Consider the following 57671-nt stretch of genomic DNA (forward strand, 5'->3'; position numbering starts at 1 on the left):
TGATGTAGTTTGTAAACATGGGATTACATTTATGTAGAGACCGCACCGGCGGACCGGCGATACCTCGCGTCTCCTACGCGTCAGCAAAAACCATCCGGCCATGAGACAAGGCATGACTTGTCTCTACGAGGTTATTCACTACGTAGTGATTTTACGGGATTGACCAGCGCGGCTTTGATGCTTTGAAAACTTACGGTTAGTAGAGCAATGGCGATTGCTAACGTACCGGCCAGCGCAAAAACCCACCATTCAATAGAAATCCTGAACTGAAAATCCTGCAACCACGACCGCATCAGATACCACGCAATAGGCGATGCGATGGCAATGGCCACGATTACCAGTTTCAGAAAATCTTTAGAGAGTAGCGATATGATACTGAATACCGACGCGCCCAATACCTTCCGAACACCGATTTCTTTTGTGCGTGCTTCGGCCGTGAATGCCGCCAAGCCAAACAGCCCCAGACACGCAATGAAGATGGCTAACCCCGCAAAAACTCTGGAAAGTAAACCCATCTGATGCTCCGCTTTATAATAATTGTTGAGACTTTCATCGTAGAACTGGCCGTCAAACGCTACTTCCGGGAAGATTTTTTCGTAAGCAGCCTTGATACGGTCTACCGTTTGTGGCAAATTCTTTGATTCAATTTTTACTCCTCCGCTCCAGTAATATTTGTCCGAAATGGTCATCAGTGAGGGGTTGATGGCTTCCCGAGCCGAACTGGTATGGAAATCTTTAACCACACCCACAATAGGAGCTGGCTCCCAGCCGCCCACGCGTATTTTTTTCCCGATAACGGATTCGGGATTTTTGATGCCCAGTTTTTTTAGTAGTGTTTCATTTACCACAAACTTGGTGAGCGTATCATTGATAGCGTATGTTCCACCGGCCAAAAATTTCAGATCATACGTAGCGAAATAATTACCGTCTGCCATCTTCATCGATATCTGAAAATCCTCTTCTTTCGACAGATTGGTAAAGCTGAAATTGCTTTGCCAGTTATTATCGGACGATGGGTGATCGGATGAAAATGAGACGGCTTTCACGTCGGGAAATTGCATTAGCTCGTTTCGAAACGTAGCGTAGCGACTACGGTATTCGGTGTCCATATTCATTGTCAGGACGCCCTCTTTCGTGAAGCCCATGTCCAGCTTGCTCAGATAATCCATCTGTCGAAGATTGATAACCGTACTGATAATAAGTACCAGCGCCGTAGCGAACTGAAAAACAATGAGACCCTGACGTAGCGATACGCCCTGCATCCAGCTTTTCGACAGGTTTTTGCGGAACACTTCCAACGGAGAAAACGAAGATAGAATCAGCGATGGATACAGCCCGGAAAGCATTGTTAGCGCAACCAATAACCCAAGCAGCATTAGCCCCAGATCAGGGTTCAGATACGTTGATGGATCGGCTGGTACGTCAAATACTTTTTCAATGAGTGGAAGAGCCAGATAGGCTAAGCCTGCGCCCATGATTAACGATGTCAGCACAACCAGAAACGTTTCGGTCAGAAACTGGAATACTAATTGCGATTTCTGACTACCCAACACTTTCCGAACGCCAACTTCTTTGGCACGTCGGGTAGCCAACGCCGAATAAATGTTGATGAAATTAATGCATGCCATCAGCAAAATCAGAATGCCGACCGTCGCAATGTTCTGAATCCGCTCTTTGGGCACCGTTTTACTTTTAAAATTGCTGAGCCGATCATCGTAATGCATATCGGCCAGCGGACTCAGGAAGTGCGTTTTTTTATGGTTTGCTTTTCGTCCATCATAATGCTTATGTGAGAATTTGTCGAGCAGCGAATTCGCCGTAGCTACCGAAAGCTTCTCGGGCATAAGCACAAAAATCTGGTCGTTGCTGCTAGTACTGTTCCAGTTATCGAATGTACCAAAACCAAACAAATCTGGTTTTACCCGCTTCGACGCGTATGAAATAACAAGATTCGTCGGAAAATCGGTGGTTTTCGGGGCATCTTCCAACACGCCCACCACCTGCATGGTTGTCTGGTTGTTGATACGTAGATATTTGCCGATGGCCTGCTGATAATCGCTGAAGTATTTCGTGGCGTATGTCTTCGACAAAACCACTACGTTCGGCCGATCCAGCAGTTCAGGATGGCCAAGAATCCAGCGAAAATTGAACAGCTTGAAGAAGTCGGGCTCAACCAGCAATCCTTCGTTTTTCTCGATGAATTTCGTTTTCGAATTGGTTGCCTTTGCATCAGCCCCCAGCACTGTTACCTGTGGGTCGAGCGTACCGAAAACCGGGACAATTTTTTCGAATTGAGGAATGTCGGCTTTGAGCGCTGCCGCCACGGGCAAGGCGTTTCCCGGCGTAAATTCATCACTTCCGTTTGGGTAAACCTCGTGGCGGGCCACCCGATAGATTCGATCATACTGCGTGTGAAACTTATCGAAACTTAGCTCGTAACGTACCACCAGAAACAGCAATAAAGCTGCCGCTACGCCCACGCTCAGACCAAGCGTATTGAGCAACGTAAAGGCCCGTTTACGAACCAGATTTCGCCAGGCGATTTTGAAGTAGTTTGTTAACATAGAGGTGTTAATTGTGATTGTAGAGACAAGGCATCATGCCTTGTCTCCTGACCGGATGGTTTTGCTGACGCGTAAATAAGAGACAAGGCATGCCTTGTCACTACGTATAAATCATTCAGAACGTAGTGACTTTACCGGGTTCATCAACGCGGCTTTGATACTCTGGAAACTGACCGTGATAAAGGCAATTGTCAGCGCCATTCCACCGGCTACCAGAAACACCCACCACGGAATGTCGATCTTGTAGGCGAAATTCTGTAACCATTTAGTCATGGCCCAACCGGCAAGTGGCGAAGCAATCAGAATGGCAATAACCACCAGCGTCAGAAAATCTTTGGAAAGCAGCAAAACGATGTTTGTGGTCGATGCGCCCAGTACTTTCCTGACGCCGATTTCTTTAGTACGTTGCTGGGCCGCAAAAGCCGCCAGACCAAATAAACCCAGACACGAAATCAGAATAGAAATAGCCGTAAAATAGCTGACAATGCGCGACGTACGCGCTTCTGCTACATAGTTCTTCTGAAAATCTTCGTTCAGAAACGTATACGAAAATGGTTCTTCAGGACGTAATGTTTTCCACTTTTGCTCCAGAAAAGTCAATACGTTTGCCATATTGTCTGTATTCACGTGAGCAATAATGTAGTTATAATCAGGTTGGCCGTTCAGCAGAAAAGCGTATGGCTGAATCGTTTGATGCAGGTTTTCGAAATGGAAATCTTTCAGCACACCTACAATTTCGTACTGGTTTGTTTTGCCCTGCCAATCCATATTTAGTTTCTGACCAACCGCTTTCGCCAGCGGTATCTGAAATTTACGTAGCGTGGCTTCATTAACAACAAGCCGGTTGCTGGTATCGCCGGGAAACTGTCTCGAAAACATACGTCCGGTTATTAGCCTGAACCCCATATTTTGCATATAGTCATAATCGACCCAGTTTGTTTCAACCTGATTGCTGGTTAACGGCCCTCGCTCAGGACGATACAGCAGAAAGTCGGAAGCGTTGCTGATGCCCGGATAATACTGTGTTCCGGCGGCTCCTTCGATCTGATTGTTCCGTAGAATTTCGCTGCGATAGGAGGTATAAATGGCGCGGGCTTCCTTACTACTTAGTGGAATGGCAATCTGCTGATCTTTGGTGAAGCCAAGCGACGTATTACGTAAGAAGTGCATTTGCTCCTGAATGACGAATGTGGCAAGAACCAGCCCAACCGAAATCACAAACTGGAACACAACCAGTCCGCGACGTAGCGTTACGGCTGATAACGTATTCGCAAATTTGCCTTTCAACACCTGTGCCGGATTGAACAACGACAGGTAAAACGCCGGGTAACTTCCCGCCAGCAAACCAGTGAGCAGCGCCAACGTAATAAATGCCACTAGAATACGTGGCTCAAATAATTCTGATAGCTGTAAAGATTTAGCTGTTAATTGGTTGAATACGGTCAAAAATACCGAAACCATACCAATGGCTATTGCCAGTGCCAGCAACGATAACACCATCGACTCGCCCAGAAACTGCCCAATAAGCGAACCTCGTTCGGCACCCATCACTTTCCGAATGCCAACTTCGGCCGCACGTTTTGCCGAGCGAGCCGTACTCAGATTCATGAAATTGATACAGGCAATCAATAGTGTAAACAGCGCAATCGACGCCAGAATGTACAGGTACGTTTTGGTATTGGTGGGCGTAACGATTGTATTGAGTTGATCGAAAAGGTGGAGTTCTGGTATCGGAATTAGAAACAATTGTTTATCGAAACCCACCGCTTTTAGATCCTTACTGGCGTATTTCTCCATAAAAGCGGGGAACTTCTGCTGGAGCTGTGCCGGATTTGCATCGGTGCGTAGCTTTAGGTACGTAACAAACATGTTGTTACAGCAGAAATCCAGTTTGGATTCGCGCAGAAAACCGCCTACCCAGCCCGACGACATAGGTAGAAAGAAACGGGCGTCGATATGCGAACGGGCACTTTCGTCGCGATAAACACCCGTCACTTTAAATTCTTCACCACTCCCCGTGGTACCGCTGATACGTATCAGTTTGTTGATTGCCGACGTAGTACCAAACAGTTTGCGCGCAATTTCTTCCGATAATACAACCGAATTTCGGTCGGCCAGCGCGGTCCGTGGATTGCCTTCTAAAAACTGGTACGAAAACAGATCGAAAAAGGTAGAATCGACCTGATAGCCACGTGTTTCGTAGAACGATTTGACGGCTTTGCCTCCTTCCCGAACCTGAAGTAACGCTTTATCGTCGATCAGGTTCATCCATAAGCGTGCTACCTGTTCAATTTCCGGAAATTCGGCCTTCAGCGCAAACGCATAGGGAGCCGATACGGTTTCATTCTTGTCGCTACCGGCTCCTTTGTTACCCTTGCCAATAATGGTTTCCTGCGCCATCAGATACAGCCTGTCGGCATACTGATGATGTTTATCGAACGACAATTCGCTACGTATATACAGCAGCAAAAGCATACAGCAGGTCATACCGACCGATAAACCAAAGATATTAATGGCCGAAAAGGACTTGCTACGTAGCAGATTCCGAACCGCGATTTTAAGATAGTTTGTTAGCATGATGTTGATTCTGTAGAGACAAGGCATGCCTTGTCTCATGACCGGATGGTTGCCGATAGAAAAATTGCTGACGCATAGGAGACAAGGCATGCCTTGTCTCTACGACCTACGTATTTATTCGCTACGTAAACTCTTTATCGGATTCGTAAGCGCGGCTTTCACACTCTGAAAACTGACCGTCAGTAGCGCAATCAATACAGTTAATCCACCCGCCAACACAAAGGTCCACCAATGAATGTCGGTGCGGTAGGCAAAACCCTCTAACCAATTGTGCATGGCGTACCAGGCAATGGGTGACGCAATGAACAGAGAAATGAGAACAAGTTTCAGGAAGTCTTTCGAAAACAAGGCTACCAGACTTACCTCCGATGCGCCCAGTACTTTCCGTATGCCAATTTCTTTGGTACGTTGCTCGGCCATGAACATCGACAGACCAAACAGACCCAGACACGAAATCAGGATGGCGATTCCGGCAAAAACGGTAAACAATGTTTGCTGAGTTTGTTCGCGGGCGTAGAGCCGACCAAAACGAGCGTCAAGAAACTGATAATCGAATGGCTGAGCCGGAAAAAACTGCTTCCAGACTGTTTCAACCTGTTGTATGGCTGCTGTTACGTCTCCTTTCAATGGTACCGAGATCCAGTTCAGATCATCGACGGTCATCACCATGGCCAGTGCTGCCATTTGCTGATGCAATGATTCGAAATGAAAATCTTTCGTTACACCAATAATTTGTCCTTTGGCTGAACCATACTGAAAAGGTTTGCCAATGGCTTGTTCGGGTGTCCAGCCCAACTGACGTACCGCCGTTTCGTTCAGAATCACCATCGACGTATCAGTAGAGAAATCACGGGAAAAATTACGTCCGGCAGCCATTTGTATCTGATAGGCCGGAATAAAATCCTGGTCGATACGTAACCCGCGCAGGTTAATTTTTACCGGAGCCATTGTGCCGCCTTTCATTGCCTTCGCTTCCTGCGAATCGAGCAGACGTCCCGACGGAATCCGCGACGAACGACCCATATCGCGTACCGCTCCAGTCTGAACAAGTTGCTGTTTTAGTGTTTCATAATTCGTTGCCGAATCGCCCACATCCGAAAGAAGTAACATCTGGTCTTTGGCATAGCCCAACCGATAATTCTGGATGTATTTCATCTGGTTGTAAACAATGGCCGTGCTGATGATGAGTGCAATAGCAATTGAAAACTGAGTAATCACGAGCACCTGCCGAAGTTTTCCGCTACGCATGGTCGAAGCAATCTGGCCTTTCAGGACGCCCAGTGGCCGAAACGAGGTAAGGAAAAATGCCGGATAGCTGCCCGCTACCAGCCCTGTCAGCAACGTAATACTGAGCAGGATGGAAAGAAAAACCGGGTCGAGGAGTTGCTGAAACGAGAGTTGTTTGTGGGTAAAATCGTTGAGGGCAGGTAAGCCAAGCATCACCAGAAATACGGCAATGACCAGTGCGAACAAGACCAGCAAAAAGGATTCGCTCAGAAACTGGCTAATGAGTTGAGCGCGCAAAGCCCCTACAACCTTGCGCATCCCAACTTCTTTGGCGCGGCCCGCCGAACGGGCTGTAGCCAGATTCATGTAATTGATGCAGGCAATCAGTAAAATGAACAGACCAATTGCCGAAAAAAGATAGATATAGGTGATGTCGCCGGTTGGTTCAATCTCCGAATCTGTGTGCGAATACAAGTGAATATCAGCCACATTTTGCAGATTCAGCACCGACCAGGTCGATGGTTTCGAACCTTCCTGAGACGGTACGTGCTTATCCTGAAAAGCTGGGAAAGCCGCTTCGATACGTTTGGGATCTGCACTTGGCTTTAGCAGCATATACGTATTAAAGGAGTTATTGCCCCAGTTGGTACGTAACTGTTCGGCACCGTAAATACGGTTGTCGTTGAACGTACTGAATGAAACCAGAAAGTTAGGATGGTAATGTGACTGCGTGGGTAGCGGTTCAAAAACGCCCGTCACTGTCATATCGGCCTGATTATTTACCCGAACGGTTTTGCCAATTGGATTTTCCTTTCCAAAGTATTTTTCGGCCATCGGGCGCGAAAACATAATCGAAAACGGATTGACCAGTGCCTGCTTCGGATTACCGCTAGTGACGTTAAAATCAAATACGTTGAACAGATTGGCTTCAGCAAAGAATACATCATCCTCGTTAAAGGAGTGTTCGCCGTACTTGATGAGTGCTCCAGTTTCTATAGTTCGAAGAACCTCTTCCGCTTCGGGAAAATCCTGTTTGATTAGTGGCCCAAACGGCGGTGCTGCCTGTGCCAATTTAAGCGAAGGTGTTCCTTCCGAAGAAAGGAATGTACGTGTAATCCGGTAAATGCGGTCGGCTTTGGTATTGTAGCGATCGTAACTGAGTTCGTCTTTCACGTAGAGCGCAATCAGCAGAAAACACGCAAGGCCCACGGCTACACCCACAATGTTGATGAAGCTGAACGTTTTGTGTTTTGTGAGGTTGCGAAAAGCGATAAGCAAATAATTACGTAGCATAACAACATCTGGTTTTATAGCGTGGAGCAAAGGGGGGAGGGTATAGGGTACATCTATTCGTTTTGGTCCTCTGCCCGAACGCTCTGCCCTACGCTATTTTGCCCAAATGCCGTACCAGAAATTTAAATTGCTGATTATCAGTGTATACTTTTGGGTGAGGTGACACAGCCTGTCCGCAAACGGACGTGAAACGGTCAGTTACGGACAGGCAGAAAGTTACTTGTCTGGAAGTAAAGCAACGTCCATAACACGTCGGTAAAAATCGGCGAATTGCTCTTTATTATACGTAGCGCGCATAGCACACAGTACGTCGAAAGCACCCAGATGAACCCATTCCCAAAGCATCGTGCTGAAGTTGTATTTATACATCTGTGCGCCAACTTCATCCCGAATCGACGCTATTAATTCTTCTGTTAAGCTATACGTAGCCAGCCAGCGTACAATTCGCTCATGCGTTTCGTCTGAGTATTCGGTATCCAGAAAAGGCTCGAGCAAACCATCCCAGATATCGTCGCGCTTCACAACCGGAATCTGGTGTAATTCGGCAAATTGCAGCAGCTCATCTTTATGTTTCGCCGAAACAAAAATCAATTCATTGTTAACCCGTAACGTGGGTGGAGCCGCCGATACGTCGATGTTGGTAATATCAGTCGCAAAAAACGTGTTTTGCCGGCAAGCAATAGACGGCCTGAACGGATACTCAGGAATGTGCAGATAACCAGAGTCGATTTGTATGTCAGGAACAGGAATGAGCATTCTGAACCGGGATTTACAGGATTATAAAGATTCATTCACGTATCAAAAAGTAATATAGAAAACAAAATCCTGCTAATCCTTGCAATCCTGTAGATCCAGGTTCAGACAATCAGATCAATCCCGGTTCAGGCTCTTTATCGGATTGACCAACGCGGCTTTCACACTCTGGAAACTGATGGTTGTCAGGGCAATAATCACCGCCAGCGTACCGGCCAGCGCAAAAACCCACCAACTGATCTGAATGCGATACGCGAAATCCTGCAACCATTGATTCATGACCCACCACGCCAGCGGACTGGCGAGCAAAATAGCAACACCTACTAATTTTAGAAAATCTCTGGACAGTAACGTAACGATACTCGTAACCGACGCGCCCAGCACTTTCCTGACGCCAATCTCTTTGGTACGTTGCACCACAATTACCGAAACGAGTCCGTACAATCCCAGACAGCAAATCAGAATGGCAATGCCGGTGAACGTATTGATGAGCCGGAAGAGCAGGTTTTCGGTTTCGTAAAATTCGGCCAATTGCTCATCCAGATACGTATATTCAAACACTTCGCTTGGGTAAAACTTTTGCCAGATTTGTCGGATATGCTGAAGCGTTTGCGTCGGATTTTGCCCTGCTATCCGAATACCGGCCTGTTGAAACATCGGCGCATGGCTGGCAATGAAACAGGGTTCGATTTTTTCACGTAACGAACGCTGGTGAAAATCTTTAACTACACCAACAATGGGCAATGGAATCGGCGAAAGGTAGTACTGCATTTTTAGCCCCAAAACCTGTTGTGGGTCGCGAATGTTACGCTTTTTCAAGAATGCTTCGTTGACGAGATATTCCCGAATTGTATCGCTCGGTACAATGTTACGTCCGGCAACTAGTTGTAAACCATACGTTTGCACGTAATCCTGATCGGCACTACGTTCGCGGATGGGAAATTTCTCCCAGTCGCCTTGGCCTTCTATTTTGAAGGAGCCGCCATTCATCACCTGCGACGACGGTGGCCGATAGCTTGCACTCACCGATTTAATGTCGGGGTATTGAAGCAACTCATTTTTGAAAGCGTTACGTTGGCTTTTGTCTGACGTTGGTAACGTAACAATCAATACGTTGTCTTTCTTGAAACCCAGATCAGCCTCCCGCAAGTAACGAACCTGCGATGCTACGATCAAGGCCCCCACAATCAACACCTGACAAACCACAAACTGCACCACAATCAGCGTATGACGTAGCGAAAACGCACTGCGGCTACCTACCGACAGCTTGCCTTTCAAAGCTGCCCACGGGCTGAATCCCGATAATATAAAGGCCGGATAGCCACCTGCTAGTAGAATAACAAGGCCATCGAGCAACAAGAAAAAACCAAGCGTGAGCCAGTCCAGACGTAGCGACAAATGGGTCGACAGCCAGCGATTGAACAACGGCAATGTAACAACCGCCAGCAGAAAAGCCAGTAGCGTTGCGGTCAGCACGATAAACGATGTTTCCAACAAAAACTGACGTATCAGTTGCCCACGACTGCTTCCCAATGTTTTCCGAATGCCAATTTCCTTGCTTCGACGTAACGCCTGCGCCGTTGCCAGATTAACAAAATTGATACAGGCCGTAAGCATCAGAAATAAGCCGATCAACCCCAGCGACCAGAGCAAAGATCGCCGAATGGTGCCACCACCGATACGTTGCGTATCAAAGTGAACATCGGCAAGTGGTTGAATGTGAAACTGAAACACATGAGCCATGTTGCCAAATTGTTGTTTCTGCAAGGCAGGCATCGCTGCTTCCAGGCTGGTTACAGACTCAGGATTTTTCAACGTTACGTAGAGTCGGTCAGTCGACATCAGATTGCCCCAATCCTGTTGATCGTAATCGGGAATAAGCGCCTTAAGCGTTGATATAGAAATAAAGAGTTGAATGTCTGTATTCGTCGTTTTGGGCGGATCGGCTATTAAGCCCGTTACGCTGGCATTCACTACGTGGTTGAGTTTTAGTGTTTTGCCGATTGGGTCTGCGTCGCCAAAATATTTTTTCGCCCACGACTCGGTAAGCACTACGCTATTCGGCGAACGTAGCGCCGTTTTAGGATTGCCCCGAAGCCATTTATAATCAAAAATCTGAAAGAGTTCAGGCTCTACAAGGGCGGTGCCTGTATGCTCCAGAAACCGTACAGACTGTTTTGCAGAAGACGTAGTACGTTGCGGAATCGACGTTCCAACAGGTTCGACGGTTAACTCCCGATTGAATTTCAGGTAAGCGGCCTGTTCCACCTGCGGGTAAACGCTACGTAGCGTTTTTGCCATCGGCAGCGGTGCTTCGGGGTAATATTCTACCGAGCCATCATCGAGGTGTAAATCGACCACAGCGCGAAAAGTCCGGTCGAATTTTGCGTGATGTCGATCGGTGCTGAGATGGTATCGGATGAATATGAAAATGAGCAGCCCGCCCGCTATGCCGATGGTGAGACCCGTTACGTTCAGCAGAGAGTAGGCACGTTGCACACGCAGGTTTCGGAAAGCTGTTTTAGCGTAATTGCAGAGCATGAACGTTTTGGTTAGATTTGTTAAAACAATAGAATACTTATGTATTTTCCTGCTGCTACTGAGCCGTCACTGGTCGCTGAAGATTTAGGCGTATGGGCCCCTATCAATCATCAACGTGTTATATCCTTGCTAAATATTGGGCTAGGTGTATTGTATCACCGGGAAAAAGCAATTGCGTTGGAGCCGTTACCCGAAACCATGTTAGACGAGGGAAAAGTAAGTCCAGTGCCTGATATTTCGTTGCGGGATAATGAGATGGCTCAAACTCCCATCATTATTGAAATTTGTCATACCAACGGTTTACGTGCTGATTTGCGAAAAGTCATTCAGTTGATAGATGATGATAATTATGGCATTCGGGAAGGGTTTGTCTATGATTATCATACCAAAAAATGGCTTCGTTATTGTTTTGGCGACGGTGGTCTAACTATAGAATCGTCCTTCTCCGAAATCCTTCAACTCGATCTGAACCATTTCCTGGCCGCGATTTAGCTGATGTCTGAACCCAGATTTAGTGGATTATAAAGATTTATTAATGCATTGAGAGTAAAGTAGGACAGAAAACGAAATCCTGCTAATCCTTTCAATCCTGTAAATCCCGGTTCAGACAATCAACAAATCCCGCCGGGCCGACGCTTCGGCTTCACTCGCTCCGCAGGCTTTTCACCGGATTCATTAGAGCGGCCCGGATGGCTTGTGTGCTGACAATGATACCCGTTAAGGTTGCTAATGCAAGCGCCACTAACGCAAAAGGCCACCACGATAAATCGGTGCGATAGGCAAAATGAGTTAGCCAGTTCTGGAGAAAATAATAAGCTAATGGCCATGCCAGTACGTTGGCGATGATCAGAATGACGATGAACTCTTTCATAAACAGGTGAATGATACCGACCGTTGACGCGCCCAGCGTTTTCCGAATGCCAATTTCTTTGGTACGGCGCGTTACGTTCAACGACACTAGACCTAATACGCCGAGGAATACAATCACTAATGCTAGTATCGTAGCAAGTCGGGCGGCTTTCTGAAGCTGAATTTCGGTCTGATACAGTTTTTGAAGCGTATCGTCCATGAACGAATACTCGAAAGGCGCATCTGGAAACAACCTTGCCCATTCTTTCCCGATGGTTGCTACGGTTTCGGGTAAATTGTTGGAAGGTGCTAACTTGAACGTGAAGTAACGATAACGTGGATTAGATCGAACGTGAACGAAGACTAGCGGACTGATAGACTCATGCAGCGAACCAAAGTGGAAATCCTTTAATACGCCACCAACTCGATTGGCTGGGCCACCTCCCTGAAATCGAATGAGTTGTCCTACTGCTTTGCTGGGGTCATTCCAACCCAGTGCTTTGGCCGCCGATTCATTGATCACTATCTGTGTAGAATCATAACCACCGCCATTAGCATTGAAAAACTGCCCTCCCTGTACCTTGAGACCATACGTCTGCACAAAACGCTCGTCGGTGCTCATCACCATCGCAACGGCCGCGCTGCTACTGTCGCGCCCTTGCTGAAAGATACTAACACTACCACTACTTCGACCATCAGGAATTTCGAACGAAAAACTGACGTCACGCACACCGGGAATACGTGCCAGTTGTCCGCGCACTCCTTCCATGCGTTGCACACCCGCTGGCGTCCAATCGCGTGGCACAGATGCTACGGTCATGATCTGCTCTTTCTGATAGCCTAGATCTTTACTGAAAAAATAAGAAACCTGCCGACTAATAACCATGGCGCCCACAAAGACGAAAATGGCAACTGTGAACTGAAACACAATTAACGCCCTGCGGAAACCAAGCCCTTTCTGCACAGACGCGGTAAGTTTACCTTTCAGCGATTCGACCGACGGTAAGCGCGATAGAATAAACGCCGGATAACCACCCGCCAGTAGCCCAATAACCAAAACCAAGCCTAGTAACCCTGCATACGCCAACGGCGACCAGGTGATAAGTGAAGGAATCGGACGTTCCAGAATGTCGGCAAACGTAAAGCGAAAAGCTTCGTGACAGATAAGCGCCAATAACGTAGCACCAAACGTCAACAGCAGGCTTTCGGCCAGAAACTGCCCAATAAGTTGCTTTTTCAGGCCACCAAGTACTTTTCTGACGCCAATTTCCCGCAAGCGCGTAGCTGACATGCCGATGGTAATATTGACGAAGTTTACAACCGCCATCAACAGAATAAACAAGCCAATTATGGTCAGCGTTAAGATCAGTTTTTCGACCAGACCATTGCTGGCTTTAAGATAATACGTTGCCAGCGGACTGAGGTAAGGGTGCAAATTTTCCTTAAAACCGGGTGGAGCATACGTAGCAAGAACCTGCTCAAGCGGCTTTTTGAGCTGGTCGGCGGTGACGCCCGGCTGGAGTTCTATATAGTTTGGAATGTACTGATTCTGCCAGGAATCGACCCCATCCTTTGGCGTAAAATAGCCAACGTCGCGCATAGACATGAAAATCTGGTCGCGAGTGGGTAGTAGGTCGATTACACTATTCCTGGGCGGGTTCTCCAGTACACCGGTGATCGTGAAGAGCTGTTTGCCGCCAAGCGGTGTCTGAACGTCTAGCTGTTCACGGAGTACGTTGGTTCTTCCAAAAAACTTCTGCGCAATTTCCGACGTAATGACAAGGGAATTTGGGGCCAGCATCGCTGTTTTAGGGTCGCCGTAGAGCATCGGAAATCCGAACATCGACAGCAGTGTTGAATCCCCAATTTCAATTCCTTCACGAAAATGATTTTCGCCTTTCGATATAATCGCCGTTACGCCGTAGAATCGGTAGTAATTCGCTACCAAATTCGGATATAGCTGCTTAAGCGTTGGGCCAATGCGTCCCAACGTAGTAATATCCATGCCCATCGTTTCCTCCTTCCATCGACTCTGGATTAGGTACTGCCGATCTGCATGGCGGAGAGATTTATTGACGGCTAATTCGCCCTGAATATAGTTGGCAATGAGCAGCAAAAAGGTAATGCCAACTGTCAGGCCGAGCAATGTAACAAACGCATAGAATTTCCGCCGAAGCAGATTGCGAATGGCGATTTTGAGGTAATTCTGTAGCATAATTTCACGGGCTGGATTTGCTGGAAAAAGCAGGAGATTGCTGCTATTATTTAAGCACGGAATATCTCATGCCATACCTCGCAATCCTTGCTATTTTATTATGCCGTGAAGGTATTTATGTTTGCGCTATAGATTGATTTGTAGGCTGTTAAAAGATGTTAAGTAGAGAAAAGGCATGCCTTGTCTCCTGACTGGATGGTATTGCTGACGCATACTGGACAAGGCATGCCTTGTCTCTACAAATTCGTTATAAATTTATTCGGAACGTAGCGATTTTACGGGATTCGCCAGCGCGGCTTTCACGCTCTGAAAGCTGATGGTAACGAACGCAATCAGAACAGCCAGAACTCCCGCCAGTGCAAAAATCCACCAGTCGATATTGATTTTATTGGCATAGGCCGAGAGCCAGTTAGTCATAGCATACCAGGCAATAGGCGAGGCAATAACGATAGCAATGATAACCAGTTTTAGAAAATCTTTCGACAGCAACGTAACGACACTGGCAACCGAAGCGCCTAACACTTTTCGAACACCAATTTCTTTGATACGTTGCTGCGCACTGAACGTAGCAAGACCAAACAAACCCAGACAGGCAATGAAAATGGCAAGCCCGGCAAACAACGTAAAGAGCAGACCATACTGCTGGTCAGACTGGTATTGCTTTGCGTAAAACGAATCCAGAAAGAAATAATCAAGCGATGATTCGGGGAACGTAGTATCCCAGATAGTTGCTACGTTAGCGAGCAGTTTTTGTGGATCATCGGTGCGAAATTTAATGGAATAATATTCAGTTGGAATCCAGCTAAATTTTGGGTCCATAAACAAAATAATGGGCGTAAACGACTGATGGAGCGACTGTTGGTGATAATCCTGAATAACACCAATAATTTCATTAGCGCGGGTTGGCGTTGTTTCCAGCGCTATTTTCTGACCAATGGCCTGTTCGGGCGACGTAAAACCAAACTGCTTAATCGCCGATTCATTAAGAACCAACGCTAGTGAGTCGGCTGGCCGATTTTTATCAAAAGCGCGACCTGCCAGCAGATGCAGCCCATAGGTAGGCATAAAATCGAAATCAACTTTCAGCATCTCGAAAAGTCGATTGCTGGCGTCCGGTGCTTCAAACCGCCGATTGGCCAGAAACTGCCCAACTTCTTCGCCCGGCACAGCTCCCGAACCTGTTACGTTCGATACGTTCGCCAATGCGTTGACCTGCTTTTTGAACAACTCAACCCGGTTGGCGTGATCGGGCGTATTGACAGGAGCTTTCAAAACAACCACCTGATCGGTCAATACGCCCGGACGTTGATGCATCATGTAATACGTCTGCCGGTAAACAACCAGCGTACTGATCATAAGCACTACCGAAATCACAAACTGAACCACCACCAGCGATTGGCGCATGGTTCCCTCTGCTCCTGAAAATCGGAATCGTCCTTTCAATACCGAAACCGGCGACACACGTAGTAATGTAAAGGCTGGATATAAGCCTGTTATGACAATGCCTGCCAACCATAAACCACTTAGCCCTAGCCAAACTACTGGGTCGGTCCAGATGTCCTGTGCGGCATGAAGGTGAAGCGAATCAGGCAAAAAACGTATGGCTACCAGAAGCGTAGGTATAGCCACCAGCAAGGCAATAGTATGGAGTAACAGCGATTCGACAATAAACTGATACAGCAGCATCTGTCCGGATGAGCCAATCATGCGTCGAACGCCCGCTTCTTTGGCCCGATAAAGCACACGAGCCGTAGTTAAATTGCTGTAGTTGACCCAACTAATCAGCAAAATGACGAGCGCAATAATCGACAAAAAACGCACAACTGTACGATTTCCTTTAACCTCAATTTCGTTAGGCGTTGCGGGGTTCAGATGCATATCCTGAAGCGGCACTAATTTAATGCCCCACGTAACGTCTTTCATCGTCTGCTCGGTCTTGTAATTCTCGGCCAGCGCTGGAAACTTCGCTTCAACGCGGGTAGGGTCGCTGTTTGGCTTGAGTTGCACAAACGTATAGCTTGCGTGCTGATACCAGAAATTCCAGAATTTGGGCGTAGCACTTTTTCCGGAAATGAGCATGTCGAACTGCATGGTCGAGTTAACGGGCAAATTGGCAAAAACGCCCGTCACCTGATACGCCTGAGTTTTGGCCAGCGTGCTGATTTCGAGCGTTTTGCCGAGCGGATTCTGCGAGCCAAAATATTTCCGCGCTGCCGATTCTGATAGAACCACGGTGTTAGGCTCATTCAGGAACGAACGGCGGTCGCCTAACCGAACCGGATAATCGAAGAACGTAAAGAAATTAGAATCGGCCAGACAAACGTGCGGCTCGCGAAACTTCTGATTTTCATACCGGACAATCCGTTCAGAATTGCGCCAGAAAATCCGGGTGAAACTTTCAACTTCCGGGAAGTTCGCTTTCATGGCTGGGGCGAAACCATTGGTGCTCGTGGCCCAGTGTTCGGATTTGTGACCTCCCCCATAAAATAGCGTTTCGACCCGGTAAACAGGCTTATCGTCAGTCTCAACTTGTTTGCTAACGATCTGGTCGTAACTCTGTTCGAATCTGACGTACTGAATTAGCAGGGCGCAGGTAGCCATACCAAGGGCCAGGCCGCCAATGTTGAGTAGGCTGTACAACCGTTGCTGACGTATCGTGCGCCAGGCGATTTTAAAATAGTTTTTGAGCATAGGGGTAATTCTTATGTAGAGCCAAGGCATGCCTTGGCTCTACAATCATTCGCTACGTAGTGATTTCACCGGATTGGTCAGGGCGGCTTTCACGCTCTGGAAACTAACAGTCAGTAACGCAATACCGACGGCCAGCAATCCGGCTAATGCAAATATCCACCATTCAATATCAATTTTATAGGCAAAGTCATTGAGCCACTGATTCATAACGTACCAGGCAATGGGCGAAGCAATAACGATGGCGATAAACACCAGTTTCAGAAAATCTTTGGAGAGCAACGTAACGATACTGCCCACCGACGCGCCTAATACTTTACGGACTCCAATTTCTTTGGTACGTTGCTCGGCCATAAATGCCGCTAAACCAAATAATCCCAGACAGGCAATCAGAATGGCTAGGGCCGCAAACGTCAGTGCAATAGTGCTGATACGTTGCTCAGCCCGGTACATCTCATCGAAACTGTCGTCCATAAATTGATAACTAAAGGGCTGTCCGGGTGCAATCTGTTGCCATTTTGTCTTTATTTGATCAACCAAAGCCGGTACGTTGTTGCTGCTCAACCGAAACGTAATGGCTCTCGAATTAGGCCGAAGAATCATTGCCAATGCCCCAATATTCCGCCGAAGCGATTCGAAATGGAAGTTTTTGACAACACCGACGATTGTGTAGGTTCTTCGAATTTTAAGCTGCGCATCGTCAAAACGCCAGATTCGTTTGCCAATCGGGTTCTGAAATCCTAAAATACGCACGGCTGTTTCGTTGAGAATAATACCCGCCGAATCGGCGCCAAAATCGCGTGAAAGATTCCGTCCTTGTATTACCTGCATTCCCAGCGTTTTTATATAATCGTAATCAATACCCCAGGCTTGCATTTGAACGCTCTGATTCAAATTGGATTGGCCTTCGGTAAAAAATGAGCCGTCGGTTCGGTCAGATGGTGTTGGCAGAAAACCAGAAATACTTCCATTCACTACTCCGGGTAAACGTAGCACTTCCTGTTTGAACGTTTCAGTCTGTTTTCCAATGGCATTCACATCGTTGATGGTAATCAGTTGCTCCCGATTAAAACCCAGATTTTTGGTTTGGATGTAGGAGATTTGCCGATAAACAATGATGGTTCCGGTAATGAGCACAACCGACATCATGAACTGAAATACAACCAGACCGCTACGTAGTCCGGCGTTTCGAAAACTAACGTTAATTCGGCCTTTCAGTACTTTGATTGGCCGGAAAGACGATAAGAAGAAGGCTGGATAAATTCCCGCCAGTAATCCGACCACCACCGGTAATGCAATAAGAAAGGGCAAGTAAGACGGCGAAATCAACTGACTAATATCGAGTTCTTTAGCCGCTACTATATTGAATCCCGGCAACGTAAATACAACGAGCAACACGGCTAGTAGCATCGCCAGAATCGTTGTCAGCACCGATTCAGTCATGAACTGTCCAATGAGCTGTTGCCGTTCCGAACCCATTACTTTTCGAATACCCACTTCTTTAGCCCGATTTGCTGAGCGAGCCGTTGCCAGATTCGTGAAATTGATGCCAGCAATCAACAGAATAAATAGAGCTACTGCCGAGAAAATATAAACGTACTGAATATCGCTGTTAGGGGCGAGTTCGATTTGCTGTTTCGAATGCAGGTGAATATCGGTTAGCGGTATGAACCAGTAGCCTAACCGGTTGCCAGCACTGCGAAATTTAGCCATTGATGACCCGGTGAACTGGAGAATTTTCGGGCCGACGTATTTCTCAATAATTGTCGTGAAGTTTTTAGAAAAAGCCTGTACATCGGTTCCGGGCCTGAACAGAATATACGTATGGTGATTATGGCTGAGCCACTGGCCCCACTCATAATCATCGTTAAGCATGCTTAAAAAGAAATTGCTCTGAAAATGAGCGTTCTTCGGCATGTCGCGCATAACACCCGATACGTTAAATGTCCGATTATTGTCAAATACGAGCGTCTTTCCCATCGGATTTTGAGAACCAAAGTGACGTTTGGCCGCCGATTCGCTGATAACAACCGAATTAGGTTCACGAAGCGCCGTTTTAGGATCGCCAGAAAGTAGCGGAAGCGTGAATACGTCGAACAGAGTTGAATCGGCAAACGTAATGTTGTCTTCGCGCAAGTTCGTTGGCTCACCCGTTCGTCTGACTAACCACGTACCACGCTGATGCAATCGGACAAACTGTTCAACTTGAGGATAGTCTTTTTTTAGCGTCGGCCCCATTGGGTCGGGTGAAATAGCAAAATGCATATCGTTTCCTCCAAACCGAATTTCGGAGTGTATCCGGTAAATGCGGTCGGCTTTATCGTTATAACGATCATAGCTCAGCTCGTCGAGCACATACAGCATGATGAGCATACAGCAGGCAAGCCCAACCGCCAGTCCGAAAATATTGATAAACGTAAAACCCTGTTGTTTACGTAGCGTCCGCCAGGCGATTTTAAGATAATTTGTGAGCATAAGGGTATTAATTGTTACGTTACGTAGAGACAAGGCATGCCTTGTCTCTACAATCTACAATCATTCGCTACGTAGCGATTTAACGGGATTTGTCAACGCGGCTTTTAGGCTTTGGAAACTAACGGTTAACAACGCGATAACTAGCACAAGCATAAAGGGTACTATAAAAATCCACCAGTCGAGCGTAGATCGAAAAGCATAGCTTTTGAGCCACTGATGCACCGCATACCACGCCAGCGGAGTAGCTATCACAAAGGCAACCAAAATCAATACGGCAAATTCCCGGTATAGCATCTGCACAATTTCGCCGACCGATGCGCCGAGTACCTTCCGAATGCCAATTTCCTTGGTACGTTGGGCGGTAGTGAATGACGCTAATCCAAACAAACCCAGACAGGCTACCAGAATCGCTAGTCCCGTAAACAGGCCAAATACCTGCCCAAATCGCTGGTCGGCGCGGTATTGCTCGTTGAAACGCTCATCCAGAAACGCATACTCGAATGGATTTCCGGGGAAAAAGCGGTTCCAATCCGCACGGATGTCAGAAACAGACTGGTTGAGTTCGCCAGACGCAAGTTTGATTGAGAAAAAGCCACGTACATCGGGTATCAGTCGAAGAATAAGCGGCTCGTAAGCATCTCGCAGCGACTGCTGGTGAAAGTTATCGGTAACGCCTACAAGTGTAAACGTTTCACCCCAAAAATCGACCTGCTTGCCAATAGCCTGCTCTGGCTTATCGAAGCCGAGTTGTTTGGCGGCCATTTTGTTGAAAATTAGTGCTTTAGGATCACTGCCGAACTCTTTGGCGAAGTTGCGACCGGCAATTAATTTCAAGTCGAATGTTTTTAGGAAATCGTAATCGACACCGATAACGCGATACTGCTCGCTTTTACTTTCATCCATTCCTTTCAGCCGAATGCCCCCCGCATTCCAATCCGAAGCCTGACCGGGCACGACCGTAGAGGCCGAAACCGACCGGATGCCCGACCGACGTAGCAACTCTTCTTTAAACGCCAGCATCTTCCGCATATACGTAGAATCGGTACCGATGATTGGTGGATTTATCACCAGCGTTTGTTCAATATTCAGCCCCAGACTTTGCGAGCGCATATACTGAATCTGGTGATAGACCGCCAACGTGCCCACCAGTAGAAAAAGCGAAGCCGCAAACTGAAACACAACCAGAGACTTGCGCAAAACGATGCCCTGCCGCGACGATCTTACTTTACCTTTCAGTACCGATACGGGTTGAAACCCTGACAAGACAAATGCCGGATACAAGCCGGAAAGAAACGAACCGACTAGAAATAACCCGATCAGTGGTAACCAGAACATACGGCTGCCTAGTAGCGTAAAGGATAATGACTGGCCCGACAATTGATTGAACATCGGTAAAGTTGCAACAACCACGAGGAGCGCCAGCCCAACGGCCAGCCCGTTTAGCAAAACGGCCTCGGTCATAAACTGCCGAATGAGTTGACCACGTAACGAACCAACAGCTTTACGAACGCCCACCTCCTTAGCGCGATTAACGGCCCGCGCTGTGGCCAGGTTGATGTAGTTTACCCAGGCAATTACAACGATAAAGAACGCAATAGCCAAGAGCAGGTAAACGGTTTTTCCGTCGCCATTGGGTTCCGCTTCTTCCATAAGATGCGAATTCAGATGAATGTCGTGGAGTGGCTGAAGTTTGTAAACCGCGTCGGCATTATATTTTTTCAGTTCGGCACCAATCGTTTTCTGAATATATGGAACAAACTTGGCTTCAAGCGCTTGCGGATTGGCATCGGAACGTAGCAACAGATAGGCTAACGCACCATCCCACATCCAGGCATTATCTGGATTGTTATCCTTGCCTACTTCACTAATAAACGTTACATGGGGAATTAGCAAATCGGCGTGTAAGTGCGAGTTTGCAGGCATATCCTGATACACGCCCGTAATTTTTACTGCCTTCCCTTGATTTATTTTAATGGTTTTACCCATTGGATTTTCGTTTCCGAACAATCGCTTAGCCACTGATTCCGAGAGAGCTACGGTGTTTGGCTCGGCTAGTACCGTAGCCGCATCGCCTGCCAGTAATGGATAGGAGAAAATTTTAAAAAATGATTCACTGGCAATAAACACGCGCTCGACCTTCATGCTTTTGTCGCCATAATCAGCGATGACTGCTCGACGCTTCAGCACTTTTACATAATCTTCTACCTCACCGAAAGCGGCTTTAAATGAATTACCGGCGGCCTGTGCGCCACCAGCCCATTGTGTGCTGAGTTTGCCTTTATCGTATCTGTCCTGAATAACACGATAAATTCGATCGCCTTTGGCATGGAAGTTATCGTAGCTTAACTCAAACGTAACGTATTGCAGAATGAGCAAACAGGCTGCAACACCAATAGCCAATCCCAGAATATTGATAGCCGAAAAGGCTTTGTTGCGGATCAGATTCCGCCAGGCGATTTTGAAATAATTTTGTAGCATAGGATTTGTTGTGTAGAGAAGAGACGTAAGGTGTTACGTTTCTTTTGGCTGCGTCAGCAACGTATTGGTATTAATTTTTACATAGAGCCAAGGCATGCCTTGGCTCTACAAGGTCATTCAGAACGTAGTGATTTGACTGGATTTACCGTGGCCGCTTTAATACTTTGATAGCTTACGGTTAAAAAGGCAATGACAATTGCCAGCAATCCTGCAAGCGCAAATACCCACCATTCGATGTCAATTTTGTAGGCAAAATCGGCCAGCCATTTCTCCATAACGTACCAGGCTATTGGACTGGCAATCAGGATGGCGATAAATACCAGCTTTAGAAAATCTTTGGAAAGCAACGTAACGATACTGCCCACCGATGCGCCTAACACTTTCCGAACGCCAATCTCTTTGGTACGTTGTTGAATCGTGAGCAGTGCAATCGCCAGCAAACCCATGCACGAGAGCGCAATGGCAATTCCTGCGGCCGATGAGAAAATCGTTGCCAGTCGTTGTTCCTGCTTATACCATCGCTCGGTATTTTCGTCGAGAAACGAGCCGATAAATTCCTGTTTAGGTGCTACGTTCTTCCAGGCCGTTTTTATCGTTTCCATAGCAGTAGTCAGATTATGGGATTCAACCCGAACTAAAATATAGCTGATAGGCGATTTAGCTTCCATGTGGAGGGTAATCGGTCGAGCTTCCTGATGCAGCGAATACAGGTTGAAGTCGGAAATAACTCCCACAATCTGGTACGATTTTTTGTCGGGTTTGATAAACTTTCCCACCGGATTCTTCTCGCCAAGTGCCTTCGCCATGCTTTGCGTAATCAGGATTGACGAACTCGAATCTGTGCTAAACGCTTTGCTGAAATCACGGCCTTGCAGGAGTTTGATACCCATAGTTTTCAGGTAATCCGTATCGATACGTAGCCAGTCGCACGTAATATCTCGTTTGCCGTATTGAAAACCATACATCATGCGGGACGAGCTGCCATCCAGCCCCGCACCAATATTGACCGCCGTTCCCGAAACCGATACGATATTGGGCTGATTCGCCAGCCGGTCGCGCATGGTGTTGAGGGCGTCGGTACCATTCAGTTCATTGCCAATCGGAATACTAACTACTTGCTCTTTATCCAACCCCATCGGGCGTTCCTGCAAATACGTAATCTGCTGACGAATAATCAGCGTACAAACAATGAGCAGACAAGCAATAGTAAACTGGCTTATAATGAGTGAATTACGTAGTAAACCCGGTCGGCTGGCTTTGATTCGTCCTTTCAATACTGTTACCACATTGAATCGGGTGATGAACCAGGAGGGGTAACCGCCAGCAATCAACGTAATGAGAACAAAGCCAACAAGTGTAGTTAAGAGTACGGTTGGTGTCAGAAAATCGTCCAGTGTTAACTGACTTTTAAACAGGCGATTAAAGGTAGGTAATACGTAGTAAGCCAGACTCAGCCCAATTGCCAGTGCACCAAAACAAAGAAGCAGAGTTTCGCCCCAGATTTGCCGGAACAGTTGTCCACGCTGAGCGCCGAGCGATTTGCGAACTCCCACTTCGCGAGCCCGCGAGAAAGATTGGGCAATGGTCAGATTAATGAAATTGATACAGGCAATGGCAAGTATGAAGAAACCTATCAGTAGTAACGTAACGACGTATGTTCGGCTGATACCTAACCCTTGTGTGGTTTCAGTATCGAAATGAATATCGGTCAGTGGTTGAAATAATAAACTGCGCTGAAAACCCAGCTCATTTTTCGGATAACCTGTTTCCTTACGCTCCTTGATGTCGGAAGCGAAGTACTTATCCATGAACGCCTGCGTCCGGCGTTGGAGCATTTGTGGATCGACACCTGCCTTTACTTTTATGTATACGTCATGATTGCCATGATCCCAACGATTTTTATACTCCTGATAATCGGCTGTATTGTCGCTACGTATAAACGCATCATATTGGAACGACGAATTCTTAGGGAAATCGGTAACGACGCCTGTTACGTTGAAGGTTTGCCAATTGTCATTAAATCGAAGCTGAAGCGGTTTTCCTACGGGCTCTTCTTTGCCGAAAATATCCTTCGCCATGCTGGCACTGATAACAATATCGCTCAGACCGTTGAGGGCTGTTTTCGAGTTGCCTTTTTGAAGCGGAAACGTAAACATTTGCAGAAAATCAGGATCTGCCAGACGTACATCTTTGGTATACGTCTGGTTGTTTCGCCGGATACTGGCATTGCGGTCGAACCAACGCGTAACGCCTTCGATTTCCGGAAATTCAGCTTTTAAATTAGGCGAAATCGGATAGGGCATGGTTGAGCTCTTATTGGGCGTTCCATCCCGATTCGACGATAGAAAGTAGAGCCGAAAAATGCGGTCTGAGTCTGTGTGAAACTTGTCGTACGAAAATTCGGATGTAGCCGTCAGAAATAGGAGCACACACGTACCAAACGCAATTGACAAGCCTACTACGTTGATGAGCGTATGCGTGCGGTTTTTCCAGAGTGTCCGAAGAGCAACTTTCAGGTAATTGCGAAACATACTATTTTGGTTAAATTTGATAAGTCATTTATTGATTCACGATGGACTATTCAACGCCTACTTCCGGTAATTTTTTGGTTATGGACGATGGAGCTAATGCTCCTGTTATCCATCAGCGGGTTATTGCACGATTGACGGCAAGGCTTTATCCACTGTATGAATCGGGAGTGATTGGCTACGAACCACTTCCTGAAATGATGGTCGGTGAATACAGCAGCCCTACACCTGATGTTACACTATATGATAATACAACCGATTCAACACCTGTTGTTATCGAGATTTGCCAGACTCGAGGTGTTAAATCGGATGTAGAAAAAATTATCCGAATGGTTGATGGAGAGCTATATGGCATAGAGGAAGGTTTCGTCTATGATTATCGCAGGCATCAATGGCTTCGGTACCGAAAAGGCGATGGTGGGCTTCCAACCGAATCGTCTTTCTCCGATATTCTCAATCTCGATCTGAATTCCTTCCTGACCGGGATTTAACGGATTAAACAGATTTTGTTGATTTTACTTTTCTGGAAAGCGCTTCATAAGAAGCTAAAAACAAAATCTTTATAATCGGCTAAATCCCGCCGGGCCGCCGATGCGGTTCAGAATCACTCGCTTCGTAAACTCTTCACCGGATTGACCAACGCGGCTTTTATACTTTGATAACCGACGGTCAGGCAGGCAATCAGAACGGCCAATCCGCCGGCTAATGCCAGAAACCACCATTCAAGCTGTACCCGATAGGCAAACGAGTTGAGGACTTTTTGGCCTAACCACCAGCCAATTGGTGCAGCAATCAGAATAGCCAGCATCACTAATTTCAGGAAGTCTTTCGAGAGCAGGAACGTAATGCTGGCGACCGATGCGCCCAATACTTTCCGAACACCAATCTCTTTGGTACGTTGACGAGCGACAAGCGTAACCAACCCGAAAATGCCAGCACAGGCGATCAAAATCGAGATAACTGTTACGAAGCTGATCATTTGCCAGATGTTTTCCATAGAGCGATAGGAGCGCACTACGTCGTCAGACAGATACGAATACGTCAGCGTACGTCGCGACGGAATTTTCTTAAACGCCTTTTCTAATTCAGCAATAACGGCTGGTGCTTTTGCGGCATCGGCGATACGTACCGTCAGAAAACTGCTCAGACTTTCAGAGCCGCCATAGCCTTGAAGCATTGGCTCAATTCGGTCTTTCAGATTGCGATAATGGTAGTCTTTCGTTACGCCAATCACGGTGTAAACCGCTGGATTATTAAGCTGCCGGAGTTTCTTGCCAACGCCCGTTTGCCAGCCAAATGCGTGCATGGCAGACTCGTTGATAATGACGGCATTGTTGGCTGAGTCGGCCGAGGTAATGTCGGAAAAATCACGTCCTTCGAGCATCGGAATTTTGTACGTTTCATTGAAACGTACAGCCCCACCCATATGCCGTATATTAATCGCTTTATTTTCGTTGCCTTCGGGATAATAGCTATTGAAGTTATTCTGGTAGGCTACCGGCGTATAATACGTACTGGTAAACGACACTACGTTCGGGTTCTGACGAAGCTCGTTTAAAATGCTTTTTCCCTGCGTTAAAGCTACATTTTCGTTCCGATAAGCCAGATCGGTTTTAAAAACCAGCACATTCTCTTTGTCGTAGCCGAGGTCGGCTTCTTTCATAAACTGAATTTGCTGACGCATGCCAATCGTTCCCAAAATCAGTACGATAGCCAGTGTGAACTGTAATGTGATCAGGCCATTCTGCCGAAGACGTCCACTTTTTGGATTCGCGTTGAGTTTGCCTTTTACGGCATCGGTTGTTTTCAGCCCAAGCAGATACAACGCAGGATACGTACCGGCAATGAGCGCAACCGTGAGTGCTACGCCCAAAACGGCCAGAATAGTTGGATAATCAGTAGCCAGATTAATGGACAACTGCATGTTCTCACTACGTAGCTGATTGAAATTGGGTATCAGGAAATAAACGGCGAATGCTACCGACAAAATCAGCGACAATAGCACAACTATACCCGACTCTATCCAGAATTGACGTAGCACCGCTTGGCGCGTTCCGCCAACTACTTGTCTCACTGCCACTTCCTTAGCCCGTGGCATAGCAGAAGCGGTATTGAGATTGATGAGATTGACGCTGATGATAAACAGCAAAAAGAGCGCGATAGCAATTGCCCCCTGAATCAGCCCGGAAAACGAAGGATTTTCGGTGTAGATAAAGTTTTTATAGGCACTCACCAGCAACGTACGCTTTTTACCATCATCTTTAAAATGACTTTTAACGAGCTGGGGTAATTTTGCTTCTAGTTGCGATGGATTCGCGCCTTCTTTCAGCAGAATGAATGTGCTGGCAAAGTTGTTATACCAATCGGCGTTCTCCCGGAAATTAGGATTATCGAGGAGATTCGATGCTGGTAAAAGTACCTCAAACTGTTGAGATGAATTGGCGGGTATTTTCTCCAGCACTCCAGTAACCGCATATTGTAACGTATCATCCACCGTTACGTATTTCCCAACCGGGTTGGCCGAACCAAACAGGGTCTGAGCCACTTTTTCACTAAGGATAACCGAACGTTTGTTACGTAGCGCAGTGGCCGGATTACCGTATTTGAGCGGGAATGTGAATATCTGGAAAAAGGTTGAATCAACGTAGTACGTTCGTTCCTGCGAACTTTTGTTTCCGTATTCAAGCCACGGATAATTCCAGCTCTGAATATGCGTTCCCGTTTCAATTTCCGGGTAATCACGCAACATCTGATCGAGCAATGGATAAACCGTTTCGTTGTAGCTATCGCCGTTGGCGCTTTTGGTCTGGACGTAGTAAAGTCGATCAAGTTTTTTATGGGCTGTATCCCAGCTAAGACATTTCTGGGCGAAAAGAATCAATACCACAACGCACGCCAGCCCAACCGATAGGCCCACTACGTTAATCGTCGAAAACAGACGGTTACGCCACAGGTTACGAATCGCGATTTTGAGATAGTTTCTGAGCATAGGGGTAGGGGATTGAGGCTTAGGGCATGGGGCAAAGGGTTTTATGAACGTTTTACCCTTTACCCGATGCCCTAAGCCCTTTGCTATTCACTACGTAGTGATTTCATCGGGTTCATCAGGGCAGCTTTTACACTTTGATAACTGACCGTCAGGAAGGCAATGATTACGGCCAGTATACCTGCTACACCAAAAATCCACCAACTTAAGTCTGTCTTGTAAGCAAATGAATCGAGCCAGGTACGTAACGCCCACCACGCCAGTGGCGATGCCAGAATAATGGCCATAAACACCAGGCCCAGAAAATCTTTCGATAGTAAGCCTACGATGTTCGATACGCTTGCGCCGAGTACTTTACGGACTCCAATTTCTTTGGTACGTTGCTCGGCCATAAAAGCCGCTAACCCAAATAAGCCCAGGCAAGAGATCAAAATGGCTATTATACCGAAGTAGTTAACAAGCGTATCGATTTGCTGCTCAGCCCGATACATACTCTCGTATTCCTCGTCCAGAAAATGATAATTGAAGGGATAGTTCGGATTAAATTCTTTCGCTAATTGCTCCAGATCGGTAATTACCTGCTTTGTTTGTCCGGGCTGAGTTTTAACCAGTAGATATTGCGTATTGCGCGCATCGAAACATAAAATCAATGGCGTAATAGCCTGATGGAGCGACTGCAAATGGAAATCTTTCATCAAGCCAATAACTCGTCCTTTACCGGGCCAGAATTGAATTTCCTTACCTACTGGCTTGGCCATGCCCATCAATTTCGCTGCCGCTTCGTTGATCAAATAATTTGTCGAATCAGCGGGGCTGTCTACTCGGAAATCGCGGCCTTCGAGCAGTTTAATGTTCATGGTACGAATAAAATCTCCACCAACGAACATGCATGAAACACTTGTTTGAAGCTTTGGATCTTTACCCGACCAGTTTAAATCGCCCGACGAGCTTTGTACGTTAACCGGCAATAACATCGACGTAGTGGCCGAGGCTACCGATGGCTTGCGCATTACCTCACGGCGAAAAGCTTCTACTTTTTTCGGTTGCGCAATTTCACCTTCTAATGGTATGTAAACTACACTTTCCCGGTCAATACCAAGGTTTTTACTACGTAAGTAATCCATCTGACGACCAACCGCCAGCATGCCGACGATCAGAAAGATGGATAATGAAAATTGAAATACTACCAGCGTCCGGCGAAACAAGGCTGGGCCCGAACCGAACTGCAAACGCCCTTTCAGAATTTTGATAGGCTGTAATGACGACAGGAATAAGGCTGGGTAGCTGCCTGATACAAAACCCGTTATTAAAACGAGTGCGCCAATGATAAACCATAGCTCCGAATCGGCAAGATTTAAGCTTAATTGCTTATTAAATAACGTATTGAATGTTGGTAGTATTGACCATACCAGTGCCAGCGCAAGTACAACGGCCAATGCACTTGTCAGAACAGCCTCACTCAGAAACTGGCCAATCAACGAAGAACGCATCGCTCCAACCACTTTCCGAACACCCACTTCTTTAGCCCGCATGGCCGAACGAGCTGTGGCTAAATTCATGAAGTTGATACAGGCGATAACCAGAATAAAGAGGGCAACAATCGAGAAAATACGAACGTATTCAATTTGCCCACCCATGGCTTTTCCTTCTTTGTATTCGGAATATAGATGAAGGTCCGTAATTGATTGTAAGGTTGGGCGTCCAGACTCGAAGTTTTTTCCGGCATAACGCGGATAGATTACCTGCATTGCCTTTTCTGCCTGTGCAATCGTAGTGTTTGGCTTCAGACGGGCGTATGTCTGGAACGAGTTATTGCCCCAGGTTTTCATCCAATCCTGCTCATGATTTTTCCAGTTGACCATCCAGTCGAACTGGAGTGTAGAATTATGCGGCAGGTTTTCAATGACGGCGCCTACTACGTAAAACTTATTGTTATCGAGTTGTAAGGTTTTGCCTAGAGCAGCCCCGTTTGGGAAGAATTTGTCGGCTATTTTTCGGGTAACAACAATCTGATTTGTTTGCGCCATTGCTGTTTTTGGGTTTCCCTGCAAAACGGGTAAATCAAAAACACCGAAAAAATCTTTGGTGGCATAATGACCTTTCTCTTTGGCTGTTTTTTCGCCAACTTTAATTAAGGTCTCAAAGCCCCAATTGATTTTCGCAGCAGCCGCCACTTCAGGTATATGCTGCGAAATGGCTTCCTGCAGCGGACCCGGTGTCGCAGAATTTGTTACGATTTCATTATTGAACGGAAAATTGGTTCGAACGTAGCAAACGTTCTCCGCATCAGGCAGAAAACGGTCGTAACCAAGCTCATCCTTCACCCAAAGTCCAATCAGCAAGCTACAGGCCATGCCCAAGGCCAATCCGAAAACGTTAATAGATGAGTAAAGTTTGTGCTTTAACAGACTCCGAATAGCGATTTTGACGTAGTTGCGAATCATGACAGTTGAGTTAAAATGAGAACCGGGATTTAGCTGATTAAAGGATTAAACAAAATCAGTTTAATCCTTTAATCAGCTAAATCCCGGTTCTGGATTATACGTGGAAGTTTTCGGTAACTACTTTACCATCGAACAGGTTGACAATTCGGTGGGCGAAACCTGCATCATAAGGCGAGTGCGTTACCATGATGATGGTTGTACCTTCGTCGTTCAGTTCACCCAGCAATTTCATTACTTCCTCGCCATTCTTCGAATCGAGGTTACCCGTCGGCTCATCGGCCAGAATTAGCTTGGGTTTAGCAACAACCGCCCGAGCAATAGCCGTACGTTGCTGCTGACCACCTGATAATTGTTGGGGGAAGTGGTTGCGCCGGTGCATAATGCTCATCCGCTCCAGTGTTTCTTCAACGCGCTTTTTGCGCTCATCGGCTGGGGTTTTCAGATAAAGCAATGGCAGTTCAACGTTTTCATATACGGTCAGTTCGTCGATCAGGTTAAAGCTCTGAAACACGAAACCGATAGAGCCTTTGCGAAGCTGCGCCCGCTGCCGCTCGGTCATTTTGGCGACTTCTGTACCGTAGAAATTATACTGACCTTCGCTGGGATTATCCAACAAGCCCAGGATGTTAAGTAATGTGGATTTGCCGCAGCCCGAAGGACCCATGATTGCGACAAATTCGCCGTCTTTCACATCCATATTGATGCCATTGAGGGCGGTTGTTTCTACTTCTTCGGTAGCGAAGAGTTTCTGAAGTTCAACTGTTTGAATCATTGTTTGGTAGGGGTTGTCAGAACCTAGATTTCTACAAGATTGAAAAGATTTTCAGGATAATTTTATTGTCATTTATCTTGTTTAATCCTGTTGGTCTTGATAAAATCTAGGTTCAGATTTTAGAATTCAAGTACTTCGTTATCGCCAAAATTTTCGTAAGAACTCGTAATCACTTGCTCACCAGGCTCTAAGCCGGTTAACACTTCATAATATTCCGGGTTTTTACGGCCTAACGTAATAGGACGTTTTACCGCACGTTTGCCCGATTTATCGACTACGTATACCCAGTTGCCGCCGGTGTCGGAGAAGAAGCCACCAACGGGCAGTAACGTAGCTTTAGCTGCTTTGCCAAGTTCCAATTGAATTGGCGACGATTGCCCCCTTTTTATGCCTTCAGGAGCACCTTTGGGATAAATCATATCGACTTCAAAACGGCCACTTTTTACTTCCGGGTAAACCCGGCTAATTTCAAGAGCGTGCATCTTTCCATTAAATTCGAAAGATCCTTTCAAACCCGAAAAAACCCGGCTGATGTAATGCTCATCTATACCAACCCGCATTTTGAAGCCGTTCAGATCATCAATCTGACCGATGTTCTGACCCCGGTTAATGTTCGAGCCAACTTCTACATCAATGCTCGACAATTGGCCTGAAACGGGCGCTTTCACAACCAGATTATCCAGCGTCTGTTGCCAAAGAGCAACATTTTTCTGGGTACGTTGCAGCGTTTGTTCTAATTGTTTGATCTGGAATTTAGCGTTCTCTTCCTGATATTTCTGCGTTTCGATTTCGATAGTACGTTGACTGGTGAGCCGCTCGTAAGCACGCTTGGCTTTCAAATAATCTTCTTCCGAAACAACTTTATCCTTAAATAGCTTTTCCTGCCGCTCGTAGGTGTCTTTTGCCTGCGAAATCTGGGCATCTACATCGGCCAGTGTTTTACGTAACGTAAACCGTTCGATCTGTATCCGCTGACGCGTATTCTGTAAGTCGTTAACGAGTCGGTTGGCTTCCGTTTCAGATTGCAGGAAGCTGAGTTTCAGGCTTTGATTTTCCAGTTTAAGAAGAACCTCACCTTTCTGTACCATATTACCGCCTTCTACCAGTTTCTGCGTTACGTATCCACCTTCAATGGCGTCGAGACGTATCGTTTTTAGGGGTTGTACAACACCCGTTACCGCAATGAAATCTTCAAAAGGTCCTGTTGTTACGTTAGATACGGTGATTTTATCTTTTTCAACATTAAGCTTAGACCGTCGATCTGCAAAGAGTAGGGTGTAAGCCAATAAGCCAGTGATGAGCGCACCGCCACCGAAAATAGCGATACGTTGTGTTGTCCAAAATCGTTTAGGTAAGACGCGATCCATTGGTATTAAAGTTAAGACGCAAAAGAGAAAACTGCTGAAACGGAGCGATGCAAATCGCCAGCCTCTTCCGCTGATTATTCTGTGCCAATAGTCATGCCAGTTACATTGGATTGTTGATTATCAAGAAGTTAATAGCTGGGTATTTTTGTCTCTTGTCCGCTTTCGGACGAGATTTGTCCGCTTTTAACGGCGCATTTTAACGTAGTAAATTAGCCTATCTATTTTCTAGAACTAATCTCTGTCAGAACGTATGATTCTAAGGTTTGGGCACGGGTTGCCGGATTTAGAAAAGCGTAAGTTAATCGGCTTACGTGGTAATACGGAAACGTAGCCAGATGGCGGACTTCGTACCCACGTTTCATCAGCGAATCGGCCTGTTCACTGGTAGTAAATACCTTTTGCGAACCCTTCTGAACGTAGCGTTGTAATGTCGAATCGGTGCGGGCGTAATACGTTGGCGCATCGGTATAGAACTCATACGACCAGAAACTACCCCCACCAACGCCCGTGCCGGGTTCATATAAAATGGTTGGCCGACGTGCGAGTGTGGGCTGCTCATTGGTATAATTGGCCGCTGTCATGCCCGCCTGATAGTGCAGAAAAGTTGGATACAACGTAACGTTCAGCGTAGTTGCCAGAATCAACATACTGCCCAGCATCCGACCCATTAACGAGGTCAGACTATTTTTCCTGAAAATTGTATACGTAGCAAACGTAATAACAGCAATCCAGCTTACGGCGATAACGTATTGGCTTGGCCGAACAATCTGAAGCAAACCGACTGTCAGAATAATGATCAGTACGCCAATAACAGTCTGTCCGATTGTCCAGCGACGTAGCAAAGTCGGGTTTAAACTCGTTAAGAAATGAGCCGTCAGGATGGCGTAAAAGGGAAATACAATGTTAAGGTAATGAGGGAGCTGAAAGCCTGAAAATGAAAACAGCAGGAACGTAGCAAGCCCGGTGCCGAGCGATACGTATTCGGGCGCATTACGTTTGCCTTTCGTCAGGTTGATCAGGATTTTGCCAATACCGATGTAAAGTGGTAACGACCACGGCAAAAACGCCCAAAGCAACGTATGAACAAAGAAAAATTTGTCGCCGGAGCCTTTAATCGGCCCCGTATTAAAAAAACGCCCAAACTGACTATCCCAGAAAAAAAAGCGGATTCCTGATACGTTGGTTTTCCCGAAAATCAGTTTTTCGGGATGCAAATCGAATTGCTGGTAGAGGCAATAAATTTCGGGAAGGGTAAACAAAAATGACAACGTAACAGCAACATACCAGCGCCAATTGACGAGTTCGCGCCAGTGCCCGGTCAATAACCAGTGAACAATTAGTCCGGCACCAATTGGAATGAGCACGAATACGCCTTTGGTCATCAGCGCACAACCCGTTAAAAACGAGCCGATTAGCAGATGCTGAAACCGACCACCCAAAAACAGACGATAGAAATGATAGATTGGCCCAATGATAAGGGGCATTAGGTACGGCTCCGCTCGAACGTCGCTGTTAGATAGCACGCCATGAAAAGCGGTTAAAAGTACGAGTGTGGAAATCTGGGCCGTTAGTTTATCGTATGTTAATCGGGCAAAGTGATACGTGTAAACAACGCTTCCCAGAAAAAACAGCAACGCGGGAAATTTGTAGGCAAACGTATTGATGCCAAAAATTTTGAAACTTATGGCCGCTACCCAGAACGGAAAATGGGGTTTATCGAGCCAATCGGCCCCAACAGCGTACAGGTTTAAAAAATCACCCGACTGGGCCATGGATTTGGCAATGCAGGCATACAAAGCTCCATCGAGCTCCATGATAGGAGGGAACAAGCCCGTGGTATTCAATAAAATACCTACGGCGGCAAGTCCATAAAACAAACGATTGTTGAAGGGGGGATTTACACTAGTCATTCCCATTCTTTGTTGTTAAATTAGGGCAGTTATTAACAACATGGAGGGGCCTTGATGGCGACAAACATTTACCAACCATGACGACCATCTACTGATAATAAATAACCACTTAACACTATTTAACGCCCAAAATACGGAAGAAACCCGTAATTCGTTGCTGAATAAGACCCCCATGCAACCTATTCCTCCGGTCTTTCATCTTTGAGTATATGCAAGATGCTAAACTTCTGCTCGTCGACGACGACCCTGATGTACTGCTAGCAGCCCGTCTGTTGCTTAAGCGCCACGTAGCCTCGGTAGAGATTGAAAAAAATCCTGAAAAGCTACCGTTCTTACTCAATAACAATCGCTACGATGCCATTGTGCTCGATATGAATTTTCAGCGCGACGTTAGTAGCGGACGTGAAGGATTTGCCTGGCTCGACCGAATTCTGGACATCGCTCCTGATTCGCGTGTAATTCTCTTTACGGCTTATGGCGATGTTGAAATGGCGGTTCGGGCAATAAAAGCAGGAGCTGTTGATTTTGTGCTCAAACCCTGGCAGAACGATAAGTTTCTGGAAACCATTCGGAAAGCGGTTGAGGCTAAAAGTGAAGATCGGGAGGAAGTTGGGCAGGTCAATGGAAAAAAGAACGGCAAGGAGCAGTCTGATAAAAAATCAACAAAGCAAACAAATATCATAGGTTCGGCCATGCGTCCGATTCTGGATACGGTTGAACAGGTAGCACCTACTGATGCCAACGTATTGATTTTGGGGGAAAACGGAACCGGTAAAGATTTGATTGCGCGAGCTATTCACGAACATTCGGACCGTCGCGACAAGCCATTTGTTAGTGTGGATGTAGGCGCATTAACCGAAAGTTTATTCGAAAGTGAATTGTTTGGGCACGTAAAAGGTGCTTTTACCGATGCCCGTGACGACCGTGCCGGGCGTTTTGAAGAAGCCAATGGTGGAACAATTTTTCTGGATGAAATTGGTAATCTAAGTCCCGCTCAGCAAGCTCGGCTATTAACTGTACTTCAACAGCGTCAGGTAACAAGGGTTGGCTCAAACAAAGCACGCCAGATTGATGTCCGGTTGATCTGTGCTACTAATGCTGATTTGAATGAGCGAGTTGCAGACCGTTCGTTCCGTCAGGATTTGCTGTACCGAATTAATACCATTGAGCTGCATTTACCGTCTCTGCGTGAGCGTCCGGGCGATATTGGTCAATTGGCCGAATTTTTTCTTAAGAAATATGCGAAGCAGTACAATCGCTCGGTATCTGGGATAAGTCCGGCTTTACTAATTGAGATGAAGCAGTATCATTGGCCGGGTAACGTTCGCGAATTACAACACGCCGTTGAACGGGCGGTGATTCTGGCACGACCAGAACTCACACCGGGAACCATGCTGGAACCTACCAATTTTGTCTTCAAAAACGGAACTGCAACGCCATCGCTCGCCAGCGAGACACTTCAGCTCGAAGATATGGAGCGTCAATTGATTAAACAGGCCATGCAAAAACATCGGGGTAGCATTACCGACGTAGCTCGTGAACTTGGTCTATCGCGGCAGGCCCTGTATCGGCGATTGGAAAAATTTGGACTCTAATTTTCTCGATTTACGAGCTGGGACGTAACGCGTTTAGTCAATCTAACGGATTATGTCCCAGAGCTTCTGCAATGGCTTCTTGGGCCTGTTTAACCACTTCATCGGGTGTTTTGCCTTTGGGTTCAATGCCCGGCAAGGCCGTCCAGGACATGCGCGAAAAAGACGTTAGCGGAAAAATACCTTTAGGATTGAAACGACCGGTTCCCTGAATCGCAACAGGCACAACAAGCGCACTTGGAGCCCGTTTCAATAATGTACTGACACCGCCTGTTACGAAAGGCTTCATTCGACCTTCCGGATCGCGTGAGCGGGTGCCTTCTGGAAAAATAACCGCCGACCGATTGGTTTCCTGAATTAGTTTACCCAGTCGGGCAATTTCAACGATAGCCTGTTTGGGGTCTTTACGGTCAATAAGAGCAGCACCACTCTTCCGTAGATTGTACGATACACCGGGAATTCCCTTCGCCAACTCAATTTTTGAGACAAAAATTGGGCCGTGCTGACGGAAGAACCAGATAATGGGCGAAATATCGAACATGCTCTGGTGGTTGGCAATAAAAATGATCGGTCGGTCGGTAGGGAGGCCAGGCTGTTCCTTATATCGAATTGTGCTACCAGTCAAATACCAGCCATAGGCAATAGAGGCATTCATCCAGTCGACAGTTTTTTTGTGCGCCTGTTTCCCCAAAATATGGAACGAGATCACCTGTAAGGCATGGAAAATAACTAATACTAATCCGAAGTAAAGCAGATAGATACAACTCAATAAATAATCCAGGATTTTTTTCATAGCAGGTCTCAAGAGCCATTCTGGGCCAAAATTAGCAACCAACTGATTCTTGTCATGCAGAAAAATGTCGATGAACATAAATCATCGCGGATTTTAACGGAACTTTGTGCCTTAATTGGATTAATTATTCATTTTCTTCGTTGTTAAACTATGAGCTTATCAGGTACACGTATTGAGGTTATGCAGTTCGTCGGTGAAAAAGTCGATAACTCTATTGATGAATTTCTAAAACCGATAGAAACGTACTGGCAACCGTCTGACCTGTTGCCTGATACGACCAAAGAATCGTTTCTTGACGAAGTAAAACTGCTCCGTGAAAGTACCCGTGAGTTATCCTACGATTATATAGCCGTATTAGTCGGTGATACAATTACCGAAGAAGCCCTACCTACTTATGAATCTTGGTTGATGGACATGGAAGGTGTCGATCAGGAAAATCCGCATAGCTGGACACGCTGGATACGTAGCTGGACTGCCGAAGAAAACCGTCATGGCGATTTGTTGAATAAATTTCTGTATTTATCAGGTCGGGTAAATATGCGCGCTATGGAAGTATCGACTCAATACCTGATAGCCGATGGATTTGATATTGGTACGGGCCGTGATCCTTATCGGAACTTTGTTTATACATCATTTCAGGAACTGGCCACCAATTTGTCGCACCGCCGAACCGCTACGTTGGCAAAACAGGCAGGCTGCACGCAGTTGTCGAAAATTTGTGGAGTAATTGCTTCCGACGAAATGCGACATGCCAAGGCCTATAAATCGTTTGTGAGCCAGATTTTTGAAGTAGATGCCTCAGAAATGATGCTGGCTTTTGACGATATGATGCGCAAAAAAATCGTGATGCCTGCCCACTTCCTGCGCGAAACCGGCGTGAAACTGGGCGAAACATTCAGCCACTTCTCCGACGCTGCCCAACGGCTGGGTGTTTATACAACCCAGGATTATATCGACATTGCCGAATCGTTGCTGGACGAATGGAACATTGCGTCAGTTACAGATCTGAACGATAAAGCGCAACGTGCCCGTGATTATCTGATGGCACTGCCTGCCCGGTTACGTCGTGTTGCCGAACGGACTAAAATTCCGACGCTTGAGTATCCTTTTAGCTGGATAGCTGCTTAACCCTATGAATCGATTCGCTATTGGCATTGGCTGGCGTATCGTTGGGGTAATTGTGCTCACCAGCGCCATTACGTATGGTTATTTACAGGATTCGAACGGATTGGTACTCTTTCCGCTGTTCGTTCTCCAGATTGTTCTGACCGTAAACCTGTACCAATACGTAACGAGTCTGAACAGGAAGCTGACGCGCTTTCTGGAATCAGTACGTTATTCCGATTTTGCCGTAGCGTTTCGGGCCGATAGTAATCTGGGGCCGTCGTTTTATGAACTCAACGATCAGTTTAACGAAGTACTCGATGCCTTTCGGCAGGCGCGGGCCGAAAAAGAAGCCAACCTACACTACGTCAATACAATTGTTCAGCATGTAAATGTGGGGTTGCTTACTTTCGATGCTGCTGGTCAGGTAGAACTGGTGAATCAGACAGCCCTTCGATTGCTGGGAATTTATCGCCTACGTACCCTTGCCGATCTGAAAAGCACACATGCCGAACTCGCTACGTTACTTCAGGCTGCAACAGCATCGCCAACACCCGTATCGTATCAGACCGGTGCCGATGGCGAACTATCGATACGTTGCACAGCCGTTCGATTACGGGGGCGTCTGGTTACGGTGGTGTCGATGCAGAATATACGTTCTGAATTGCAACAGCGTGAGCTTGATGCATGGCAGAACCTGACTAAAGTGCTACGTCATGAAATCATGAATTCGATTACGCCGATTGTGTCATTAGCGGGTACAATGCGCGATATTGTCGAAACGGATTTGGTGCCGTTTACGTCGGGCGATATGCAACAGCCAGCACCGTCTTACGTGGGCGAATCGGTAAATGACTTGCGCGATGCACTGACAACCATTGAGCAGCGAGGTTCGGGAGTTATGCAGTTTGTGGATGCATATCGAAATTTTACGACAATTCCGCAACCTATCTTTACCGACGTATCGGTAGAGCCTTTGCTACGTAACGTAGTGCAACTGGCCGAAACGAACGTTCGGAAACCTGTTATTACGTTCAGCGTTTCGTCGCCAAATTTAGCGATTCGTGCCGATGCCGCCCAGATTGAAATGGTGCTGATAAATCTGATTAAAAATGCTGCTGAAAGCCTAGAGAAATCGCAGACGCCCGTTATTGACATTCTGGCCGAAGCCGTTGGGCCACGCGTTTTGATACACGTAAAAGATAACGGTCCGGGTATTGAGCCGGAAGCGCTGGAACAGATTTTTATTCCATTCTACACTACAAAAAAAACAGGCTCAGGCATTGGCCTCAGCCTGTCGCGTCAGATGATGCAACTCCACAACGGCCAGCTCACTGCAGAATCGACACCCGGTCAGGGAAGTACGTTCAGTCTGGCATTTTAAAGCCTTGCTATCTGGCGAAAAAAAAGCCTTGCTATCTGGCGAAAAAGCTGAAGTTTCTTAGGTAGATTATTAATGAATATTCCGGTACGCGTCAAAACTCTACGTGAATTCACAAGTAACGTAGCAGACAACTTTATGTAAAATCTTCCTGAAAAGGCGTGAATAGAAGGCGGCTATTATCAGACTACATTGCCGTAGATACCTGTGTAAATATGCTCAATCCTTTAGCCAATTGTTTCTGAACTTCACCAATCCCGTTATTTTCTTTACGAATAGGTATTTTTACACAACCAATAGCTCTTATAACCAAAACATGTTACCTCTCGGCATCTCGTGGGCATTAAGTCAACGAAGTGGTTTTATACTACGTTAGGGAGTCGTAACTTGATTTTTTAATACATCGGTGGTATGAATCCTGCGGGCAGTTATTTACTGAAACTCCTCTGTTTGATGGCAGCCATATGTATGAAAATAAGTGTGAGCATTGCGCAAAAGCCGCTTATTCTTCCCCTACAGCCGCATAAGCTTCTTTATGCCGATACCGTTCATCGGGCTGCTGTGGCTACCAACGATTCATTATTATTGGCTGAAGCGTACTATTTGTACGGAAAAACGTATGAAGCTGCGGGTGATTTGTTAACATCACAACGCTGGTTTCTTAAGTCGCAGGCAATTCTTGAGCCACGGGGCGATTCATATAACCTAAGTCGTCTGTATGGCAGGCTAAGTGATAATGAAGCTCGACAGGGGCATTATTCCGAGACAATACGGTATGCTCGCCTGGCGCTTGGTGTAGCGCAACGTATAAGATCAGAAAAAGCACTTGACTTAAGTTACGCGAAAGTGATTGGCTTCTACGAGAGAGATTGGTCGAACAAAGGTAAACAGCCCCAACGTCCGAAGCCGAATCTTGATAGTGTTCGCCATTATATCCACCTCAGGGAATCAATTATGCAACCAGTTACCGACTCGCTGGCAATACTTAACCGGACTTATCATGTAGGTAAGCAATTATGGGACGATAAAAAAGACCCTGTGAGCCTGACTCATTTAAAGCAAGCATTGGCAATGTCCGTTCGTCTGAAAGAACCCGTTTTGGAGATTGCCATAACCAATGAAATTGGGCGAATCTATCTGGAGATGAGCAAGATGACAGAGGCTAGACAATGGCTCGATAAGTCGGAGCAATTTCTGAAGCAAAGTCCATTTCGACATTCGTATAATGAGCAATATGGGCTGGCGGTTATAAATCGAGAGTATTATCTCAAATTTGGTGATTGGCGTCAGGCGTACGAATATAGTGAGAAAGCCTATGCGCTGGAACGTACTAATTACATCTCAGATCGCGACGGGGCCGTAACGAGGCTCGAAATGGAGTATGAAACTGAGAAAAAAGAAGCGTTGCTGAAAAGCCAGCAAAAAGAACTGGCATTGCACTCGGAGAGTATATCGAATCAACAGCGGTTTATCTGGACTATGCTGGCATTGCTGATGCTTACTATAGGAATGAGCTTTGTTTTCTTTCGACTTTACCGTCGGAACCAACGGATTAGCACCCAGAATGCTCAACTTGTGATGGAGCAAAATCATCGGGTTAAGAATAATTTACAGGTTGTATCCAGTTTGCTCAACCTACAGGTAAATCGCCTTGCCGACGATTCGGCCCGAAAAGCAGTTGAAGAAAGCCAGTTACGGGTGCAGGCAATGGCTACGTTACATCGTCGGCTTTATGATGGCGATGAGTTGGTTAAGGTGCAGCTACCTGAATTTATGGCTGAATTGGTGCAGGATGCACTGGCTGGATTTGGTTACGGATACCTCCAACCCGACTATGTTATTGCACCAGTTTCATTACTCGCCGATCAGGCCTTGCCGTTAGGATTGATACTTAACGAACTAACCACCAACGCCTGCAAGTATGCTTTTCCAAATCAGGATGAGCCCGCTTTCCGGGTATCTTGCCAGCAGCAACAAAATAGTATTATTTTTCAGGTTTCCGATAATGGGCCGGGATACGCACATAGTACCGAACTGATGGCGAAAAGACCGAAAACATTTGGCATGCGACTCATTCAGATGCAGGTTGAGCAACTTCGGGGCACGTATAAATTTGTATCGGAGCAGGGTGCCGTATTTACGTTAGTTTTTACCATTTAGCTTATGCAACCACTTAATATCCTGATTGTAGAAGATGACGCTATCGTAGCTGCCGATATTCAGGAAACGCTTGAAAAATTCGGGCATAACGTAACAGATAACGCACGAACGTTTCAGGAAGCAATCACATCGGCACGGCGGTTGCCCCCCGATCTGGCTATTATCGATATACGGCTGAAAGATTCGTCGGCCGATGGAATTCAGACGGCTCGCGAATTGCAGAATCAACGCTGGATTCCAATCATTTATTTAACCGGACACTCAGAGCCAACCACAGTTGAACGGGCGAAAGAAACATCGCCAGCGGCATATTTGCTGAAACCATTTCGGCAGCAGGAATTGGGTATTCAGGTTGAGCTGGCCTATTATAACTTTCGTATGAATGAAGAACAGCCCAGTGACCCGACGGTTACCGACAGTGTATTTCTGCCTTATAATAAAGGGTACGAAAAAATAGCCAAAAACGACGTAGTATACCTGCGGGCGTCAGGAGCCTATACCCACATTTGTCTGGTTGGTGAAGAAAAACCCCGCCTGTTTACGCTGAATCTGGGTTATCTGGCTCAGTATTTCCCCAATCCCAATTTTTACCGTATTTCCCGGTCATTACTCATTAATCTAAATCATATTGTTCGGCTGGAAAGCACCCAGCTATTACTTTCTAATCAGGTCGTTATACCCATTCCAGAAGGAAGTAGAGCCGATTTATTAAAGAAACTGTCGGTTATTCGAACACGGTAAAACGGCATTATTTCGATCTCGCCCAGATGATAAAATCTGTTACGGGAGCTTCCTGAACCATAGGACGAATAAGCTGAACAACCTGCCCACGGTGATAGGCTGCATGATGGCTTGTATGCGTCAGAATATCAAGCAATCGGTTTTCAAATGGCTCCCCTCTGGAGGTTCTATAGGCAACCGGATTTCCCAACGTATCATCAGCAAGACCTGCTACGTAGCTCACGAGCTGCCGATGTTGTCGTTCGGCTGTTTCGCCCATCCAGCTAACCGGAATATCTTCCCAGATAGCCACAAACGTCGGTTCATTCAGAATACGGCCAAGCCAGACATGCTGCGCCGATAAAATATGGCCCATTATGGCAACAGCACGGGCTGGTGGATTCTGAATAGTTTCGAGTGCGTCGATAACACGCCGATTGGCCCAAAGCTCATAATCGAGCAACTGAATCAACTGATTTTTCATTGGATTCCGCGTTTGGTGGCTCTGTAGAGTGCTTCCACTACGTTAGTACGTGTGTTTAACGTACTGATTTTGTTGTTGTTGCGGGTCGGATATACGCGATTCGACAGGAATACGTACGTTAAATTATAAGCAGGGTCTGGCTCAACCCACACGAACGTACCGGTAAATCCGGAGTGCCCATAACTTGCTTTTGTAGCCGAACGTGGACCATTTCCTGAATACGTAAACGAAGGTTTATCAAAGCCCAATCCACGTCGATTGCCCAGTTCGGGGAATTGGTAACGCGTAAATTCAGCTATGGTTTTCTGCGAAATAAATCGCTCTCCGCCATAACTGCCCTGCTGCCGATACATTTCATAAACTTTCATCAGGTCGTTGGCTGTACCGAATAAACCAGCATGTCCCGACAAACCATCGAGCATGGCAGCACCTTCGTCATGAACACGCCCCCAGATTAGTGTTCTCCGGAATAACGAATCGTATTCTGTTGGAACAATCCGACTTAGCGAATAAAACCGGCGGGGGTTAAAGGTCAGTGTAGACGCGCCCAATGGACGGAAAAACGTTGTTTTAACATAGTCTTCAAAAGCGGTGTCCGTAATACGCTTCACAATTTGCGGATAAAGAATGAACGACAGATCGGAGTAAACGTACTCTTTCTTCGCATTGAGTGGAGAGTCTTTTATCTGTTCGAAAATAGTTTGCGGATACCGCCGAAACTCATATAAACTATCCGTTACTTCAATTGGATACCGGCCAGACTTTTCGTCCTTAAACGTTCTTGGTTTCCAGCTGCCGTCTGGTTCTTTGGTATCCATCCAGAACGGAATCCAGGCTTTCAGACGAGCCTGATGGGTTAATACGTCGCGCCAGACCAGATCAGCTTTGTTTGATTTTTTGAAATCCGGCAAGTAATCCGCCATTTTTCCGTTCAGGTTGAACTTACCTTCATCAACTAAACGCATCAGCGCGGGAGTCGACGTACTGACTTTCGTTACTGACGCCATGTCGTACAAATCATCTAGCTGCGTTGGTTTAGGCTCGGCACCGAGCGAAGCGTCGTAGGTATGATTCCCGTAAGCTTTTCTGAAAATAACTTTACCATCTCTTGCCATCTGCACTACGCAACCCGGAAACGCTCGCTCTGTCAGACCGACGTTAACCAATGAATCGACTTGCTGAGCTAGATAGCGGCTGTCGATACCCACTTCTTCAGGAATGGTATATTTCAGGCGTCCAATGGAACGAACAGGCAAGCCATCGCCCACCCGGAACCGTTGATTTACAGTAACAGGCAGTTTTCCTGAAGCACCAATGGCACCAAAAATTAATTGTGCGGCTAGTTCTTCGGTGTAATTAGTTAATTGATAAGGCATTACGATAGCCCTTGCCTGTTCAATATTATGCTTCGGCTGAGCCGTATCCATCGGAAACGAAAGTTTATCCAATACGTATGCATTTCCGAATACAGTTACCACCGCTTTTCCGGTGGCTACCAATTCACTGACCATTACGGCTGTCTTAGTCTGCATACCATAGTTGGCGGCAGGACGGATGTTATTCAGGTGAACATCGACCAGAATCAGGTTATAATTTTTGAGCGAATCACGTATTGCTGCCAGCGTAGAATCGGGCGTACGGGAGGTTAGGTTGAAATGCTCGACCTGCGTATAATTGGAGGCCATCTGCTGAAAGGCCGTGATTTTATCGCTTTCTACAGCCACCGAAGCAATACGTAGCGTATCGAGCTGCTGCAAAGGCAGAATATTTTTATCGTTTTTCAGAACGGTCAGGCTGGCTTCGGTGAGTTTTCGATTCAGAAGATCGTCTTTTACCGGATTAAGGTCGTTAACCAGATTTTCGATAGCAACCGGTTTGTATTGATCGAGGCCAACCCACGCTTTGGCACGTAGCACTTTCAGGCAGCGAGCGTCCAGTGATTCCTGCGTGATACGTCCCTGAGCTACAGCCTGTTTAATCTGAGCAAGTGCAGCCGGTACATCTTCCGTAAATTCGAGCACATCCATCCCCGCTTCGATGCCCAGCCGGTCGGCTTGCCCCGACGGAAAATACTTCGTTAAGCCCTTCATATTCATGGCGTCAGAAAAAACCAGCCCCTGAAACCCAAGCTCGTTTTTGAGCAGATTCGTCACAATGTTTGGCGATAACGTAGATGGGCGATTCCGGGTAGTATCGAGCGCCGGAATGCTCAAATGGGCCACCATAACCCCCGCAGCACCTGCGTTGATCAGTTGCCGGAACGGATATAGTTCCAGCGAATCGAGTTGCGCTCTGCTTTTCGCAATCAAGGGCAAATCGTAATGCGAATCGGTACCCGTATCGCCATGGCCGGGGAAATGTTTAATGCTGGTAAGCAGTTGATTATCCTGCATACCGCGCATGTAGGCAAGTGCTTTGCGTGCTACGTCGTATTTATTTTCTCCAAATGAGCGGAAGTTAATAACCGGATTATTAGGGTTGTTATTGATGTCGACCGTTGGAGCAAAATTGACATGCACGCCCAACCGACGTGCCTGCCGGGCCAGATTGGCTCCCATTTGATAAAGCAACGTGTCATTGCCCTGAATGGCACCTAATGTCATCTGATACGGATAACGTACCGTACTGTCGAGCCGCATCGCCAATCCCCATTCAGCGTCCATTGCCATCAGTAGTGGCACACGCGAAGCTGCCTGTAGGCGGTTTGTGAGTAAAGCCTGACGTACTGGCCCACCCTGAAACATAACTACACCACCCAGCTTATGCGTTTGCACCAGCCGGATCAATGAATCCTCGTAAGCCGGTTTACGATTCGAGTAACCGGCTACCATAATTAACTGAGCAATTCTATCGTCGGGACTCATATTGGTAAATACCGAATCGGCCCAGCACGCCTGTCGTTTATTAAGCTGGAGAAAAGCAGGCGATTTTGTTTGAGCGAATGTTGTGAGTGATAACAACAGGCAGCAGAAACCAAAGAGAGCAGACCGGCAATAGGGCATAATGACGATGAATTGTGTAAGGAATCGCAAAAATACAAAACTATTCTACAGGGTATGAAAAAGCCACTCCAGCGTTAGATAAGCTGGAGTGGCTTTTACTCTTTTTTAATGTTGGTAATACCGAACGTAGCGTTTTTATCCTACCGACGATAGCGGCTGGGGTGCTCACGACCAACGCCGAAGCTATAGCCAAGTGCCAACGTGAAGGTTGAATTTTGTAACGCGCTACGAGTTCCCCAAATGTTTGGCAGATTGCTCTGTACGTTGCTCAAACCGAGGGTATAACGAGCATCGATTAAGAAGTGCTGCCGGTTGCCGGTACCCCAGTTGAGCTGAAAACCACCCGATGCGCCTAAGTCTAAATCGTTGAAATCGCTGCTATTGTCCACATTTATAGCAGGGCCAGATCCTGACAGATATTCGCCGTTGGTACGTTTGGCATTGAGTTTAATACCGAGCGATGGGCCAATAAATACGTTAGGGCGGAAATTGCCTTCCAATGTCAGGAAATAACGGGCCAGAATCGGAATCTCCAGATAATTTACTCGTTGTTTAAATTTAATCCGTCCATCGTTGTATTCGGTGCCTCGTTGTGAATACAGAATATCGCCCGACATACCAAAATGGTTGAGCGAGCTATACATTAGAAATACACCTGCCGATACGCCCGGCGTAAATTTCATGTTATCTGCATTTCCCCAATAATTAGACAAATTTAAGCCAACGCGTGGTCCGGCACTAAAGCGTTGTTGGGCCGAACTGATTGAAATACAGGCTAAAACAAGTAGTGAAGATAAGAAAATTGAACGTAGTGAATTTGCGCGAAACATGGAGTATTCAATGTGATGGTATGCCCCGTTAACGTTAGAGCTTCGCGAATTGTTTTACGTAATCTGCAATCCAGCCGCATTTTTTATACTCGAATAATCAGGCTATGTTCATACGAAGTGGTCTTTTCACCATCGAATGGCACAGTAATCTGGGTAGTCTGGGGAACCTGAACCGGTTTTGGTTTGGGGATTCGCTTTGTTGCAAAAAAGATAAAATAAATAGCCATTACCAGCATAAACAAAATGGCTGCGGTGGTTGTGGCAATCCAGAGAGGCCATAGCCTTTTCTTATTGGCTGATTCATGAATGCGCTGATGCAGAGCCGTTCGCAAATCCGTCAGTTGGTTGGGCAACGTATCGGCGGCCGTTTGCTGCATTGCTTCCAGACCTGCCAATGCATCGGCATACAATGGATTTTCGAGCAGTAGCCGTTCAACCCGATAGCGTGCCGGCCCGTTCAGTTGACCTGCCCGGTATGCGCGTAAATCGTCGAAAGTCAGTTTGTCGTTCATAGCCGCTATTTACTCATACAAATTTTCAAATTTCGACGCCCATTTTGCAAATAACTTTTTACCTGCTTTAAATCATAGCCCGTCAAATCAGCTACTTCGGTGTATGTTTTTCGGTCCAGATAAAACAGCCGCAGGCAGGTTTGTTGTTCCGTAGGCAATGTTTGTAAGCACACTTCCATACGGCTTAAATCTTCTTCACGCTCGGCTAACGTATCGTCGTCGCTGATTAAATTCAGAAGTGGATCGTCGATATCGCTACCAGAGTCGGTGATAAGTGTTACGTTCGGATGTGCCTGATATTTACGTAGTTGCATCAGGCAATAATTCCGTGCTACGCTATGTAGCCAAGGTCCAAATTGCTGTATATCATGTCGACGCAGGTCGGTTATTAATTGCTCAAACAAGTTCATGACTGCGTCTTTTGCATCATCCTCGTTGCGCAGATAATTATAGCAAACCGCGTAAATCATTTCCATGTGTTGTTCGTAAAGTTCGCCCAGAATCGTCAGATCACCCGTAGCGCGGTAACGTGCTACGTAATCGGCCGTATTGCGGAGAGTGCGGTCGGGAGATGGCTTAGCTTTTCGGAAAAACTTTAGGAACATAACACGTTTCAATGAGGAATGTACAATGAAAAATGAATAATTAGTGGCGTGCCTTTTAAGATTTAGCGTTCCTTAGTTTACATTTTATATAATTCGTCTGCTATTCATTCAGTAGATGCATTGTCTGGAAAAATTCCATAAAACAACGTGAATAAGGGTCTACGTATGAACACTATCTATACGTAAGGATATGTTTGTAGTTTCATGAGCATAAATTAGTAACCGAACCCCAGTTCCATTCGTTACTACGTAGTACTAACGCACTCAACATTATGAAACGATACATGCTTTTAATAGGCTTATTAATCGGCGGTTTAGCAACTGCCAGTTTTGGACAGATTAATACGTTGCCGCAGTCGGCTTCTACCACAGAATCCTTGCAGGAGAGACCTATTCCGCCAACCATGAACAAGAGCGATGAGCAAAGACGGTTACAGCAGAAAGTAGCACAGGATACGACCAGACCAAAAAAAAGGGACCCCAAACGGCTTCGTCCTGATTCACTACGTAGGGGAGGGGCTACACGAATCGATACGATACGTTAAGTTGTGCTACGTTATTTTGCCTTTTCACGCTTACGAGCTTCGCGTTTCTCTTTTCGTTCGGCTTTCTTTTTTGCACGTTCCTTTTTTCGTTCGGCTTTCCGTTCGAGTCGTTTAGATTTTAAATCGGCCCGTACATCTTTAAGCGCGTCGGCAAGGGTAACATTATTGTCGAATTCGCCCTTAAACGCTTCGATATAGGCATTACGTAGCACGCCAAAAATGGTAGGCCATACCAGTGTTTCAATATTGTCGACTGTGCCGCTGAGCGGAATGCGAGTGGCTACCTGATCGTGTCGCTGGTTTTTGAGAATGGCCGTACCCGCCTGAGCTGCCAGTTCGGTAAAAAACTTGCCGGGTGTACGATTTTCATGCTCGTTGAGTTTGAAAATCAGCATGTCTTTGGTCAGCGGTTTTACATACCCATTAAGCTTGCTGTTGAGCATGGCCATTTCGCTGTAAACACTCACTTTGCCTCGTTCAAAATCGAGATTACCATATTCTCGAGCAAGTGGATTTAGTTTAACTAGTTGAAGATCAGTAAATTGTAAGTTGTAGTCGAAGTCCGGTGTCAATTTCAGCAGGTTCATATTTGCCGAAAACTTCATTGTTCCTCCATACCCGGGTACATCGCCCGATGCCACAACTGGCGACGGAAGCTGATTGGATTTGGCTTCTACATTACGAATGTTACGTATCTCACCCTGAAAACGTTTTAGTGATAAATCGGCGCGGGGTTGTGTAATCAGGCTGGTTAGATTGACCGTACCATCAATCACCGCAAAACGGTTGATGCTAATTGGTAGCAGTTTCTTAAGATATTCAGTCCAGTCTACTTCGGCGCCTGTTTGCCGGGTAGCTTCATTCTGACTAAAGGCAAAGTTGATTTCGGGTTTATAGCACTCCACTTCACTCACCAGACGGCCTTTGAACAGCGATTTCCACTCAACAGACAAATCGGTTTTCGGTATAGACAGAAACGGCTCTTTAATTTTGCCGTTTACTTTGCGAATACGCAGACTATCAAGTTGATACGCGCCACGGATAAGCTGAATCTCGATGTCTTCAACATGGCCCGTATACGCTCCCATATCGGCCAATGTTTTGTTTACGTAACGTAGTACGAAATACGGCAACAGCAATCGGGCAATGACGAGTAAAACAATAAGAGCAAGCAGAATTTTGGCTGTACGTTTCAAAACGTTAAGTGATTGGTGTAACGTTCTGATAAACCCGTATTTAACAAAATGGTTAGGCTTATTATAACGCAGACATCCTGTTCGCATGTTCCGTGGTCTCAGATTCTCAATTCTGAGCTGGTAGAACATGCAGACAGGATGCCCGCGTTACAATAGCTCTAATTTCGGTTTGGCATAAATTTCTGCCCGTCGAGCGTAGTGTATTTGAAATCCGTCGAACCCGTAAATTTGGTATTTTCGAACTTGGTGCCACGCGGAAACTTGGTGTATTTAAAGTCCGCATTTCCGGTAAAACTAGCCTGCCGAAAATCGACGCCTTCGTCAAATTTGGTGTATTTGAAATCGGCCGAACGTGTGAATGTTGCTTTTTGAAATGAAGAGGATTCGTCAAACTTGGTGTATTTGAAGTCGGCATATCCCCGAAATGTCGAATTGCTGAAATCGGCTGCGTTGTTGAATTTGGTGTATTTGAAAAGCGCTTCGTCCTGAAACGTATTTCCGGTGAAAATGGCCCGTTGACTGAAGTTAGAATACTTGAAGGTAGCATCATCTTCAAACTTGCAATTCTCGACCGTAACCGCTTCCGGGAAATCAGCGTTATAGACAATATTGCTATTTTTTAAAACTTTCCGAACGCCATCTTCTTCGGTACGATACGCCAGAAATTTACCCTGAAACGTACAATTGCGGAACGTAATAGGTGCTTCAACTACACTTAAGTAGTGTTGAGAATCGCCCCAATTACCGTCCCGGACTTCTTTTCGGTTGGCAAGGCTGGTCAGGTCGAGATCGCCCGTAATAGTAGCGTCCTGATACGTGACCGCTTCTTTTCGGTTAAGCTTTTCGATAATTTCTTTTGCCGAAACCGTTGTTTGGGCAAGCGTAGGTGTCAGGGCAGTAGCAATAAAGAGTAGCGTTGTCAGCAGTTTCATGAGCGAATATTTTTTGTTATTTTCTCCAAAGATGCAGGTCTACGTTTGGTGGTTGCATGCCCTGCCGAAATTGCCATCCAAGGGGTACGTAAAAAAATAGTATGCTTGCATAATAATTCGGGGAAATCTGGTAGATTTACGTGTCTAACCAAGACGAAGGGCACGACTATGAAGAAGGAAAAGACAGTTGATTTTCATATAAAATGGGCCTGGCATTCTATTTCGCGGATGTATAATGCCTACGCAGCCCGATTCGATATAACGATGGCCATTGGCTATGTGTTGTTGAATATTGATCTTGACGAAGGTACGCCAGCTACTAAAATTGGTCCGTTGTTGGGCATGGAGCCGCGTTCGCTGGTACGTATGCTGAAGAATCTGGAAGAACGTGGATTGATACGTCGGGAAGTGGATGGCAACGACAAACGTTTTGTACGTATCTACCTGACCGAAGCCGGAAAAACCAAGCGTGAAATGGCCCGCGACGGTGTGCTTCAGTTTAACCACGCTATTCGTGAACGTATTCCGCTCGATAAACTGGTTGTTTTTCTGGATGTTATCAAGGAAATCAATCGGATGGTTGAAGAAGAAAACGCCAAAATCAAATCGACAGAAACCGAAGAACTATCATTAGACTAACGTAGTGAATTAACTAAATTAAGGAACGACAACGTAGCAGATCACGTAGCGTTCCGGGTAAATCAAAACCATGGAGGCAACCCTAGAAAAACCCAAGACTCAGACAAAAAAACGTACCATTCGGCGAGTCGCCGTGTTAGGTTCTGGTATCATGGGGTCGCGTATTGCGGCTCATTTTGCTAACATTGGCACCGACGTGCTGTTGCTCGACATTGTTCCGAAAGAGCTCAACCCTGCCGAACAGGCAAAAGGTCTGACAACCGATAGCCCTCTTGTGCGCAATCGGATTGTAAACGATGCGTTTCAGACCATGCTGAAAGCCAGTCCGGCATCGCTTTACAGTGCCAAATTTGCCGAACGTATCAAATTGGGCAACTTCGACGATAACCTGAAAGAAATTGCTACGTATGATTGGGTAATTGAGGTTGTTGTGGAACGGTTGGATGTTAAACGTTCTGTTTATGAGCGTGTTGAACAATACCGTAAACCCGGTACGCTCATTACGTCGAATACGTCGGGTATTCCTATGCATTTGCTGGTTGAGGGACGTAGCGACGATTTTCGCCGGAATTTCTGCGGCACTCACTTCTTCAATCCGCCCCGTTACCTGCGTTTACTCGAAGTCATTCCCGGCCCCGACACCGATCCGGATGTAATTGATTTCCTGATGAATTACGGTGATTTATACTTGGGAAAAACCACCGTATTGTGTAAAGACACACCTGGTTTTATTGCCAATCGGTTAGGTATTCAATCGCTGATCCAAACGATTCGGGTTACCGAGGAACTGGGTCTTACGGTAGAAGAAGTCGATAAATTGACGGGTCCAGTGGTTGGCCGCCCCAAATCCGGTACGTTCCGTTTGTCGGACGTAGTGGGATTGGATACGACGGTCAATGTAGCGAACAACCTCGTGAAAATGGAGCATGACGAATCACGGTCATCGTTTGAGTTACCGTCGTCGATGCAGAAACTGATGGAAAATAAATGGCTGGGCGACAAAACTGGTCAGGGATATTATAAGAAAACGAAAGACGAAAAGGGTCAGACGCTGATTCTGGCGCTCGATCTGAAAACGTTTGAATACAAGCCGTCGGCCAAGGCTAAGTTTGCTACGTTGGAAAGCACCAAAGCCATTGATAGTCTGAAGAAACGCTTTCCGGTATTATTGGCTGGTAAAGATAAAGCGGGCGAGTTTTACCGCCGGACGTTTGCCGATGGATTTGCCTACGCTACGCATCGCATTCCCGAAATTTCGGATGAATTATACCGTATCGATGCAGCTATTACAGCCGGCTTCGGCTGGCAAATGGGCTTGTTCGAAACCTGGGATGCCATTGGTGTTCGGAAAGGGGTTGAACTGATTGAAACGCTCGGACAGAAACCTGCTCAATGGGTATACGATATGCTCGATGCTGGCTTCGATTCGTTCTACAAAGTTGAAGGTAACAAGCGAATGTATTACGACATTCCGACGAAAAACTACAAAGCTATTCCCGGAACGGAAGCGTTTACAATTCTAGAAAACCTGAGTAACAATATTGTCTGGAAAAACAACGACGCGTCTATTTATGACTTGGGCGATGGCATTTTGAACGTAGAGTTTCATAGCAAAATGAACACATTCGGTCAGGGCGTATCCGAAGCGTTGTTGAAAGGGGTATCGCTGGCAGAGAAAGATTTCCGTGGTCTGGTTGTCGGTAACGATTCAACGGAAGCGTTTTCAGCAGGGGCTAATCTGGCGATGCTATTCATGTTTGCCGTTGAACAGGAATTTGATGAGGTAAATCTGATGATTGCCCAGTTCCAGAAACTGATTACACGGCTACGTTATTCGTCGATTCCGGTGGTAGTTGCTCCGCATACGCTTACATTAGGTGGCGGTTGCGAAGCTGTGCTTCATGCCGATAAAGTAGTGGCTCATGCCGAAAGCTATATTGGTCTGGTTGAAGTGGGTGTTGGTCTAATTCCGGCGGGTGGTGGTACGAAAGAAATGGCCGCTCGCACATCTGACCTATACCAAACTGGCGACCCGGAGCTGAACATTCTGCAAAGTGCGTTTATGAATATTGCTACCGCTAAGGTATCGACTTCAGCGCAGGAAGCTCGTGAAATGAATTACCTCCGTTCGACTGATCAGATTGTGCTGAACCGGAGCCGGTTACTGGCCGAAGCGAAGCAGGCTGTTATTGAATTGGCAGAAAACGGTTATACGCAACCTAAGCCACGTAATGACATTAAAGTGCAGGGCAAAACAGGTATTGCGCTGTTCAAAGCAGGTATTACGGCCATGCGAATGGGTAAATATATTTCGGAGCACGACGCAAAAATTGCCGATAAATTGGCCTATGTTATTTGCGGAGGTGATTTAAGTAGTCCACAAAACGTATCGGAACAATACCTGCTCGATCTTGAACGGGAAGCGTTTCTTTCGCTGACCGGCGAAAAGAAAACGCTGGAACGTATTCAAAGTCTGCTTACTGGTGGAAAGGCGTTACGGAATTAATAGAGTTCATAACACAAAAAGAATGGCGTCAGCTTTTAAAAGTTGACGCCATTCTTTTTGTGTTCGCTGTATTTATTGAGGTATATTTTCAACCAATACGTTATTGCCAGCTTTATCGTAATACGTGCAGGTCATTTTATCCATAGAAACAGCCCATTTTTCGATACCCGACGTAGCACAATCATTACAAAATGTTGGATAATCTGTTTTGCCTTGCTGATGCACTTTTAAATGAGATTTAAATTGCTCAACAGCAGAATGATCTGCTATACGTAGCGTATCATATTTCGGTGGTGTTGAGATTTTATAATTGCCCGTTCCGTAATAATCCGTATGGCCATCAAAAACGTATGTTTCGTAAGATGCGATGCCGAGTTTAATAAGGTCTTGTATATAATTGGGAAAATCGGCGCCTGATTTTACGTTACTGTGAGCCTGTTGAATTTGCTCAATGGTAAATGTTGAATTTTGCATTGTAAATAATTGAAGTACAGTACAAAGGTCTTAAAAATATAGCTTATATGATTGTAAAAAATCGTTTTTCTACAGCGTATGTTTCAAGCTTTCTGGTGTATCGCCTGTATATTTTTTAAAGTCATTGATGAAATGAGCCTGATCGAAAAAATTGTTCTCGTAACTTATTTCTGTCAGCGTTTTTGTCGTTCCCAGACTATTCAACACCGCGTTAAAACGCACAATAGAGGCAAATTTCTTAGGGCTAGTCCCTACTAGAGCGCGGAAACGTTTTTCAAATGGACTTTGGCTGATAGCAAGTATTTTGTTGAGTTCTTTTATCTGAATAGAACCTTTTTTTTGGTAAATAATTTTTACTGCTTCACTAATTAATTTGTCGTTTTTCTTGCTTTTTAATTGCGATAATAAAAAATTTCGACTATAGAAATTTGCTGATTTTTTGATCGTGAAAGCCTTAGTTTATCTTCTATATCACTTATAATTTGCGTGTTAAAAATTTCGCTTAATGAAATACTTTGATTGAATAATTCGTTGGCTGGATGAGACGTAAAGTGTGTAAAACCTATTTCAGTGAAGTATACTAAAATAGTACCAGTTCTTGGAGAATTTTTGAATAATTTATAGCTATCAGAAATTCCTGTAATTCCAGCCGTTGATAGATTTATTTCAATCCCGTTTTCTATAATTGAAAGTTGTCCACGATACTGAAATCCGATAACCAGTGCCGAAGACGGGAAGACTTTGTATTCGGTTTCTACATCATTTTCAGATATAACAAAATAGTGGACGTAAGGTCTTAATTTTTCGGTCGGTATGATTTTGTTAAATCGCATCACACAATGTTTTCATTGGAGATTATAAACAGCGAGTTCTGAAAATCGATTCAACGAAATGACGTAGCACCAAAAAGAGAAGGCTATTTTACTGCAATTCCTCTGCTTGTTTTTCCCGACGTGCGTTGAGATAGCCTTTCACAACGGTGAACGTAGTGATGGCCAGAAAGAAAATAATAATCCAGTGAACGTAGTTGATAATCCACGGAAATTTCTCGCCGAAATAGAAACCACCACCCACAAGTGATATCACCCAGACAGCTCCGCCAATCAAATTATAGAGCATAAAATATGGGAATGGCATATGAATTAACCCGGCCAGCAGCGGAGCAAAGGTGCGGACAACGGGCAGAAAACGGGCAACAATCAATGCGCTATTACCATAACGCATAAATGCATCGCGGGTATTGTCGATGTATTTTTGTTTGAAAAACAGCGAATCGGGGCGATTTTTGATTCGTCCGCCAAAATAATAGCCTGTTACGTAGCCAGTGAGAGAACCCAGCACAGCCGCGCCAAAGATACAGATGAGTAATAGCCAGAGTGGGACCGCCAGTAATTTGGTTCCAGCAAACACACCCGATAAAAATAAGAGATAATCGCCCGGCAGAAAGAAGCCGAAAAACAGGCCATTCTCAACGAAAATAATCAGGGTAATCAACACCAGCCCGCCCGTTCGAATAATCTCTTCGGAATTCAGCAGATACCGGAAAAACTCAAAAATCTGATCCATGGTTAAAGAGTGAAAGAGCGAAAGGGCGAAAGAGTGAACAAAACTGATAACAATTTTCGCTCTTTTGCTCTTTCACTCTTTCGCAATTAAATATATTCCGCCAGTTCAAGCCAGCGGTCCGATTTTTCGGCAATGCTTTGGTCAATCTGTTCAATTTCCTTAGCCCAGGCAGTTAGCTGTTCGTGATGGCCGCCCGTATTGAGAAGACCAACAACTTCGGCTTTTCGTTGCTCCAAATACTCAATTTCTTTTTCAAGGGTTTCGTATTCACGTATTTCCTTGAACGACAGCTTTTTCTTCGCATTGTTAGCCGGGCTCGTTGCCGATGAAACGGCGACGGGTGTTGATTGGTTCTTCTCCGGAGCTGTTACCGCTTTATCATTTTGTGACGTTACGTTCTTTGGCTGAGTGTCTCGCCAGCTTCGATAATCCGTGTAGTTACCCGGAAAATCGCGGACCTTGCCTTCGCCTTCTAGCACAAATACGTGTTCAACAAGCCGATCCATGAAGTATCGGTCGTGGGTAACGATCAAGACGCAACCGCCAAAACTGAGCAAAAAATCTTCCAGTACGTTCAGTGTCGTAATGTCAAGGTCGTTGGTTGGCTCATCCAGAATCAGGAAATTTGGATTCTGCACCAGCACCAGCAACAACTGCAACCTACGTTTTTCGCCCCCACTCAGTTTCGATACAAAGTCGTATTGTTTCTGGCGATTAAAGAGGAAACGGCTCAGCAGTTGCGTAGCAGTAACCGTATCGCCATTGGCTAATTTCATGACCTCTGCTACGTCCTGCACTACGTCGATAACACGTTGATTTTCGGGTAGGTCGAGTTCCGTTTGGGTATAGTATCCGAATTTTACCGTACCACCAGCCGTAATTTTTCCAGAATCCGGACGTAGCTGGCCGGTGAGCATGTTCATGAGCGTTGTCTTGCCCATGCCATTTTTACCAATCAGGCCAACCCGGTCGGCACGTTTAAAGGTATAATTGAAATGGTCGAGAAGCACTTTATCGCCAAAGCGTTTGCTGAGGTTTTCGACTTCCAAGATTTTGCTGCCCAGACGGCTCATTCTCAGATTCAAATCGAGTTCGCCGTCGTTACGTTTACCGCCGACTTTATCCTTCAATTCGTCAAAAGCGTCAATCCGATATTGAGCTTTTGTACCCCGAGCTTTGGGTTGCCGACGCATCCACTCCAACTCACGCCGGAACGTATTACGGTCTTTCGACAACTCAGAAGCAGCCGCTGCTTCGCGCTCCTCTTTCTTTTCCAGAAAATACGCGTAGTTGCCTTTGTAGGTATAAAGCTGACCTTCATCCATTTCAGCAATCTGGTTGCAAACCCGATCCAGAAAATACCGGTCGTGCGATACCATGAGCAACGTGCCGTTGTTGGTATTCAGGTGATTTTCAAGGTATTCAATGGCCTCTAAGTCAAGGTGGTTGGTTGGCTCGTCGAGAATCAACAGATCGGGGTTCTGAATCAGCACCCGCGCTAGTGCCACCCGCTTCCGCTGACCACCCGACAGTAGATGGACAGGTTGTGTTACGTCCTGAATGCCTAATTCGCCCAGAATTTGCCGGATTTGCGACTCGTAATCCCAGGCTTCGAGTTTTTCCATATCAGACATCGCCCGTTCGAGTGCGGCTGGGTTATCGCTCACAAGCGCCTGTTCGTAGGCACGTACTGCATCAAGCTGCGCACTTTCACCAGCCAATACAACTTCCATAACGGTAAGCGCATTGTTGAGGTCGGGCTGTTGGTCGAGGTAACCGACGCTGATGTCTTTACGCTGGCTGACAATTCCCGAATCAGGCGGCATAGCTCCAGCCAGAATTGATAGGAGTGTTGTTTTTCCGGAACCATTGGCACCAACAATAGCTACTTTATCGCCCCGGTTAACGCCAAAGGTTAGGTTTTTAAACAGCGTTCGGTCGCCGTAGGACTTCGTTAAATTTTCAGCTGAAAGGTAATTCATATCTATTTTTACGTGCTTAATCGTAGCTCCAACTAATCATTGTTGGCTAGCGACATTATTTGCAGAAACTGAGCACGTGTACATACATTAATGCGTGGGAAAGAAATTGTATCGAGAATTTTATAGTGATTATCTTCTGTTATGAGATAATCGGCACCACAGGCGATAGCACAATCTGTGAATTTATTATCGTCAGGGTCTTCTTTGATTAGGTACCAAAAATAGTAAGGGGATACTTTCAGTACGTTGGGTCGGTTCAATAAAGCTTCCAAAACGTTCTTTGCGAGCGAAGGGGAATTATAAAATTGACCTATTATTTCTTCGTATTCCTCCAGTATGTCAGTCGTAATCGCTAGTTCCAAAGTTCCATTTAGAATCGCGTCAAATAACCAACGAGTCTTTGAAATTTTGGGAATACTAACAAGTAGACAATTGGTATCAACAACGATTCTCATCGCTTTGGATGATACGGAGTTCGACGATGTACAGTCACTTCTTTTTCCAATTGCTCAGCTATAATACCCCTTTCGGCGACAATCGTATCCAGTTCATCATCAACTAATTTAGCGAAGTAGTTAGACAGGAGTAACTTAATTTCGGCTTCTTGTTGGGGTGACAATTCGCGCTCAAACAAATGCAGCATATACTGTTGCATAGTGTTAAGGCGAGTTGGTTGATTTTTATCCATGTCGTAAGGGCTCTGACCTGATTAATCGTACAAAGGTAAAACAAAGACAATCGTTCGTACTTTTACGATTCAATATGAATTCCTTTATTCTATAACCAACAATGCTCGTAAAACGTCTCCTGTTTGCTGCATACTTTCTGGCTGGAATGCCTTCTATAACTCAGGCACAAACGACTACTGACTTCAAATCGTATACGCAGATAATTCCGGGTAGCGACCAGACGTACCCAATGCTGGCTATTCCGGGAGGCAAATTTCTAATGGGAAGTCCGGCTACAGAAAAAGGCCGTAAG

At 46.0% G+C, this 57671-nt stretch carries 42 protein-coding genes (2 of these 42 cut by a window edge); 11 read left to right on the forward strand and 31 right to left on the reverse strand.

Going from position 1 to position 57671, the window contains the following annotated elements; translation table 11 throughout:
• From ACYVD4_RS09720 to ACYVD4_RS09745, 6 genes are all read right to left on the reverse strand, one after another.
• On the reverse strand, positions 1-19 hold the beginning of the coding sequence (locus ACYVD4_RS09720; RefSeq protein ID WP_460944924.1) for an ABC transporter permease. 2405 nt of this gene lie to the left of the window's left edge; 19 of the gene's 2424 nt are visible here — the first part of the coding sequence; the start codon lies at positions 17-19; its stop codon lies beyond the left edge, outside the window.
• A gap of 112 nt (positions 20-131) precedes the next feature.
• On the reverse strand, positions 132-2564 hold the full coding sequence (locus tag ACYVD4_RS09725) for an ABC transporter permease (RefSeq protein ID WP_460944926.1): 2433 nt from the start codon (positions 2562-2564) through the stop codon (positions 132-134).
• Between the two features lie 111 nt (positions 2565-2675).
• Positions 2676-5141, reverse strand: a complete 2466-nt coding sequence (locus ACYVD4_RS09730) for an ABC transporter permease (RefSeq protein ID WP_460944928.1) — start codon at positions 5139-5141, stop codon at positions 2676-2678.
• 114 nt (positions 5142-5255) lie between these two features.
• On the reverse strand, positions 5256-7661 hold the full coding sequence (locus ACYVD4_RS09735; RefSeq protein ID WP_460944930.1) for an ABC transporter permease: 2406 nt from the start codon (positions 7659-7661) through the stop codon (positions 5256-5258).
• A gap of 216 nt (positions 7662-7877) precedes the next feature.
• Positions 7878-8417, reverse strand: a complete 540-nt coding sequence (locus ACYVD4_RS09740; RefSeq protein ID WP_460944932.1) for a hypothetical protein — start codon at positions 8415-8417, stop codon at positions 7878-7880.
• Between the two features lie 114 nt (positions 8418-8531).
• Entirely contained in the window at positions 8532-10955 is a 2424-nt protein-coding gene (locus tag ACYVD4_RS09745; RefSeq protein WP_460944934.1) for an ABC transporter permease, read from the reverse strand.
• A 39-nt stretch (positions 10956-10994) separates the two neighbouring features.
• Here ACYVD4_RS09745 and ACYVD4_RS09750 point away from each other — a divergent pair, with 39 nt between their 5' ends.
• Complete coding sequence (locus ACYVD4_RS09750; protein ID WP_460944936.1) at positions 10995-11447, forward strand: hypothetical protein; 453 nt, start codon at positions 10995-10997, stop codon at positions 11445-11447.
• Between the two features lie 151 nt (positions 11448-11598).
• On the opposite strand, the gene ACYVD4_RS09755 is transcribed toward ACYVD4_RS09750, so the two are convergent.
• From ACYVD4_RS09755 to ACYVD4_RS09775, 5 genes are all read right to left on the reverse strand, one after another.
• Positions 11599-14019, reverse strand: a complete 2421-nt coding sequence (locus tag ACYVD4_RS09755; protein WP_460944938.1) for an ABC transporter permease — start codon at positions 14017-14019, stop codon at positions 11599-11601.
• Between the two features lie 255 nt (positions 14020-14274).
• Positions 14275-16710 carry an ABC transporter permease gene (locus ACYVD4_RS09760; protein WP_460944940.1) on the reverse strand — a complete coding sequence of 812 codons (2436 nt, stop codon included), beginning with the start codon at positions 16708-16710 and terminating at the stop codon, positions 14275-14277.
• A 45-nt stretch (positions 16711-16755) separates the two neighbouring features.
• Positions 16756-19182 (reverse strand): ABC transporter permease, encoded by a 2427-nt coding sequence (locus ACYVD4_RS09765; protein WP_460944942.1) that lies wholly within the window; start codon positions 19180-19182, stop codon positions 16756-16758.
• 60 nt (positions 19183-19242) lie between these two features.
• Entirely contained in the window at positions 19243-21660 is a 2418-nt protein-coding gene (locus ACYVD4_RS09770; RefSeq protein WP_460944944.1) for an ABC transporter permease, read from the reverse strand.
• Between the two features lie 113 nt (positions 21661-21773).
• Positions 21774-24191 (reverse strand): ABC transporter permease, encoded by a 2418-nt coding sequence (locus ACYVD4_RS09775; protein WP_460944946.1) that lies wholly within the window; start codon positions 24189-24191, stop codon positions 21774-21776.
• A gap of 41 nt (positions 24192-24232) precedes the next feature.
• Between ACYVD4_RS09775 and ACYVD4_RS09780 the strand changes: the two genes are divergently transcribed.
• Positions 24233-24679, forward strand: coding sequence for a PDDEXK family nuclease (locus ACYVD4_RS09780; protein ID WP_460944948.1), 447 nt, complete (start codon positions 24233-24235; stop codon positions 24677-24679).
• Positions 24680-24792: 113 nt separating this feature from the next.
• Here the strand turns inward: ACYVD4_RS09780 and ACYVD4_RS09785 are convergent, their stop codons facing one another.
• The 5 genes from ACYVD4_RS09785 to ACYVD4_RS09805 all read right to left on the reverse strand — a co-directional run bounded on the left by ACYVD4_RS09785 (position 24793) and on the right by ACYVD4_RS09805 (position 33667).
• Positions 24793-27177 carry an ABC transporter permease gene (locus tag ACYVD4_RS09785; protein WP_460944950.1) on the reverse strand — a complete coding sequence of 795 codons (2385 nt, stop codon included), beginning with the start codon at positions 27175-27177 and terminating at the stop codon, positions 24793-24795.
• Positions 27178-27260: 83 nt separating this feature from the next.
• Positions 27261-29618, reverse strand: coding sequence for an ABC transporter permease (locus tag ACYVD4_RS09790; RefSeq protein WP_460944952.1), 2358 nt, complete (start codon positions 29616-29618; stop codon positions 27261-27263).
• Between the two features lie 94 nt (positions 29619-29712).
• Positions 29713-30390 (reverse strand): ABC transporter ATP-binding protein, encoded by a 678-nt coding sequence (locus ACYVD4_RS09795; protein WP_460944954.1) that lies wholly within the window; start codon positions 30388-30390, stop codon positions 29713-29715.
• Between the two features lie 119 nt (positions 30391-30509).
• Positions 30510-31757 (reverse strand): efflux RND transporter periplasmic adaptor subunit, encoded by a 1248-nt coding sequence (locus tag ACYVD4_RS09800; protein WP_460944956.1) that lies wholly within the window; start codon positions 31755-31757, stop codon positions 30510-30512.
• Between the two features lie 218 nt (positions 31758-31975).
• Positions 31976-33667, reverse strand: a complete 1692-nt coding sequence (locus tag ACYVD4_RS09805; protein ID WP_460944958.1) for an ArnT family glycosyltransferase — start codon at positions 33665-33667, stop codon at positions 31976-31978.
• A gap of 209 nt (positions 33668-33876) precedes the next feature.
• Here ACYVD4_RS09805 and ACYVD4_RS09810 point away from each other — a divergent pair, with 209 nt between their 5' ends.
• A complete protein-coding gene (locus tag ACYVD4_RS09810) occupies positions 33877-35262 on the forward strand; it encodes a sigma-54-dependent transcriptional regulator (protein WP_460944960.1) in 1386 nt (461 codons plus the stop codon).
• Between the two features lie 37 nt (positions 35263-35299).
• On the opposite strand, the gene ACYVD4_RS09815 is transcribed toward ACYVD4_RS09810, so the two are convergent.
• Positions 35300-36052 (reverse strand): lysophospholipid acyltransferase family protein, encoded by a 753-nt coding sequence (locus tag ACYVD4_RS09815; protein WP_460944962.1) that lies wholly within the window; start codon positions 36050-36052, stop codon positions 35300-35302.
• Positions 36053-36202: 150 nt separating this feature from the next.
• On the opposite strand from ACYVD4_RS09815, the gene ACYVD4_RS09820 reads away from it, so the two are divergent.
• The 4 genes from ACYVD4_RS09820 (at position 36203) to ACYVD4_RS09835 (ending at position 41438) form a co-directional block, all read left to right on the forward strand.
• Positions 36203-37180 carry an acyl-ACP desaturase gene (locus ACYVD4_RS09820; protein WP_460944965.1) on the forward strand — a complete coding sequence of 326 codons (978 nt, stop codon included), beginning with the start codon at positions 36203-36205 and terminating at the stop codon, positions 37178-37180.
• A 4-nt stretch (positions 37181-37184) separates the two neighbouring features.
• Positions 37185-38540, forward strand: a complete 1356-nt coding sequence (locus ACYVD4_RS09825) for a sensor histidine kinase (protein ID WP_460944967.1) — start codon at positions 37185-37187, stop codon at positions 38538-38540.
• A gap of 450 nt (positions 38541-38990) precedes the next feature.
• Positions 38991-40697, forward strand: coding sequence for a sensor histidine kinase (locus tag ACYVD4_RS09830; protein ID WP_460944969.1), 1707 nt, complete (start codon positions 38991-38993; stop codon positions 40695-40697).
• A gap of 3 nt (positions 40698-40700) precedes the next feature.
• Positions 40701-41438: a response regulator gene (locus ACYVD4_RS09835; protein ID WP_460944971.1), complete on the forward strand. Its 738-nt coding sequence runs from the start codon at positions 40701-40703 to the stop codon at positions 41436-41438.
• Between the two features lie 7 nt (positions 41439-41445).
• On the opposite strand, the gene ACYVD4_RS09840 is transcribed toward ACYVD4_RS09835, so the two are convergent.
• The 5 genes from ACYVD4_RS09840 to ACYVD4_RS09860 all read right to left on the reverse strand — a co-directional run bounded on the left by ACYVD4_RS09840 (position 41446) and on the right by ACYVD4_RS09860 (position 46850).
• Entirely contained in the window at positions 41446-41901 is a 456-nt protein-coding gene (locus ACYVD4_RS09840) for a DinB family protein (protein WP_460944973.1), read from the reverse strand.
• A complete protein-coding gene (locus ACYVD4_RS09845) occupies positions 41898-44903 on the reverse strand; it encodes a glycoside hydrolase family 3 N-terminal domain-containing protein (RefSeq protein ID WP_460944975.1) in 3006 nt (1001 codons plus the stop codon). The genes ACYVD4_RS09840 and ACYVD4_RS09845 overlap by 4 nt, the downstream gene beginning before the upstream one ends.
• A gap of 140 nt (positions 44904-45043) precedes the next feature.
• Positions 45044-45733 (reverse strand): porin family protein, encoded by a 690-nt coding sequence (locus tag ACYVD4_RS09850; protein WP_460944977.1) that lies wholly within the window; start codon positions 45731-45733, stop codon positions 45044-45046.
• An 83-nt stretch (positions 45734-45816) separates the two neighbouring features.
• Positions 45817-46245 (reverse strand): hypothetical protein, encoded by a 429-nt coding sequence (locus ACYVD4_RS09855; protein ID WP_460944979.1) that lies wholly within the window; start codon positions 46243-46245, stop codon positions 45817-45819.
• A 5-nt stretch (positions 46246-46250) separates the two neighbouring features.
• On the reverse strand, positions 46251-46850 hold the full coding sequence (locus tag ACYVD4_RS09860; RefSeq protein ID WP_460944981.1) for an RNA polymerase sigma factor: 600 nt from the start codon (positions 46848-46850) through the stop codon (positions 46251-46253).
• A 272-nt stretch (positions 46851-47122) separates the two neighbouring features.
• On the opposite strand from ACYVD4_RS09860, the gene ACYVD4_RS09865 reads away from it, so the two are divergent.
• Positions 47123-47395, forward strand: a complete 273-nt coding sequence (locus tag ACYVD4_RS09865) for a hypothetical protein (protein WP_460944983.1) — start codon at positions 47123-47125, stop codon at positions 47393-47395.
• Positions 47396-47406: 11 nt separating this feature from the next.
• Here the strand turns inward: ACYVD4_RS09865 and ACYVD4_RS09870 are convergent, their stop codons facing one another.
• Positions 47407-48591: a DUF748 domain-containing protein gene (locus ACYVD4_RS09870; RefSeq protein ID WP_460944985.1), complete on the reverse strand. Its 1185-nt coding sequence runs from the start codon at positions 48589-48591 to the stop codon at positions 47407-47409.
• Positions 48592-48749: 158 nt separating this feature from the next.
• Entirely contained in the window at positions 48750-49523 is a 774-nt protein-coding gene (locus tag ACYVD4_RS09875; protein ID WP_460944987.1) for a pentapeptide repeat-containing protein, read from the reverse strand.
• A 168-nt stretch (positions 49524-49691) separates the two neighbouring features.
• Here ACYVD4_RS09875 and ACYVD4_RS09880 point away from each other — a divergent pair, with 168 nt between their 5' ends.
• On the forward strand, positions 49692-50162 hold the full coding sequence (locus tag ACYVD4_RS09880) for a MarR family winged helix-turn-helix transcriptional regulator (RefSeq protein ID WP_460944989.1): 471 nt from the start codon (positions 49692-49694) through the stop codon (positions 50160-50162).
• Positions 50163-50232: 70 nt separating this feature from the next.
• Positions 50233-52668 carry a 3-hydroxyacyl-CoA dehydrogenase/enoyl-CoA hydratase family protein gene (locus tag ACYVD4_RS09885; RefSeq protein ID WP_460944991.1) on the forward strand — a complete coding sequence of 812 codons (2436 nt, stop codon included), beginning with the start codon at positions 50233-50235 and terminating at the stop codon, positions 52666-52668.
• 72 nt (positions 52669-52740) lie between these two features.
• Here ACYVD4_RS09885 and ACYVD4_RS09890 read toward each other — a convergent pair whose 3' ends face one another.
• From ACYVD4_RS09890 to ACYVD4_RS09920, 7 genes are all read right to left on the reverse strand, one after another.
• The gene (locus ACYVD4_RS09890; RefSeq protein WP_460944993.1) at positions 52741-53142 is read right to left on the reverse strand and encodes a DUF1398 domain-containing protein; all 402 of its coding nucleotides are present in this window, start codon (positions 53140-53142) and stop codon (positions 52741-52743) included.
• 69 nt (positions 53143-53211) lie between these two features.
• Entirely contained in the window at positions 53212-53586 is a 375-nt protein-coding gene (locus ACYVD4_RS09895) for a helix-turn-helix domain-containing protein (RefSeq protein ID WP_460946201.1), read from the reverse strand.
• On the reverse strand, positions 53535-53975 hold the full coding sequence (locus ACYVD4_RS09900) for a DUF6597 domain-containing transcriptional factor (RefSeq protein WP_460944995.1): 441 nt from the start codon (positions 53973-53975) through the stop codon (positions 53535-53537). Before ACYVD4_RS09900 ends, ACYVD4_RS09895 begins: the two co-directional genes overlap by 52 nt.
• A gap of 88 nt (positions 53976-54063) precedes the next feature.
• Positions 54064-54708, reverse strand: a complete 645-nt coding sequence (locus ACYVD4_RS09905) for a DedA family protein (RefSeq protein ID WP_460944997.1) — start codon at positions 54706-54708, stop codon at positions 54064-54066.
• Between the two features lie 86 nt (positions 54709-54794).
• Positions 54795-56690 carry an ABC-F family ATP-binding cassette domain-containing protein gene (locus ACYVD4_RS09910; protein WP_460944999.1) on the reverse strand — a complete coding sequence of 632 codons (1896 nt, stop codon included), beginning with the start codon at positions 56688-56690 and terminating at the stop codon, positions 54795-54797.
• A gap of 32 nt (positions 56691-56722) precedes the next feature.
• Complete coding sequence (locus ACYVD4_RS09915; RefSeq protein ID WP_460945001.1) at positions 56723-57145, reverse strand: putative toxin-antitoxin system toxin component, PIN family; 423 nt, start codon at positions 57143-57145, stop codon at positions 56723-56725.
• Complete coding sequence (locus tag ACYVD4_RS09920; protein ID WP_460945003.1) at positions 57142-57378, reverse strand: hypothetical protein; 237 nt, start codon at positions 57376-57378, stop codon at positions 57142-57144. The genes ACYVD4_RS09915 and ACYVD4_RS09920 overlap by 4 nt, the downstream gene beginning before the upstream one ends.
• Positions 57379-57479: 101 nt before the next feature.
• Here ACYVD4_RS09920 and ACYVD4_RS09925 point away from each other — a divergent pair, with 101 nt between their 5' ends.
• Positions 57480-57671, forward strand: the beginning of a protein-coding gene (locus ACYVD4_RS09925) for a formylglycine-generating enzyme family protein (RefSeq protein ID WP_460945005.1). It continues 822 nt past the right edge of the window; the window shows 192 of its 1014 coding nt (coding positions 1-192); its start codon is at positions 57480-57482; the stop codon falls past the right edge of the window.

This window comes from Spirosoma daeguense (genome assembly GCF_054776875.1).

Excerpts from the sequence above, each read along its gene's own strand:
- ACYVD4_RS09725 (WP_460944926.1), bottom strand. The coding sequence starts at position 2,564 with ATGTTAACAAACTACTTCAAAATCGCCTGGCGAAATCTGGTTCGTAAA.
- ACYVD4_RS09730 (WP_460944928.1), bottom strand. The coding sequence starts at position 5,141 with ATGCTAACAAACTATCTTAAAATCGCGGTTCGGAATCTGCTACGTAGC.
- ACYVD4_RS09735 (WP_460944930.1), bottom strand. The coding sequence starts at position 7,661 with ATGCTACGTAATTATTTGCTTATCGCTTTTCGCAACCTCACAAAACAC.
- ACYVD4_RS09740 (WP_460944932.1), bottom strand. The coding sequence starts at position 8,417 with ATGCTCATTCCTGTTCCTGACATACAAATCGACTCTGGTTATCTGCAC.
- ACYVD4_RS09745 (WP_460944934.1), bottom strand. The coding sequence starts at position 10,955 with ATGCTCTGCAATTACGCTAAAACAGCTTTCCGAAACCTGCGTGTGCAA.
- ACYVD4_RS09750 (WP_460944936.1), top strand. The coding sequence starts at position 10,995 with ATGTATTTTCCTGCTGCTACTGAGCCGTCACTGGTCGCTGAAGATTTA.
- ACYVD4_RS09755 (WP_460944938.1), bottom strand. The coding sequence starts at position 14,019 with ATGCTACAGAATTACCTCAAAATCGCCATTCGCAATCTGCTTCGGCGG.
- ACYVD4_RS09760 (WP_460944940.1), bottom strand. The coding sequence starts at position 16,710 with ATGCTCAAAAACTATTTTAAAATCGCCTGGCGCACGATACGTCAGCAA.
- ACYVD4_RS09765 (WP_460944942.1), bottom strand. The coding sequence starts at position 19,182 with ATGCTCACAAATTATCTTAAAATCGCCTGGCGGACGCTACGTAAACAA.
- ACYVD4_RS09770 (WP_460944944.1), bottom strand. The coding sequence starts at position 21,660 with ATGCTACAAAATTATTTCAAAATCGCCTGGCGGAATCTGATCCGCAAC.
- ACYVD4_RS09775 (WP_460944946.1), bottom strand. The coding sequence starts at position 24,191 with ATGTTTCGCAATTACCTGAAAGTTGCTCTTCGGACACTCTGGAAAAAC.
- ACYVD4_RS09780 (WP_460944948.1), top strand. The coding sequence starts at position 24,233 with ATGGACTATTCAACGCCTACTTCCGGTAATTTTTTGGTTATGGACGAT.
- ACYVD4_RS09785 (WP_460944950.1), bottom strand. The coding sequence starts at position 27,177 with ATGCTCAGAAACTATCTCAAAATCGCGATTCGTAACCTGTGGCGTAAC.
- ACYVD4_RS09790 (WP_460944952.1), bottom strand. The coding sequence starts at position 29,618 with ATGATTCGCAACTACGTCAAAATCGCTATTCGGAGTCTGTTAAAGCAC.
- ACYVD4_RS09795 (WP_460944954.1), bottom strand. The coding sequence starts at position 30,390 with ATGATTCAAACAGTTGAACTTCAGAAACTCTTCGCTACCGAAGAAGTA.
- ACYVD4_RS09800 (WP_460944956.1), bottom strand. The coding sequence starts at position 31,757 with ATGGATCGCGTCTTACCTAAACGATTTTGGACAACACAACGTATCGCT.
- ACYVD4_RS09805 (WP_460944958.1), bottom strand. The coding sequence starts at position 33,667 with ATGACTAGTGTAAATCCCCCCTTCAACAATCGTTTGTTTTATGGACTT.
- ACYVD4_RS09810 (WP_460944960.1), top strand. The coding sequence starts at position 33,877 with ATGCAAGATGCTAAACTTCTGCTCGTCGACGACGACCCTGATGTACTG.
- ACYVD4_RS09815 (WP_460944962.1), bottom strand. The coding sequence starts at position 36,052 with ATGAAAAAAATCCTGGATTATTTATTGAGTTGTATCTATCTGCTTTAC.
- ACYVD4_RS09820 (WP_460944965.1), top strand. The coding sequence starts at position 36,203 with ATGAGCTTATCAGGTACACGTATTGAGGTTATGCAGTTCGTCGGTGAA.
- ACYVD4_RS09825 (WP_460944967.1), top strand. The coding sequence starts at position 37,185 with ATGAATCGATTCGCTATTGGCATTGGCTGGCGTATCGTTGGGGTAATT.
- ACYVD4_RS09830 (WP_460944969.1), top strand. The coding sequence starts at position 38,991 with ATGGCAGCCATATGTATGAAAATAAGTGTGAGCATTGCGCAAAAGCCG.
- ACYVD4_RS09835 (WP_460944971.1), top strand. The coding sequence starts at position 40,701 with ATGCAACCACTTAATATCCTGATTGTAGAAGATGACGCTATCGTAGCT.
- ACYVD4_RS09840 (WP_460944973.1), bottom strand. The coding sequence starts at position 41,901 with ATGAAAAATCAGTTGATTCAGTTGCTCGATTATGAGCTTTGGGCCAAT.
- ACYVD4_RS09845 (WP_460944975.1), bottom strand. The coding sequence starts at position 44,903 with ATGCCCTATTGCCGGTCTGCTCTCTTTGGTTTCTGCTGCCTGTTGTTA.
- ACYVD4_RS09850 (WP_460944977.1), bottom strand. The coding sequence starts at position 45,733 with ATGTTTCGCGCAAATTCACTACGTTCAATTTTCTTATCTTCACTACTT.
- ACYVD4_RS09855 (WP_460944979.1), bottom strand. The coding sequence starts at position 46,245 with ATGAACGACAAACTGACTTTCGACGATTTACGCGCATACCGGGCAGGT.
- ACYVD4_RS09860 (WP_460944981.1), bottom strand. The coding sequence starts at position 46,850 with ATGTTCCTAAAGTTTTTCCGAAAAGCTAAGCCATCTCCCGACCGCACT.
- ACYVD4_RS09865 (WP_460944983.1), top strand. The coding sequence starts at position 47,123 with ATGAAACGATACATGCTTTTAATAGGCTTATTAATCGGCGGTTTAGCA.
- ACYVD4_RS09875 (WP_460944987.1), bottom strand. The coding sequence starts at position 49,523 with ATGAAACTGCTGACAACGCTACTCTTTATTGCTACTGCCCTGACACCT.
- ACYVD4_RS09880 (WP_460944989.1), top strand. The coding sequence starts at position 49,692 with ATGAAGAAGGAAAAGACAGTTGATTTTCATATAAAATGGGCCTGGCAT.
- ACYVD4_RS09885 (WP_460944991.1), top strand. The coding sequence starts at position 50,233 with ATGGAGGCAACCCTAGAAAAACCCAAGACTCAGACAAAAAAACGTACC.
- ACYVD4_RS09890 (WP_460944993.1), bottom strand. The coding sequence starts at position 53,142 with ATGCAAAATTCAACATTTACCATTGAGCAAATTCAACAGGCTCACAGT.
- ACYVD4_RS09900 (WP_460944995.1), bottom strand. The coding sequence starts at position 53,975 with ATGCGATTTAACAAAATCATACCGACCGAAAAATTAAGACCTTACGTC.
- ACYVD4_RS09905 (WP_460944997.1), bottom strand. The coding sequence starts at position 54,708 with ATGGATCAGATTTTTGAGTTTTTCCGGTATCTGCTGAATTCCGAAGAG.
- ACYVD4_RS09910 (WP_460944999.1), bottom strand. The coding sequence starts at position 56,690 with ATGAATTACCTTTCAGCTGAAAATTTAACGAAGTCCTACGGCGACCGA.
- ACYVD4_RS09915 (WP_460945001.1), bottom strand. The coding sequence starts at position 57,145 with ATGAGAATCGTTGTTGATACCAATTGTCTACTTGTTAGTATTCCCAAA.
- ACYVD4_RS09920 (WP_460945003.1), bottom strand. The coding sequence starts at position 57,378 with ATGGATAAAAATCAACCAACTCGCCTTAACACTATGCAACAGTATATG.